A 56904-nucleotide genomic window follows, 5' to 3' on the forward strand; every position below is an offset into this window, starting at 1 on the left:
GCCCCAAACCGCATGCCGGCGGACCCGTCACCCCGGCCGCGGCCGTGGTGACCGTTCTCATCGGGGGGATGCCGGCCGCAGTCGCCAATTCCATTCCCGGTGGCATCGTCTGCGTTTCCCCTGCACCGAACGGCATCGCCAGCGGCAGCCTGACCGTGATGATCGGCGGCTTTCCCGCCGCTCGTGTGGGCGACCTGAGCCTGCACGGGACACCCATTGCTCCGGGTCCGGGGTGCCCCACCGTCATCATCGGCGGATGAGCACGGCCGCTGACGGACCCAGCCCGGCGGAGAACCGGACTAGGAAGAACATGGCGAAGCAGTCGGAGACGGGGTCACCCCTTGAGTCTCTGCCGGCCCCGCTCCGAGTGTCGGCGTCGTCTGAGGCACGGCGCATTCCTTCGGCTCGAGTCCTGCGGCCGTTACACAGGAAGCCGGACTCCCGCCAGATTCCACTGGTGCACACGTCACACACCCCGAGGGACTCCCGTCAGGTTCCAAGGTTGGGCACGTCACACATGGTGCCTGCGTTCCGTTGGGCTCGGCCGCCGGACACGTCACACAAGATCCAGGGGGTCCGTCGGGTAAGGCCGCCGGACAGGTCACGCACGGCGCAGGAGACCCGTCGGGCCCCGGCGGCGGACACGTCACACAGGTTGCCGGTGTTCCATTCGGCGCTGCCGACGAACACGTCACGCATGGCGGCGGCGGCGTGCCTGGTACCGCCGTTGGGGACGTGCAGGCTGGTGTCGGGGACTGCGTAGTCTCAGTGGGGGTCGGAGTGGGCGTCTGAGTGGACTCTGTCGGTGTCGGAGTGGACGACTCACTGGACCCAGTCGGCGGCGGACTAGGCGACTCACTGGACCCAGTCGGCGGCGGACTAGGCGACTCACTGGACCCAGTCGGCGGCGGACTGGGCGCAGTGGCGGAACCGGAGGACTGAGCGGTCTGCTGAGCAAAGGGATCAAGCGGCCCTGTGGGCGGGCCACAGCCCGCAACGCCAAATTGGAGCAGGATGAGCAACCCGATGCAAGCAGCGCATCCACGACGAGTACCCATATTGTGTCCCGCTCCGCTCGTAGACGGTTCGCCTGCTGAAATCCCTGCGCGAAAGGGGTCTGGCCCACTACGCATCCAGCTTGCGGTTCGCACCCGACTGAAGCACGCCTCGGCGGGGCACACTTTCGGGCAGACTTGACGGCCGTAATGTTTGAGACCGCGGACGGCTTGAGCCGCTGCCTGGTCGGGCCGCACAGTAGGTGACTGGTCCGCCGTCGGGCGTAAGCTCGTGCCATGGCGAGATACTTCGATGTGCACCCCGAGAACCCCCAAGCGCGTTCCATCCTCCAGGCGGTAGAGATCGTGCGCTCAGGCGGCCTGATCGTTTACCCCACAGATTCCTGCTATGCCCTCGGCGCGCAGCTGGGAAGCAAGGAGGCGCTGGACCGAATCAGGAGCATCCGCCAACTCGATAACAAACACCACTTCACGCTCGTCTGCAAGGACTTCGCGCAGTTGGGCCAGTTCGTCCAGATCGACAACGATGTCTTCCGCAGGATCAAGGCCGTCACCCCCGGCAGCTACACCTTCATCCTGCCCGCCACCCGGGAGGTCCCCAAGCGGCTGCTGCACCCGAAGAAGAAGACAGTCGGCGTGCGCATCCCGGACAACCACGTGGTCCAGGCACTTCTCGCCGAGCTCGGCGAACCCCTGCTGTCCAGCACGCTGCTGCTACCGGACGAGGAAGAGCCTCTTACGCAGGGGTGGGAGATCAAGGAGCGCCTGGACCACGTAGTGGATGCCGTGATCGATTCCGGCGACTGCGGTGCTGAGCCAACCACGGTGATCGATTTCTCCAGCGGCGTCGCGGAAGTCGTCCGGCGCGGCATGGGCGATCCTTCCCGCTTCGAGTAGCGGAAGACGCCCGGCGGCGACGGCACAGCGTACATTGCGGGCCGGGTCCGCTGCGGGCTGGGTGCGGTGCCGGCTAATCGTGGCGAGCTAGGCGGATTCCGCCGCGCTCGTCTGCCGGTTCCGCAGCCACCGACGGACGAGGTCGATGGCGGCGACGAGCCCGGCCAGGGGCGAGAGCACCGCTGCGGCATAGACGAACATCATCCAGGTCAGGGTGGTCACCGGGGCCTGGCGGGTGCTCAGGAGCGACAGTCCGCCGAAGAGGCCCAGGATCCAGAACAGGATGACCCCGGACAGCACTGCAGCTGCGGGGAAGTACTCGTTCGTGACGACTTTCTTCAAGGTTTCCATGGGCCCTCCTCACACCCGGCGGTGGGACTGCCCGCCAGGGTCATTCCAAGTATGGGGCCCGGCACGACGGAATTTCCCGAGAATCCCGGCCACGTGACCAAGCTAACTCCTCGTCCCGGCGGTGGCAGCCTTTTGTGCCCTTCAAATTGGCGCTGCCGGCCCGCCGGGGACGGGGATGCGGGGCGTCAGACCGCGGCCCGGACGCGCTGGAGGAAGGAATCAAGCACCCGTCCGGCATTCTCATGCATGCGCCGCGACTCCGCCGCCGGAAGCTGCCGGCTCTTGGGCGCGTTCAACCGCTCACCCAGGTAGAGCAGCGCCGCCAATACCTCGGAGAGTTCGGAATTACTTTCCGCACGCTGGCGCAGGAGCCGCAGATGAGCCTCCTGCAGGGCCGGGCCCGGGGTGCAGCCAAGATCGCGGTCAAAGAGCCTGCGGCAACGGTCATACGCCGCCAGGCCTTCCGCCGGCAGGCCGGCCTGTTCATAGGCTGTCACCAGAACCGTCCAGGCCCGCTCGTTCAAGGGTTCCGCCCGAATGGCAGCCTGAACCAGGTTGACGGCCTCGTCCGGTTTGTCCAGCAGGGCCGCCGTTTCGGCCGCGAGGATCTGCAGCGCCACTTTCTCGGCTGCATGGCGTGCGCGAGCCTCTTCCGCCCAGTCAGAGGCGAGCTCGAACCCGAGCAGTGGCTCGGCGGAAATCTCCAGGGCCTCGAGCATCAAAGGGTACGCCTCATCCGGAGCCAGCTCACCGGCGTCGCGGACCAGTCCACGGAACCGGAACAAATCCAGATCCACGAGGGTGGGGTCCAGGACGTAACCGCTGTTGGCCGTGCGGAGCGGACCGGTCTTGGTCTGGCCTGGCTGTATGGCACGCCGGATACCGCTGATATAGCTCTCGAGCGTCGCCACGGAGCCATCACTCGCGCCGGCGCCCCAGAGAAGATCGATCAGGCGGGTCTTGGACACGGGCGTGCCAAGGTTCAGCAGAAGAATTTCCAGTATGTGCCGGGGTTTGCATCCCCCCATGTCGGCGGCCGTCAACGCCACGCCGTCCCGGCGCACTTCGAATGATCCGAATAGGCGGACCGAAATGGAGGGTGTAATTTCCGTTGGGCTATCCACGATGTTCTCCGATTTCCCCAGGTAAAACGAACTCAATCGTCTGCGAAGAGCCGGATCAACATCGAAACCAGGCCGTACTGAGACACTGTTCCCTCCGGCTTTCCAATGACACCGTGACACGCCCGGCCGGGCGCAACAAGGCATGCCGCTACCCGATCTTTCGCCCAAAGAAAGACGGGTACAGGCGTCAGTACCGTTGAGTAAGGACGTGGAGCGGCGGGCAGGTATTTGCGGCGCCAAACAAGTAATTCCGCGGGCGGCCGCAATTTGGACCCAAGTAGTTAAGCAGGGCAGGAATTCGGCCTCGGCGGGACTATTTCAGCGGGTAAAATCGCCCTCTCTGGGCGGGATTTTCCCTACTGGTTGTCGGTCATCTCCGCGGGCACCGCCACCAGCCTGAGGTCCGAGCCGTCACGGAGCACGGCAAGTTCCAAGGGCTCCCCGATCGCTTCGGCGAACAGCAGTTTCTGCAGGCTCTCGGCGTTGGACACGTACATCTGTCCGACCTTCAGGAGGATGTCGCCGGCCCGGAGCCCGGCGCGCTCGGCCGGCGACCCCGGCAGGACTTCGACCACAAGCAGGCCCTCCCTGCGGCCTGTCCGGACGACGGCGCTTGGCTGCAGCTGGATCGGCGTGTTAACCAGACCCAGGTACGCCCGGCGGACACGGCCGTCCTTGAGCAGCGAAGCAATGATCCGCCGGGACGTGGCGTTGATTGGAACCGCCAGGCCGAGCCCGACTCCGGCCACGGCGGTATTGATGCCGACGATCCGGCCGCGGGCGTCCGCCAGCGCCCCGCCTGAACTGCCGGGGTTGAGGGCCGCGTCGGTCTGGATGACGTCCTCGATCACGCGCCGGCTCCGCCCGGACCAGACGGGGATGGAACGGCCAAGCCCGCTTACCACGCCGGCGGTGACGGAGCCTGCGAGCCCGAGCGGATTGCCCACGGCGATAACCAGCTGGCCGACCCGAAGGGATTCGGCGTCGCCCATTTCCGCCGGCGCCGCCGTGGGCGCCCTGCCATGGACCACGGCAAGATCGGAGAGCGGGTCGGCGCCCACCACGTCAACAGCCGTGCTGGTGCCGTCGGCGAAGACGGCATGGCCGGACTGGGCGCCGCCCACCACGTGGGCATTCGTGAGCAGATACCCGTCCGAGGTGAACAGCACGGCCGAACCCGCACCGACCCTGAGCCTGCCGTTGCGCCCGTTGCCGGTCATTTCGAGCGCTGCGACGTGCTGTGTGACAGCCTCGGCCACGCGGATGACCGTTGCGGAATAGGAATCCAGGGGGTCTTCGGACACCTCGGATCCGGATACCCTGCTGATGGACGCGGCCACTGTGCACCTCCTGCAAACCGGTACTCATCCAAGTCAACCACCGCCGCCCCGGCAGTAGTCCTGGAGTGCCTACGCCGTCAGAGAAATACGCCGGATGAAGCGGCTGCGGAGCAACAGTTCAGCCCGGCGCGGATCCACGGCTAGGCTCGGACGTAGATCCGCCCGACAGCCCAGGAGAACCTACGTGACACCAGCGTCCGCTTCCCCCGCTCCGCTGCCCCCGCCGGGCCTTACCTGGGGCATCAAGCGCAGCTTCATGGATTACATCTCGGGACTGCCTGACGGTGCCGTCTCCGCGGCCGACGGCGCCACGGTGACCGCGTCCGGGGAGTTCTGTTTCGCCCCCGCCGGCTCCGAGTACGACCCCGCCAGCGGCACGGGCGTGCTGCGCTTCCGCGGCGATGTCCGCGTTGCCGGACACCACGGAATGATGTTCGTCCGGCTGCTGGATCCGTGGGTCGAGTTCACGACCGGGCACGGGGTCCTGTCCATCAGCACGGGCGACGGCGGCGGGACGGACCGCTTGGATGTCGGCACCCTGCGTACGGCCGCGCCCCGCAACATGGAAGGGTTCCTGGTCTGGGAACGCGTCGAGGTGGCCGTATCCCAGGCCGGTTCGGAACTGTTCGACGGCCAGTACGCCGACGGCCAGGCGATGGACCCACTCGTCATCCGGGTGCCTGCGTAAGCCGGACGACGCCCGGGGATACGTGGCTCCTGCACTGGGCACCGGTCCGTCCGTCTGCAAGGATGTCAACTGTCGCGGCGCCGTCGGGGGCCGAAGTTCGTCAAAGGAGACCTCCATGGTTGAACCCGCCCTGATCGATCAAGAGGCCCGCCGGCATGTGCTCCAGGCGTTGGCGCCGGGCACAGGAATCGGGTGGGACGGGCCGGACCGGGCGGTCTTCGAAGAGCGCTTCGACCGCCATTTCCCGGCCCTGTTCCGGTTGTTCCACGATCTCTACGGCGCACGGCACGATTGGTTGGATCAGCTCACGGAACTCGTAATGCAGTCCGCCCGGTCGTGGGCCGAGAGGCCGGCGGAGCTCAAGAGCCTCGACGCCGAACGGGAACACAACACCGGCTGGTTCCAGGCCAACACCATGCTCGGCGGCGTCTGCTATGTCGACCGGTACGCCGAGGACCTGGCGGGTGTCCGCGCCCGGATCCCCTATTTCAAGGAACTGGGCCTCACCTATCTGCACTTGATGCCGTTGTTCCTGGCCCCCGAACCGCACTCCGACGGCGGCTACGCCGTCTCCAGTTACCGCGACGTCAATCCTAAGCTCGGCACCATGGCCCAGCTGCGTGAGCTTGCCGCCGAGCTGCGGGCGAACGGCATCAGCCTCGTCGTCGATTTCATCTTCAACCACACCTCCGACGAACACGAGTGGGCCCGGAAGGCGGCCGCGGGCGACCCGTCGTACAGCGACTACTACTGGATCTTCCCGGACCGGTCGATGCCGGACGCGTTCGAGCAAACTGTGCGCGAAATCTTTCCGGACGACCACCCTGGTTCTTTTGTCGATTTGCCGGACGGACGGTGGGTCTGGACCACCTTCCACACGTTCCAATGGGACCTCAACTACTCCAACCCGGACGTCTTCCGGGCCATGGCCGGCGAAATGTTGTTCCTGGCCAACCAGGGCGTGGACATTCTCCGGATGGACGCCGTGGCCTTCATTTGGAAGCAGCTCGGCACGCCCTGTGAGAATCTGCCCGAAGCCCACACGCTGCTGCAGGCGTTCAATGCCGTGTGCCGGCTGGCCGCGCCGTCGCTGCTGTTCAAATCCGAGGCGATCGTCCACCCCGATGAGGTGGCCCGGTACATCGACCCCGCCGAGTGCCAGCTCTCCTACAATCCCCTGCAGATGGCCCTGATCTGGGAGGCGTTGGCCACCCGCGACGTTTCGCTCCTCAACCAGGCCTTGGAGCGTCGTCACAATATCCCGGACGGCACGTCCTGGGTCAACTACGTCCGCAGCCACGACGACATCGGTTGGACGTTTGCGGATGAGGACGCCGCCGAGCTGGGCATCAATGCCTTCGAGCACCGGCGGTTCCTCAATTCCTTCTACGTGAACCGTTTCCCGGGAAGCTTCGCCCGCGGCGTGCCCTTTCAGGACAACCCCCGCACCGGCGATTGCCGGATTTCTGGCACCACGGCGTCGCTGTGCGGGTTGGAGAGTGGAACAGCTGCGGCGGTGAACCGGATCCTGCTGGCCCATTCGGTGGCTTTCAGCACCGGGGGCATTCCGCTGCTGTATCTCGGTGACGAAGTGGGACAGTCCAACGACTACCAGTACGCCGTCGAGGAAGGCCACGGAACGGACAGCCGCTGGGTGCACCGGCCGCACTACCCGGCCGACGACTACGCGCAGCGTGCGGACCAGGAAACCCCCGCCGGGGCGGTCTACGCCGGGCTGCGCCGGATGATTTCCGTACGGTCCGTGACGCCGGAACTGGCCGGCACCCTGCTGGTCGGGTTCGCCACGAACAACCCGGGTGTCCTGGGGTACCAGCGTCCGGGAGATGGAGCGCTGGTCCTCGCGCTGGCCAACTTCACCGACAGCCCGCAGCAGGTAGCGGCTGTGACGTTTTCCGGCTTCGCGGCCGGCGCCGTGGACATCCTGACCGGCGCCCGGCTGCGCCTCGACGCGGGGCTTGTCCTGCAGGCCCAGCAGTTCCTCTGGCTCCGGGTAACGCCCCGGCCGTGAGGTCCTGGTCCGCGGCTCATCGGCCTGACGGGCCGGGACCTAGCCGTGGTGGTCAAAAGTTGCGGCGTAGCGAAGGAATGTCGTGTCCGGCCGCACACTGGTTGAGGAGAGCGTGCGGCCGGAATCTATGGACGAACGGCCCCGTGATGGCCGGCGGCCGACCTTCTTCGGCCTATTTCCACTGTCCCGCATCCGGCTGAGAATGGACTGAGAGCATCCTATTCCGGGGGGACCGTGCGCGCCCGCGGACCGCTCCGGCCGCCGCCGGGGGTGTGGGCCCGGGCGGGAGACCACGGCAATGCCGCCGTGATGGTTGTCCGGATCCGCGTATTGACGCATTCTTGGAGCATGGCAGTGGGCAAACGAGCCTCATCCAGCCGTTCCGGCAGGGGCGAGATCCGTTGGGGCGTGCGGAAGCAGTCGACGGCGGTCGCCGTCGGGGTCGTTGCCGTGGCACTGCTGCTCGGCGGTGTGGTCCTCCTTATCCTGCTGCAGGCATCCCTGGCGCGATCGAGCGACGCCGCAGCCCAGCAGAAGGCGCTGGACGTGGTCGCCGAAATGGAGGATATGGACGTCGCGGATGCCCGCGCCTACATCGTTGATACAGCGCATGCCGGCCAGTTCGTCCAGGTGTTGGATACCGCCGGGTACGTATTGGCCAGCTCGGATCCCGAGGTCGCCAACGCCCCGCTCTCAGCCCAGCGGCCCGGCCCGGGCCAGACCATGACGCAAGACGTCTCGAGCCTGCCGAGCATCGGGGACACCGACGATTACCACATCGTCACCGTGGGAGCACGGACCGGCACGCTGAGCTATACGGTGGTGGTGGCCCAGGCCTCACAGATACAGGCCGACACCCTTTCCACGGTCGCGTGGTTCATGCTGGGAGCCACGCCGCTGCTTCTGGTCACCGTGGCAGCGTCCGTGTGGCTCCTGGTGGGGCGTTCCCTCCGCCAGGTGGAGCGGATCCGTGGCCAGGTGGCCCGGATCAACGCCGAGCGGCTGGATGGGCGCGTTGATGTGCCGCCCACCAACGACGAAATCCAGGCCTTGGCGCTGACCATGAACACGATGCTGGACCGGCTGCAGGCCTCGGACAGTGAACAGCGCAGGTTCGTCTCGGACGCCAGCCACGAGCTGCGCAGCCCGCTGGCCACGCTGAGGGCCGGAATCGAGATCGCCGCTGCGGACCCGACCGGGGCGATGTGGCTGCAGATGAAGGATGTCCTCGCCGAGGAGACGTCCCGCATGAGCTTCCTCGTGGAGGACCTGCTGACGCTGGCCAAAGCCAATGATGGCGGCCCGAAGGTGGAGCAGAAGGACGTCGATCTTGACGACGTACTGGACCAGGAGATCCGCCGGCTGCGGTCCACCAGCCGGAACCAGATCACAGTGGAGCTCGTTCCGGCACGGATCCGCGGCGACGCCCACCGGCTGGCGCAGGTCCTCCGGAACGTCCTGGACAACGCCGACCGCCATGCCCTGTCCCGGGTTGCCGTGAACCTGCACACCGCCGGGGACCGGGTCGTCATCACGGTCGACAACGACGGCGACCCCATTCCGGAGGCGGACCGGGAGCGGATCTTCGAACGATTTGTCCGGCTCGACGGCAGCCGCTCCCGGGAGGGCGGTGGCAGCGGACTTGGCCTGGCCATCGCAGCGGGAATTGTGGCAGCCCATCATGGGAGCATCCGGCCGACGGACGGACCAGCAGGTTACTGCAGGTTTGAGATGGCCTTTCCCCTTCCGGAACCTACGCAGACTGCGGAGCCGGTGGACGTCATTCCTCGCGAATCCCGGCGGCACGGGGTCCAGGGATCGGGTCGGCGCTGAGCAGGTAGCCCATGCCGCGCACGGTGGTCAGGGTGTGGATTCCGAACGGGACATCGATCTTGCGCCGAAGGTAGCCGATGTAGACCTCCACAACGTTGTTCGCGCCCTCGAAAGCCGGATCCCAGACGTTTTGCAGGATCTCCGCCTTTGAGACGATCTGGTCGTGCCGTCGCATCAGGTAGTGCAGGAGCCCGTACTCCCTGGCCGTGAGGCTGATGAGGGTATCGCCGCGGCGCACACTGTGGCTGACGGGGTCCAGCGACAAGGTGCCAAGAGTCATGATGACGGGCCGGGCTGGTGCTCCGCGCCGGATCAGCGCCCTGATCCGGGCCACCAGGACCAAGAAGCTGAACGGCTTGGTGAGGTAGTCATCAGCGCCCAGGTCGAAGGCATCGGTCTGGTCGTATTCGCCGTCTTTGGCCGTGAGCATCAGAACCGGGGTCCAGACTTTGCGTTGCCGCAATTCCTTCAAGACGTCATAGCCGTTCATCCGCGGCAGCATGAGGTCCAGAAGGATGGCATCGTACGCGTTCTCCAGCGCCGCAGAGAGTCCCCGCACGCCGTCGTGGGCGACGTCGACCACGAACCCCTCATTCTTCAGTCCGCGGCGCACTGTTTCCGCCAGGGCATGCTCATCCTCGACCATCAGAATCCGCAATCCGGCCCCCTCCCTTTGAGCCAGTATGGCCCTTGATGGGCCGGGCTGGAAGGAATCCGGTGCGTCTAGTGAGAGGGTGGTGCTAATTGCCGTCCGGTTAGGCCTGCGGGGCCGGCCCGAACAGCCAGCCCGAGACATCGCTGCGCAGGATCACATGGGGTCCTCCGGTGGAACTGACACTCCCGTTGGGGACGTAGTAGCCGCGCCCGGCCCCGGGACCGCCGGCGGCGCGGTCGATCGCGTCGGTGAGGCGCCGGGTCAGGTGCCCACTGGGGCCCAGGGACCGCAGTTCATTGAGTTCGTCCTGCGTGAGCCGTCCCAGCACTGCAGCGATATCGGCCATGGTGAATCCCTCCCGACGAATGGTGCGGATGGTGCCCAAGGTGGATGGTCCCTAAAGAATCAGGCTAGGGCACGCAAATTAACAGCACGTGACGCCCCGGTGACCAGTGGCGAACGAAGCGTGCAGGGCAGCGCCGCGGGCGGGCGCCTCCGGGTGTCGCGAGAGTCACTGCCACGACTCCCCCGGTCCCCAGCATTTACACGGCGTCATGCTGTACCGTTCAATCCGGAGATCCGGAGATCCGGATCTCCGGAGAGACACTGAATCACACCCCCAGCAACTGAAATGAGTACCACCAGGTGGCAACCGATTATGACGAAGTACGCTCCGACGTCGCGGAATCCCGCAACGCTTCCCTGGAGGCGCTCCGTTCGGCGAATGCGCCTGACGCCCGCAGCGTTGTCCGCGAACTCGACGAGGCCGATACCTCCGAAGGCGTGGAGCTTCCGGGAGCAGATCTTTCCGGCGAGGAACTGACCGTCACGGTCATTCCGCAAAAAGAGGATGAGTTCACCTGCTATTCCTGTTTCCTGGTGCGGCACCGGTCCCAACTGGCCAAGGAGAAGGCCGGCCACGCGTACTGCGCCGACTGCCTCAGCTAGCCCCCGGCAGGAGGCCCAGCCAGGCAGGAGAATTCGAACCTGGCAGGTGAAGTTCCGGCACGCTGCGCTACAGTGTCGGCCGTCCGCCGACTACACTGCTGTCACATGCTTCACAATAGTGTCAGGAGGTAGCCGGACATGACCCGCCGGGGCCAGGTCGGCTACGCTCCTTGATTGACGATGCGGCGAGTGCCGGCACGTGGCCGGAGGCTGAGTATGCGTAAGTCCAACAGCAGGTTGGCGGACCCTGCTGCTGCGTCGTCGTCGGCCCCCGCAAATTCCCCGGGACGTTCCCACGCTGGGGCGGCTGAGCCGGCAGATGGACCGACGGGCCCGCGGACGCGGATCGGGATGCCCGCCCGCCCGCGGAGCCTGCAGCGTGAATGGTCCAGGGCCTTCACGCTGGTACTCGTGGCCCTGGTCGCCGGGGCCGCGGTAACCCTCGTCGGCGTCCGTGTTGTCACGGACCATATGCAGCACGCCGCCGCGCAGCACCGCGACGAGTCGGAGGCCGTCGCCGAACTGCGGGCCGGCCTTGATGCCCACGAACAAGCCGGGCTCCAACTGTTGTCCGCAGGGGCAGTGGATCCATCCGCCTTTTTGCAGCAGCAAAAGGACGTCTCCGCCCAGTTCGATGCCGCCGCCGGGATCCTGCCGGTGGCGTACGGCATGCGGGACGCAGTCCGCGAGGCCCGGACCGCGTGGCAGGAGGGACTGTCCGCGCACGGTCTCTGGGGAAGCCAGGTGGCCAGTCTCCACGGCAACCGCGTGGCGGAGGCGCCGGCGTTTGCCGCATCGGGCGCGAGGGCCCGCGCGTTGCTGGCTAACGTCCGTCGCGCCTCGCTTGACGCGCTCGACGACGGCGTCGCTCACGGTGCCGAGCTCCAGCAGATGGTGTCGACCGGCCGCATAGCCCTTTTTGCGCTGGCCGTGGGCGGCGTGTTCCTATTCCGCCGACGGATGACCAGGTACCTGATGCGCCCGGTGGAGGGGCTGTACCGTGGGGTCGTGAAGCTGCAATCCGGCGACTACAGCCACCGGATCAGCGTTGTCCGCGACGACGAACTCGGCCAGTTGGCCGAGGCCTTCAATTCCATGGCCGCCACGGTGCATGACAGTCACCTGGAACTGACCTTCCGCGCCACGCACGACCCCCTCACGGGGCTGGCCAACCGGGCGGTTCTCGCCGAACGCCTCGCCGCCGTGTTTGGCCCCGGGGCTCCTCACCCGGAAGGCAAGGAAGGCTTTGGCGCCGGGCGCAGCGACCACCGCGAAGGCCTGTTGATCATCGACGTCGACGACTTCAAGGACGTCAATGATTCCCTGGGCCATGAGGGCGGCGACGCGTTGCTTATTCAGCTAGCCCAACGCCTCCGGGGCTGCGTGCGCGCCCATGACCTCGTCGCCCGGCTGGGCGGGGACGAATTCGCGATCGTCGTGATGGATGACTGCGGCACGGCGACGGACGACGTCGCCGGGCGTATCCAGGACGCGCTGCGCGACACCTTCAGCATCGATGAGGTCCGGCTCAAGGTATCCGTCAGCATGGGCGCCGCCCAGCGCGGCGCCGGGACTGCAGATCCAGCCGAGCTGATGCGGCAGGCCGACTTCGCCATGTACATGGCCAAACACGGCGGCAAGGGCCGCTACCAGCTCTTCGATGCCCGGGGCTACGACGAAATGACCTTCCGTGCCGCCCTCCGGGCGGACCTTGCCACAGCCGTGCAGGCCGGGCAGTTGCGCCTCGACTACCAGCCCGTGGTTAACCTGGGCACCGGTGAGATCGCCGGAGTGGAGGCCCTGGTCCGCTGGGAACACCCGACCCTGGGCCGGCTGGGACCGGCCGACTTCATCCCCCTGGCCGAGGAAACCGGCGAGATCGGTTCCATCGGCTGCTGGGTGCTGGACACCGCAAGCCGTCACGTCGCCGGCTGGCGCCGCTCCCCTGGCACGGCCGGGGACCTCTGGGTCTCGGTCAATCTCTCCACGCTTCAGTTGTCCAGCGACCGGAACCTGGCAGCCCTTGAGCGCATCCTGGCCCACCCCGCTTCGCAGGCCGACAAAGTGATCCTCGAGGTCACCGAATCCGCCCTGGCCACGAGCGCCGATGGCGGAGTCGCCGCCCTTAACCGGCTGAAGAGCTTCGGCGTACGAATCGCAATCGACGACTTCGGGACCGGGTTCTCTTCGCTCAGCACGCTCGCGGTGCTACCTGCGGACATTCTCAAGATCGACCGCGCCTTCCTGTCCGGGTTGCCTGGGGACGCCCCGGCCACAGCGATGCTTGAGGGGATCCTGGAAGTGGCCCGGAAACTGGACCTGGCCGTCATCGCCGAAGGCATCGAGGACAGCGGGCAGCTGGATCTCCTGCGCTCCCTCGGTTGCGACATGGGGCAGGGCTTCCTCCTTGCCAGTCCCAGCCCGTCCCCTGTTCTCGAGGCGCTGCTGGCCTCGGGGGCTCTTCTGCAGCCACCGGCCGGCCTGGACGCGCCGGCGAACGGCGTATGAGCCTGAGTTAGCGTTGCCCTTCAAGGGCAGGGAAGTCCAGCGAGGGCTCGTCCGCGGTGGCGAGTGTCAGGACGGCCTCCTCGACGGTTTCGTGGTCCTCAAGTTCGCGTTCAACGCGGCGCAAGGCCACGGCCACGTCGTGTTCGCGGAGGTCCCCCAGTATGTCCACTGCCGCCACGACGTAAAGCTTGCGCGGGCCGACGTACTCGAGATGCAGATAGGTGATGCGCTCGATTTCGGGGTGCTCCAGGAGTCGGCGGGCCATGCTGCCCTCGATATCGCTGGTCACTGCCTGACCCACCAGGAAGCGCCGGTTCCGCTCGATCAGTACGACGGCGACGCCGGCCAGCAGGATACCCACGAGAATGGACCCCACGGCGTCCGGCACTGAAGATCCCGTGACCTGGTGCAGGAAAATCCCGGCGAAGGCGATGAGGAGGCCGATCAGCGCAGCCCCGTCCTCGGCAAAGACCGCGCGCAGCGTGGGATCGGAGCTCTTAAGGACCTGTTCGAGGGTGTTCCGGTCCAGCTCGCGCGCCGCCTTCCGGGTCTGCCGGAACGCCTGGATGAAGGACACGCCCTCAAGGACGAACGCGACCGTCAGCACCACGTAGGCGATCGCATAGTCTCCTGCCGGCTCCGGGGTGAGCAACTGCTGGATGCCGTGCATCACCGACACCACCGCCCCGGCCGTAAACAGGCCAAAGGCGGCGACCATGGACCACACGTAGGCCTCGCGCCCGTACCCCATTGGGTGGGCCTTGTCCCGTTTCCTCGCGGCCTTCCGTTCGGCGATCAGCAGGAAGACCTGGTTGCCGGTGTCGGCCCAGGAGTGGGCAGCCTCTGCAGCCATGGACGCCGAGCCGGAGATGAGCGCGGCCACGGTTTTGGCCACCGCGACCAGAACGTTCGCTGCAAAGGCGATGAGCACTGTCAGCGATGCGGTCCAGGACTTCTTGCTGTCAAGCTTCACGCAATCTTCCCTCCCGTGGCTGTGGAATGCATGCCAGTGACTACGCTATCTCCCGCGCCCGGCGTTCACGGTGATCTGGTCCCATTCCTGCCTAGTAGGAGCACAATGAAACTAGTACGTTCATCCGCTCTTTTTCCACAAGCTGCTCGGAGTGGTGCGCTATGAATGCTCGCCGGACGCTGTCACCGCCGACTTCACCGCGCCGACGAAGCCCGGAACCTACCCGTACACCTGCACGTTCCATCCGGGCATGCACGGGGTGTTGATCGTCAATGAGCGCCCAAAGCCCCGAACAGTCAGTGCGAGTCTATGGATCCGGCATGACGTTGCGCGTCCTCACGGCCGCCGCCTTGTTCATTGACGCCGCCGTCCACATCCATCTGGCCCCGGGCTACCAGGCGGGGAACCCCGCGGGTATCGGCCAAGGCAATCTTTTCCTGCTGGAATCGGCCGCGGCTGTGCTGTCCGGGTTGTACGTATTGCTGCGCGGCAGCAGGGCCGCCTACGCCGTCGCGTTCGTCGTTGCGTTCAGTGCCTTTGCCGCAGTGGTGGCGTACCGCTACGTGAATATCCCCGCGTTCGGGCCATTTCCGGCCATGTACGAGCCCATCTGGTTTTTCGAGAAGTCCCTCAGCGCCGTCGCCGAAGGCGCCGGAGCCGTTCTGGCCGCCGTCGGCTTCGCCCGGGCCGGGCGGCGCACCACGTCCCCGCAGTAAGCAAGCCGGTACAGCAGACTTGCTAGCATGTGGGCGGGGTGGTTCAGGCTGAAGCCGATGACACAGGGCACGCGACAAAAGGGTACGACGTCTACAGGCACGGCCTCCACTGGCCCGCCTTCAGTCCCGCTGACAGTCTCGTCGACAGGCACTGAGTCCGATGCCGCAGGGCAGTCTGGCCTGGCATCAGCGGCCGCCCGCCGTGCCGTTGCGGATGCCGGGACCGCTGTCGCCGCCTATCTTGTGGCCTGGGCCTCGCTCGGCTCGACAGTCCTCACTGGCCCGGCTCCCTGGTTCCTGGCTCTGGCGGCGGGCGCAGCGGTGATCGTAAGGGCAGCTGGCTCCGTTCTGCGGCGGACACCCCGGTTTTCCACCCCCGCGGACCGCGTTACCCTGGCCAGGGCCGCCATCGTGGCGTGCTGCGCCGCAGAGACTGTGGTTGGCTTCATGGCCGGAGCCGCGGCAAGCTCTCTGGTGGTTCTCCTGGGCACGGCAGCGTTCCTGCTCGATGCCGTGGATGGCCGGGTAGCACGGTGGACGGGGTCAGCGACGGCCGAGGGTTCACGGCTGGACTCGGACACGGACGCCGCGCTTGTTCTAGTGCTGTCCTGCGCGGCGGCGGGAACGTTCGGCCTGTGGCCCCTGGGCATCGGGCTGATGTACTACGCGTTCCTCGCAGCAGCCTGGTTCCGGCCGTCCCTGAAGAATCCGCTGCCGTCCAGCACCGTACGCAGGATCATCGGAGCCACCCAGCCCGCGGCCCTGTTGTTCGCCCTGTTGCCGGGCGTCCCTCCGGCCCTGGGAGCCATGGTCCTGGGCGCCGCGCTTGGGCTGCTGGCCTTTTCATTCGGGCGGGACGTCGTCGAGCTGGAACGGCTCCGCCGGGCGGCCCTCAACGCGGCGGCCAGCTCCCCCGCCTCATGCGCCGACACCCCGGCGGGCACTTAACGCGGTGCGGGTCTCGGCGCCAGGTTCACCGCCGCAGGGCCCTGTATGACTGCGCCGTCCGCGGCAAACCGCGAGCCGTGACAGGGGCAGTCCCAGGTCGAGTCGTCCGCGTTGAACGCGACAGTGCAGCCCAGATGCGTGCAAATGGCCGAGGCGGCGAGGAGCTCCCCGGCAGGGCCGGCGTAGACGGCGGTCATTTCGCCGTCGATCTCCACTACGGCACCTTCGCCCGGACGCAGCCCGGCGACGGTCGGTTGGTCCGGCTGCGATTGGTCCGGGTGGCCGCTCTTCCCGACGGCCTGGCCGGTCGCCGGAATGCGGTTGGTGTCGAAGACCGCCGCCCAGGGGTTGTGCCGCCCCGTGAGCGTGTCGGCCAGGACCAGCGCGGCGGCGGTGCCGTTGGTCAGGCCCCACTTGCGCAGCCCGGTGATCACATGAACGTGCCCCGCCGTCGGGGTCAAAGTCCCGGCATAGGGCAACCCGTCGACGGGCATGGTGTCCTGCGTGGACCAGCGGAAGCTGGTCTCCCTGGTTCCGAGGCGCTCACGGGAGAATACCGCGAGGCGGCGGTACCGGACGGCAGCATCGGCGGTCTCGGCGGCCCGGTGGCCCTCGCCGCCGGTGAGAACGTAACGGGAACCGTCGACGTCGATCGCCAGGATTGAGCGCATCGGCTCGTCGACACTGATGAAGGTCCCGTCCAGGGGCGCCGCAGGTGCCAGGCAGGCAACGATGTACGAGCGGTGCAGGTAGCAGCGCTCGGCAAAGAGACCTCCGTCGCCGACGGGGACGTTGGTGGCAATGATCACCTCGCGTGCCCGGACCGTGCCGCGCCCGGTCTCGACGACGGCGGGCACACCATCGCGCACCGAGGTGACGCGCGAGTCCTCGAGCACGTGGCTTCCGCCCCCGTCCACTGCGCGGGCGAGGCCCTGCAGGTACTTGACCGCGTGAAGCTGCGCCTGGCCGTCGAACCGGACTGCGCCCCGGACAGCGAACGGCAGCGGCGTGTCAGAGGTAAAGACTGAAGGAAGGCCGAGCCGTGCGGCCAGGGCGGCCTCGTCGCGGACGCGGGTGAGTGCGTCGTCGGATTCTGCGTAGGTGTAGTTGGACACCCTGCGGAAGTTGCAGTCGATGCCCTCCTCTGCCACGACGCGCGCAATGTGCTCGATGGCGGCCTGGTTTGCCTGCCCGTACCTGCCTGCGACGTCGGGTCCATGCAGGTCAGCAAGTTCGGTGTAGACCAGCCGGTGCAGGGAGGTGACCTTCCCGGTGGTGTGCCCCGTGACGCCGGTGCCAATGCGCGCGGCCTCGAGGACCGCGACGGTGTGGCCGGCACGTTTGAGGGCCAGCGCCGCAGTCAGCCCGGCGATCCCTCCCCCAACTACGGCCACGTCGACCTCGAGATCCGAGTCCAGGCAGGGATAGCCAGTGCCGCCGGCCGTGGCGACCCAGAGCGAAACCTGTCGTCCTTCGAGCCGTTCACCCACGGCGGTGCCTCCCCTGAACTTCCGGAATCAGAGGCCCTCGACTGCTTCCAGCCGGCCGGAACGAACCGCGTCGGCGAACGCCTGGTAGTCCTTTTCGTTCTGGTCCGCGTACCGCTCGGAGAAGTCGGTGATCGACACGTCGAATTTGTCGCTCTTGCCGAGGTAGGCGGCGATTGCGATCGGGTCCCCGGACCGGGCGTGGGCACGGGCGAGGGTCCACCCGCATGCGTTGGCATAGAAATTCATGCCGAGCGGTTTCATGCCTTCCACAATGGCTGAGCCCTTCATGTCACGCAGTTGGCGCCAATACAGGTACCGGTTGTCCTGCACGCCCTTGGTCCACCCCAGGAAGATGTCACTCGCGGCCTGCATCATCCGCTGGCCCTGCACCACTCGCTCGCCCGGCTGCTTGAACCTGCTCTTCGGCAAGTGGTCCTCGAGCACCGACCTTGTGGCCTCCTTGACCTGGAGGAACAGCGGATCCTGCTCATCCCGGCCCTGGAGCAAGGCGATGAACGCCCGCGTGCCGACACTGCCGACGCCCACCACCTTGCGGGCGACATCGATGACTTCGAAGCGCTCCAGCAAGATACGTCGGTCGTCTGGCAGGGTCGCCCGGTAGGAACGGAGCTGCTCACGAACCGCCTTCTGAATCCCATCCGCAGACATGCCGAATGATTCACCCAGCTCCCGTGCGGGAATGACGATCGGCGGCTGGCTGACGATCCGGTACTCCCCGTCCACCCGCTCGGCGAGCTTGGAGAGTGCCTGCAGGCTGTCGCGGGTGTGGGCCTTGGCGACGTTCTGTTTCGCCACCTTTTCCATCCCGTGGGCTGCCTTCTTGAGGGCCTTGCCCTTTTGAGTTGCGACGGCCAGCTCGAGGGTTTCCATTAGCTGTTCCTCGGACAGGCGGGCGTACCAGATGTCCAGGGTGCCCATCTGCGCGAACTCTGCCATCGCCTCCCGGTACGCCCGTACGGCAGCGAGGGTGACATCATGCGTCTCTTCCTTGGTGTACTCGTTGTTGCGGGCCGCGATAGTGAAGCTCGCCGCCATCCGTTTGACGTCGTACTCGAAGGGGCCGGGCAGTGTCTCGTCGAAATCGTTGAGGTCGAACAGCAGGGTTCGCTCAGGAGATGCGAAGACACCGAAGTTGGACAGATGGGCGTCCCCGCACAGTTGGGACACCAGGCCGGCCCTGGGAGTGTCTTTCAGATCGGTTGCCATGATCTTGGCTGCGCCCCGGTAGAACGTAAACGGTGAGACCAGCATCCGGCCGTGACGCACCGGCACGAGGTCCTGTTCCCGGGTGAGGTTCTGTTCCTCGAGCAGCGCGACCGGATCGGGCCGGTCGGAAGCAGGCTTCCACCCGGTGTGGCTGGAGACGGGCGTCTTTTCCCGGCGGCCCTTGCCCTTCGCAGCACGTTCCTCGACGCTCGGATGCTTGACTTTTTTGGTCTCGGCCATGATCGGCGACCTCCCTATTAGGTCCGGAACCGCCACCGGCACTGCTTGCCTGGGTCAGTCCCCGCCGAGCGCGCCAATGCGCCTCGGCTCAAGCTACTGCGATTCTGGCCCCGAACCGGCCCATCGTCAACGCACCGCCGAACGAGCCTGCAGCGCAGGCACAAAAACACGATCTGTTCTTGTGCCAGGCGGCTTACCATCGATTCATGCTGTTCGGGTGATGCCACCCCGGGTCGTGGCGGGTTACGTTCATGACGAGTCGGGCCGATCCGCTCACGTCGCGTCAGTCGGCGCACACCCCCGCTAACAGTTGGAGAAATGATCATGGCCGAACAAGATACCCCCGTCCTCGACGCCCTCGCCGACATCACTGCCGTCTCGCTCGAACGCTCCACGCTCGAGCCTCGCGAGTTGATGCTGGCCCGGATCGCGGTACTCGTCGCCGTCGAAGCCCCTGCCGCCTCATACCTCCTCAACGCCGGCACGGCGGTGGACGTCGGCATCACGGCGGAGGATGTCCAAGGAATCCTCATCGCCGTTGCGCCCATTGTCGGCACCCCCCGTGTTGTGGCGGCGGCCGGCAACATCGCCGCTGCGCTCGGCTTCGCGATAGCAGTAGCCGAGGCTGAGCTCGAAGCCGAGCTAGAGGCAGCCGAGGCCGACGCCCAGCCCAAGGACTGACCCGCCAGGTGGTGATAGCCGCCGTAATGTCTGACTCTGGCTGCCTCCCGGCGTAGACTCCTCGCAAATAAGCGGACTGGCGTGCCGGCCCCCGCACTGCGCGCTCGCCGGCGTCGCTGGTCCCTGCGACGCATCGGTCACGATGCCCGGATCCAGGGGTGCCACTGTGAATAAGAACCGTCTGGAGGCCTTCAGCGACGGCGTGCTGGCCATCATCATTACCATCATGGTGCTGGAGCTTCATGTCCCGGCGGAACCCACATGGTCGGCGTTGCTCCACGAGCTTCCAACGGTGCTGAGTTATCTGCTGAGCTTTGTGTATGTGGGGATCTACTGGAACAACCACCACCACATGCTGCATTTGGCCGGGCGGATCAACGGTGGAGTTCTCTGGGCAAATCTGCACCTGCTGTTCTGGCTCTCCCTCATCCCGTTTACCACCCGATGGATGAACGACGCCGGCCTGGCACAGGTCCCCGTCCTGGTCTACGGACTGAATCTGCTGTTCGCGGCCATTGCCTACTACATCCTAAAAACGGCGCTGATCAGCCAGCAGGGACGCGGTGGTGCCCTGGATCAGGCCATGGGACAGGACTGGAAAGGCAAGGGATCGCCTCTCTTGTACATCGTGGGGATGGGGCTGACCTTTGTGAATCCGCTCCTGGGGATCGCCGCTTACACGGTGGTCGCCGCGATCTGGCTGATCCCTGACCGGCGTGTGGAGCGGTTTGTCGCGCACACGTGAGTCTCAAGGCGCACGTGAGTCTCGAGGCGGCTACTGCCGGACGCGTTGGGCCAGCGAGGCGCTCAGGAACCGCAGATGCGCCGGGGTGGGCCGTACCACGTTCGCCGCGTAGCCGGAGTGCTTGCCAAGGTACTTCTTGATGTAGGGACACACAGGAACGATTGTGAGGCCCGCGGCGACAGTTTCATCGAGTGCCTGTGCGGCCAGCATCCCGGCCAGCCCGCGGCCGCCATATTCCTCGTTGATCTCCGTGTGGTAGAAGATCCGCTGGTCTGCCGCGATGTCATCCACGTAAGCGGCCTGTCCGATCAGTGCGTCGGCGTCGAACACTTCGAAGCGGCTGCGTTCCGAGTTGTGTCGGATCGTGATCGTGGTCAATATGGTCTCCTTGAGCGGGGCGGATTGGCCCGGCAGGCGGGCTTGTGGATGCAGGACCTGCCGGTGTGGACAGTTCAGCCGCGTGGCCGGATGCGGGCATTCGGCAGGGCCGGAGCCGGGAGGGCCGCAGCCTGCCCGGGCGGAAACGGGCCGAACCGCAGGTCCGTGCCTGCCCCCGCGGCCGAGGCCGGGCCAGAACCGTCCGGGGCACCGATTTCCGCCTGCCATTGGTCCCGGAACGCGACGATCTCGTCGTGGCTGCGTCCGACGAAGTTCCACCACATCACGATCTTTTCGCCCAGCGGCTCGCCGCCGATCAGGAGGACACGGGCACCGTCACTGCCCGCGGCCAGGGTCAGGGACGCATGACCGGCCGGAAGGTACGCCAGGTGGTCCTTGGCGACGGCGTGTCCGTCCAGGACAAGGTTGCCCGAGTCCACCAGGAGGCCATGTTCAAAGGACACGTCGGATTCGAGGGTCAGTTCCGCCCCTGCCTCGAGCAGGATCTCCGCGCCCAGCAGGGGCGTGTGGGTTGCGACTGGCGAGGCGGACCCGGCGAGCGTGCCCAGGAAGACGCGCATGGTCCAGCCGATTCCGGTGACCGGTTCGGGGCGATAGTGCTCGAACGTGGGTGCCATGTGGCGTGCGGCGTCCGGGAGCGCCACCCACAGCTGCGCGCCGTGCAGGACCGCTGTGTCGGGGGTGGAAAATTCCGAGTGGCTGATGCCACGGCCAGCGGTCATGAGGTTCACTTCGCCCGGGCGCACCGTTGCGTGGAAGCCTGCCGAGTCCCGGTGTTCAATCTCCCCCGTGAACAGCCAGCTGACGGTCTGCAGCCCGGTGTGCGGGTGGCGCGGGACCTGCATGCCGCCGGAATCGCTGACCGGGTCCGGGCCATAGTGGTCCAGGAAGCACCAGGCGCCGATCAGACTGCGCTGGCGCTGCGGCAGGGTGCGCCGCACGTCCATCGCGCGTGGGCCGCCCAACGGGACCTGCCGCGGAACCAGTATCTCGACGCCGACGCATGTCATGTCTGTTTCACAGAGGATTTCCTGCGGCGCAACTTCGGTATTGCTCATGATGACAGCCTAGCTTCGCACGGTCCGCAGGTCAGCCGCCATGACATGCCCGGCGCCTGGCCGCTCGGCTTCAGATCCACGCGGAGCGGCGCAACGGGGGTTCATCACCGCCCGGGCGCTGGACCAGGATCTGGTTCACGCCGGTGAGGCCGGCCTCGAAGCCAAGGGCGCTCGCGGCCATGTAGAGCCGCCAGATCCGGGCCCGTCCCGCGCCCGCGGAGCGGACGGCCTCGTCCCAGTGCTCCTCCAGGTTCCGCACCCAGGCCCGGAGCGTCAGGGCATAGTGGCGCCGCAACGCCTCAACGTCCAGGACTTCCAGGCTTGCTGATTCGAGCGCCTCGACCATGTCCGAAAGGCTGAGCATCTCGCCGTCGGGGAAGACATAGCGGGGAATGAACGAGTCCGGGTCCGGTGATGTAGGTCCGGCGTTCCAGGAGATCGCGTGGTTGAGCAGCCGGCCGCCCGGGCGGAGCAGCCGGTGCAGCCGGGACGAATAGTGCTCGATCTGTTCGCGCCCTACGTGCTCTGACATGCCGATGGAGCTGATCGCGTCGAACGGCCCGTCGTCCACATCGCGGTAGTCCTGCACCCGGATGTCCACCCGCTCCGTCAGCCCGGCGTCCGCGGCCCTTTTGCGGGCCAGTGCCGCCTGCTCGACTGAGAGCGTGACGCCGACGACGTCGGCCCCGAAGTGTTGGGCGGCGTGCAGCGCGAAGCTGCCCCAGCCGCACCCCACATCCAGCACGCGCATACCCGGCTTGAGGCCCAGCTTGCGGCAGACCAGGTCGAGCTTGGCGGCCTGGGCGGCTTCAAGCCCGGCTTCGTCCGATTCCCAGACGGCGCAGGAGTAAACCATGGACAGGCCCAGGACGAGCGCGTAGAAGTCGTTCCCGACGTCGTAGTGGTGTGAGATGGCCGCGGCGTCGCGCCCCTTGGAGTGACGCCTGCCGTACCGGCCCACGCGGGCTTCCTCCGGCGGTGGTGCCGGGTTGGGCCCGAGCGCGCCGAGACGGACGGCAGCCTTGAGCAGCGCGAACCCTTCGCGGGGAGACGGCGGCCGGAACGGTCCGGGCTCGGCGAATTTTCCGGCCGAGCTGAGGGCGGCGAAGGCGGCGAAGATGTCGCCGGGTGCGTCGATTTCACCGGCCACATAGGCACGGCTCAGTCCGAGCTGCCCGGGGGACCACAGCATCCGGCGAAGTGCCCTCCGGGATCGGAATACGACAAGGGGAGCATTTTCCGGGCCCGCTTCCGAGCCGTCCCACGCCCTCAGCCTCAGGGGAATCCCGTCGGTGCCAAGGATGATCGCCAGTGCGTCGGCCAGCCGTGAAGCCGCATTCGTGGATGTCCCCATGTCCAGTGCCTCGATTCTCGTGACTCGTCTCCAATGCCGTGGGCTGCGCCCGGCAGTTCCAAACATAAGGGCGGAACATGGCCCTCAACCAGAGCTTAGGTCCCCATTCCTTGCCCACCGCGCTTTTCCCATCGTGGCGGGGCGGCCCTGCCGGCTCTGGCGCTTGGGGATGCGGTTGCCTATGGTGGGTCCTATGTCTGAGTCTTTCTCGTCCCTCGTGGACACGTTCAAGAATGTGGGTGTTTCCCGGGCGTACGGCCCCGCCATGAACATCGCAGGGGAAGAGGTCATCCCCGTCGCGGTGGTTACTTTCGGCTTCGGCGGAGGCAGCAGCACCGAAGACGCCCAGACCGGCGGGGGAAGTGGCGGCGGGGGCGGCGGCTTCGTCTTACCCCTGGGTGTCTATGCCAAGAGCCCGGCCGGCCAGATGACTTTCCGGCCCAACACCGTGGTGGTGCTTGCGGCGCTGGCCCCGTTGGTGTGCGCCGTCGGCATTTCGATCCGCGGCATTCTTCGCGCCGTCCGCTCCCGCCGGTAGCACCGTGGCCTAAAGGCCAAGGATTCCCCAAGCCGGGCAGTGCATCGTTTGGTTTGGGCAGCCTGGGTCTCGGGCAGCTCTGTGGACGGGCCTCGGATGGACATGATCGGCCATGAACTTATTCAGAACTGCATGCGCAGCTTCCTTGGGCGGGGCACTCCTCATGACAGGATGCGCTGCACCTGTCGCCACGCCGGGACCGACGACCACAGTGACGGCGACTCCCCCGCCATCGGTGGTGGTCTTCGATCCGCAGACCAGCGGCAAGGTTCTGGCCGAGCGGATCAAGGCCCGCGCCAAACCCAAGGAGCCCGGCATCACGATCTCTGATGTGGAGTGCAAGAACTTCCCGAACATCAAGGTGAACACGCATACGGACTGCCAGATGGTGGTCAACGGGGTCAAACGGGGGTATCGGGCCACGTTCACCCAGCGTGACGGTCACTACGAAATCAAGGCCCAGGAACTCACCTGGTAGCAGGCGGGGCGTACGACATGACGGGTTCCCGGTCGTCGTCTGCTTCCACCCAGGCCGCGAAGTCCTTCAGTGACATGAAGCAGTAGTAATCGCAGTAGCGCAGGTTCTTCTTCTCCGACTTGCTCATGCCGGTTATTCGATGCGGGCGCCGTCATGGATGGGATGACTACGGTCTAGGGGGCCTGGGCCAGCCGCTCGCCTTGGCTCTTGCCGGCGTCGGCGATGGCGATGGCCAGTTCGGAGAACACTTCCTCCGGTGTACCGGACGCAGCCAGTTCGGTGAAGTGCGCGTATTCGGGCATCGATCGGTAGGCGGCCCTCAACGAGTGGAGCTCACCGAGCGTTTCCATGTCCGTGCCGCGCGCCAACACTCTTTGATGCGCCTGTTCAGGGTCGATCACGAGGTGGACCACCACGTCAGGCTTTGGAAACTTCGTCAGAAGGAAGGGAAGCAGCCGGCCACGGGGAAGGCCCCGCGCCTGGCGTAGCGCAAGCTGGCAGTGCAAGTGGCGGTCCATGATGACCAGGCCCGGATGCCTGTGCGCCCTGGCGTGGGAAACCACCACATTCGCCGTGCGGATCGCTGTCTCTACGGCATCGGCCAGCCGCGGGTGAAGTTGTATGCCGAACTGTGCGCTCAGCAGTGACATCCTGCGCCGGCCTGCGTAGTTTCTAAGCAGCAGCGCCTTCTTGCCCGCCCGCCGTTCGGCGGCAACCGTTGCCTGTGCGGCGGTGGTTTTCCCCGATCCGTCAATTCCCGTCAAGACAATCAGCAATCCGGCTCCTTCTGGTGGTGGCGGTGTTCGTGCCCGGGTGAGCCACCCGGTGCCTTTCCCGATGACAGGGCGGCGTCGAGGGTAAAGGCGGACGGTCGTGTGAAAAGTCCAAGGCCCGGGACTTAGCGGGCTCCTGGGTGCGCCGCAGCCTCCGCTTACTACTACCAACGGTAGAGGTCGCTAAATCGTCCCCGACGGGCAATACGGGTCCGGATCGTCGGCCCTTTCTCGGGTTGATCCCAGCTGATCATCGGCGAGTAGCTGCAGAATTTGTGGCAGGTCAGCTTTGGTCGCGTGCCGGAGGCTGAAGGTTTCAGAGCCGACGGCGGCAGCCATTAAAGCGGGGACAGCGGAGGAACGGGAGGTCATGACCCCAGCATTCCATGAAGGCCCAGGGGCTTGCGACTAATGCTCTCTGTGGTGCCAGCCCCGCCGCAGGGATTCAGACAGTTCCTCCCAGGCACACCGATGGAGCGGCCAACTGTTGGGTCTAGTGCTGCCTGTCGCAGGGCTCCGATCACCCTGGCGGGTTACTGACCTCCCCGACGGCTGCGGCGCCGGGCGTGAATGAGCGTGTGCGGATGCACACCCAACCGCTTCTATCGCGAGGCGAGCCGGTCCGCGTTGTTGCTCATGCGTTCGAGGACGCTGACAGCCATGGCATACTCATCCGCTCCGATGCCTGCCGTGAGCTCACGGCGGGCAGCTTCCGCCAGCCCGGTTGCCTCCGAATGCAGAGCGGAGCCGGCCTCGGTCAGGGCGAGGCGACCATCCAGCAGGAGCACCAGCCCCCGCCGAACCAACGCGGCCAGGTCCCGCTCCTGCCCTCCGCCGCCGTCCGCTGCGTTGAAAGGCCGCAGGATATCCCGCATTTCCGCCGGCGTGACGGGGGCGGAGCCCAACGTGTTGAGGACCTGCCACTGCCTTCTGGACAGATGGACACCGGCCAGCGTGGAATCGAGTTGTGCCTGCAGCGACGCATCCAGGCGCCGGACCCAGTAGCCAATGGGCATGTTCACCTTGCCATCGTCGCAGGAGCCTCATGCCCGGGCAAGGTCGCGGGCGGAGCCCGACTCCGGATTTCAGGGGATCATCCCGGCTAGGGTCGCCTCGTGGTTGAAGTGGTCAGCCGCTGTTGCGCGCCCGGCTGGGCTGGACCCGCGGCGGTTCCCCGGGCATCTTGGGAAAGTCCGGCGGGAACGGCAGCTCCCCAAACCCGGCCTCGACATCCCTGTCCCACCATTCCAGGAGGAGATCGACGGTGCCCGCGCTGCCCGAATGCATGCCCTCCCACGGATCGCCGGAGGCTTTGAGCCGCTCCGGCACGGTGACGATCGTGAAGGCACCGGGATCGACGGCTTCGAGCTCCTCCCAGCGGATCGGGCAGGACACCGTGGCATTGGCGAGTGCGCGCGGGCTGTAGGCCCCCGCTATCGTACGGTCGCGGTTCGCTTGGTTGAAATCGGCGAAGATGCGGGCGCCGCGTTCTTCCTTCCACCAAGCGGTGGTTACCTCCTCGGGCAGGCGCCGCTCGAGTTCGCGCGCCGCCGCGATGACCGCGTGCCGCACATCCAGGAACTCCCGGGTCGGCTCGATCGGGGCAAAGACATGGAGCCCCCGGTTGCCTGAAGTCTTGATGAAGGCGTCCAGCCCGGCCTCCGCGAGAACGCGCCGCAACTCCAGCGCCACCGGAACGGCCTCTGCGAACCCCGTACCAGGCTGCGGGTCGAGGTCGATCCGCAACTCGTCCGGATTATCCGGGTTGCCGGCCCGGGAGGGCCAAGGGTGGAAGACCACGGTATTCATCTGCACCGCCCACACCGCTGCGGCGATTTCGTCGATCACCAGCTGGGGGTGCGAGCGTCCGCTGGGATAGACGACGTCGACCGAACGGATGAAATCCGGGGCGCCTTTAGGCGGGTTCTTGGAGAAGAACTGATCGCCGTCCACCGAGTCCTTGAACCGCTGGAGGGTCACCGGCCGGTCCCCGTTCGCCGCCAGGAAGGCATCGCCGACGTCCACCATGTACCGCGCCAGGTCCAGCTTGGTCAGTCCCAGCTTGGGCCAGACGACCCTCGCCGGACTCGACACCCGCAACTCCCGGTCGCCGTGCGGACCGCTGACAGTGAGGTGGACTTCTTCCTTGGCCATGGGGACAACCTACCCCGGCGGCGGGGACAGTTGAAGGGCGCAGCCGCCACAGCGAGCGGAGAGCGCGAACCGGCGGGCGGCGTCGTGGTCACGGAAGTGGAGGCCCGTCATGGAGACCGGTGTGGCAGGGGCCGTGAAGCGGAACTGCCCTGGAAGCGGCATGATGGACGCATGACAACGCCCGAGTTCCCGATCACCTTTGAGGTCGGCGACGCCACAGTGTCGGGCGTCTTTGCCGAGCCCGACGGCTCCTACGCGTCCTTGGTTGTTGCCCACGGCGCCGGGGCGGGAATGGACCATCCGTTTCTCGTGGGCTTCACCCGCGCCCTGAACGCTCTGGGTGTCGCCACCCTGCGTTTCAACTTCCCCTACCGGGAGGCGGGACGGAAATTCCCTGACAGGCCGCCAGCGGCAATCGCGGCTTGGCGGGCGGCCATGGAGGCCGCTGTGTCCCGGTCCGCCGGCCGGCCGCTGTGGGCCGCCGGGAAGTCGTTCGGTGGGCGCATGGCCTCAATGGCGGTGGCGGAAGGCATGCCGGCTGCCGGGTTGGTCTACCTGGGCTATCCGCTGCACCCGCCGGGCAAACCGGAAAAACTCCGCGACGAGCACCTCTACGGGCTGACTCTGCCGATGCTTTTCCTGCAGGGCACGCGCGATACGTTCGCCACCCCGGAACTGCTGGAGGCCGTGGTCGCCAGAATCGGACCTCACGCGACCTTGGAGTGGCGCGAAGGCGGAGACCACTCCTTTGCCGTTGCCGGCGCGAAGCGTAGTGCCGACGAGGCGGGGGCGTCCCTGGCGGCCACGGTAGCTGAGTTCTTGAAGACACACGGCGAATATCCCGCGAGCGTGCTCCCCTAACCGACGTTGCCGAACCGCCCCGCCCCGTGGCGCACATGCGCTTCGATGGCGTCGGCCGCAGCGACGGCCCCTCCCGCGCTGCGGACAATATCGCTCATTGCGGTCACGTTCCGCCGGACCCGGGCGTCGGTGTGGAGCGCGGCGGCCGCGGCCCGGAGCGCGTCGGGCCCGACGTCCTCCGCCGCAAGGTGCCGGCCGAGACCCAGTTCTTCAAGCCTGCGGGCGGTGGCCACCTGCTCCGGTTGCTGTGGCACGGCCACTAGCGGGACGGCGAAATAAAGTGCCTCCATGGTCGAATTCATGCCGGCGTGGGTAATGAAGACAGCGGTTTGACGCAGTATCAGCAGTTGAGGGAAGAAGGGCCGGACCTGGACGTTTGGTGCAATCGTCCCCAGATCGGCGAGGACCGTCTGGTCCCCGACGGCCATGGCGACGTCCCACTCGCTGCCACCGAAGGCCTCAAGGCACATCCGGAAGAAGTCCGGCCGGCGGTTCAGTGGAGTGGTCCCCAGCGATATGAAGAGCAACGGACCCGTTCCCTCACGGACCCATGCACCGTCGCTGTCCCGGCCGCCCACGCTGGGCCCCACAAACCGGAACCGGTCATCGAAGGTGGCCCCCATGGGCTGGAACTCGCGGGGAAGGAACACGATGTTGAACGGCGCCGGCGGGCCGTCGAACAGCCGGGGCGTCCGCACACCTTGCTCGGCCGCGAACTCCGCCAGCAACTTGCCCATGGCCAGCGCAACCTTGGCCATCTCGTCGGCGCCTTCCGGTGGCGGGGCGGGCATCAGCGATCTCAGCGAGAAATGTTCGTTGCTGGCATAGGTGGGCATGAGGGCAATGGCCGGGGCCCCGATTTTTTCTGCGGCCATGCTGCCGCTGAGCGTCATCGCGTCAAAGCAGACGGCGTCCGGCGGGTCCTGCCGCAGGCGATCCACCAGCGCCGGAAAGCTGGATCTGAGGTCCTCGAAAACCCGGTTCATGATCGGCAGCATCAGCTGCGCCTGCGCCCGTTGCCCGGTCCCCAGCGCCGGCATCGACGCCATCCAGTTCCCGCCGGAGGCGTGAAAGGCCGCGCCCGCGTTGCGGATCCGCGGCCCGAAGTCGGCCGACGTGAAGTACGTGACCCTGTTCCCCCGGCCTACAAGCTCCGCCACCAGCGGCAGGGTCGGGTTCACGTGTCCGTGGGCGGGAATGGAGACGAACGCAAGATGCATGGCCATCACTCTTCATCGCTGGGCTAAATTCCCGTTTGGCCGGTCCGTTTGACCGGCCTGTTTGCCGGCGTCCCGCGGGCCTGGCGGTCCGCCGGCGTCGTGCAACTTCATCATGCCCCTGTTGCCCGGGCGGCGCGAGTGGTCAGCCGGCAGCGCCGGGCTGCTGGTCCCGGCGGTCAGTTCCGGGGCTTGGTCCGGGCTGTCGCGGGCGCGGTCCACGGGTCTTCGGGCCAGGGATGCCGGGGATAGCGGCCGCGCATTTCCGCCCGGACCTGGGCGTAGGGCCCGGACCAGAACGATGCGAGGTCGTCCGTCACGGCCAGCGGCCGGCGGGCCGGCGAGAGCAGGTGGAACAGCACCGGCACGCGCCCATCTGCCAGCCGCGGCGTCTCGGCCCAGCCGAAGCACTCCTGCAACTTGACGGCCACTACCGGCCGGCCGGTGGTGTCGCCCGCGTCCGGGTAATCGATCCGGATCCGGGATCCGCTGGGGACCGCCAACGACTCCGGTACCAGTTCCCCCAGCCGGGCCGCCTCGGGCCACGGCAGCAGCCGGCTCAGCGGGCCGGCGAGGTCGATCCCGCCCGTGGATGTCCCGCCGGCCAGCGCCGCTAGCTCCGGGGCCAGCCATTCGTCCAGCCGGGCCAGCAGCGCCGGCTCGGAAACGTCGGGCCAGGACCCACCCAGCTCCCGGTGCAGGAGGGCAAGACGGCGGCGCAAGCCATCCGCCGCCGCCGACCAACCGATGGTCGCCAGCCCCTCGCTCGCCAGGGCGCGGGCCACAGCTGCGCGGCCTTCGTCCGCGGGAGGCCGTACCGGGGTGGACGAAAGCACGATCGCGCCCAGGCGGCGCTCCCGCCGGGCCGAGACGCGGCCCTGGCTAAACCGCGCCTGCAGGGTTTCGCTGAGGAGGTTGCGGGCGGCGGCCTCCGCGGTGCCCGCCGTCAGCGGCGCCGCGGAGCGGATGACGGCGCCGGTCCCCGCGGCGTCGCGCCCTTGCGCGCGCGATACTTCGGCCACGCCCAGCCACTCGTGCCCCGACAGGGGGCTGCCGGCCGGCAATCCGGCGCGCGTTCCGGACGTGAGCAGGTATTGTGCCGGCCCCTCCCCCGGTACACGGCGCGCCACGCGGTCCGGAAAGGCCAGCGCGACGACGAACCCGACCGCTTCCGCAGCGCCCACCGCCCCAGCCGGCGCGACGCCGGCTGACTTCTGGGGCCCGACGCCAGGGGACTCCTGGCGCGCGATCGACTCCATCCGCCGGACGTCTTCCGCCCACCGCCGGGATCCGGGATCCCTGCCCGTCCGCAGCGCGGCGACCAGGCGGGTCAGGTCTGCGCCCGGGGCACGCTGGTCCCCCGAGACCAGGGCGACAGCCTCGGCCGCCGTGCGGTGGCCCACCGTCGCGGCGCCGTCCAGCAGGGCGCGGGCAAGCCGGGGGTCCGTCGGGACTCGGGCCAGGATCTTGCCCAGTTCGGTTGCGTGACCGTCCGGAGCGATGGCGCCGAGTTCCCGCAGCACTTCAACGGCCTCGTCCATGGCGGCTTGGGGCGGCGCGTCCGGCAGGGCCAGTCCCCGGCCGCCGGGGGCTCCCCAGCACGCCAGAACCAGGGCGGCGCCGGTCAGGTCAGCTGCCGCAATCTCCGGCGTAGGGTGGGCCGGCGCGGCGCCAAAGGCCCTCTGGTCATAGCAGCGGATCACTGTGCCCGGGCCCTGGCGTGCGGCACGGCCGGCGCGTTGTTCCGCGGACGCCCGGGAGCAGGACACAGTCACCAGGCCCGACATCCCACGGCCGACGTCGCGACGCGGCTCGCGGGACAGCCCGGAGTCGATGACCAGCCGGACGCCGGGGACGGTGAGGGAGGACTCGGCGAGTGCGGTGGAAACGATGATCCGGGCAGCCCCGCCGGGTTCACGCCCGGAGACGGCGCGGTCCTGCTCCGACGGGCCGGCCTGGCCGTGGAGTTCCAGGACCTCAGCGCGGCTCCGGCCGCGCAGCCGCGCGGCAATGTAGGAGACCTCCCACGCGCCAGGAACGAACACCAGCGCGTCAATGTCCCGTCCGCCGGCCAGCGCGGCGGCGTGCCCCGCCGCGGCCGTGTCGGCCACGTGGTCCAGGAAGGCCCGGGCCACGCCGCGTTCGTCCAGCCGCGGCACCGGCGCGGGGGCCCATTCCACGTCCAGCGGGAACAGCGCGGACGGACAGTCGACAACCGGTGCCGGGCCGCCGCCGTCGTTTCCGGCCGCCGCTTCACCGATCAGGGCGTCTCCGATCAGGGCGGCGAAGCGGGGCGCGTCGAGAGTCGCCGACATGGCGACGAGCGTGAGGTCACCGCGCAACTGGCGGACTTCGATGAGCATGCCGAGGAGGAGGTCGGTCTCCAGCCCGCGTTCGTGGACCTCGTCGAGGATCACGGCGTCGGTGCCCTCGAGCCCCGGTTCCGCGAGGAGGCGGCGGAGCAGGATGCCGGGGGTAACGAACTCGATTACGGTTCCGGGACCCGTCTGGCGTTCCCCGCGGACCGTGTAGCCCACCCGGTCACCGAGCCGGGTGCCGTCCAGGGTGGCCAGGCGCCGGGCGGCCGCACGGGCAGCGACGCGGCGCGGCTGGGTGACCACGATCCGCGGACGGCGCCCGCGCCCATCTCTCCCGCGGGTCGCGGTGTTGCTGTTCGCGATGTTAGCCAGCAGCGGCGGCACAAGCGTCGTCTTGCCCGTGCCAGGAGGAGCCTGCACCACCGCGGACGCCCCGGCGCCTCCGCCTTGCAGGGCCGCCGCGAGAGCCCCCAGCGATTCCGCAAAAGTCAGGCCAGCCCCGATGACGCCGAGGTCGAAGAGGCCATTGGAGCAGGCTGGGTCGAGGGGTGCGGTCGCGGAGGTCACGCCTCCATTGTCTCCGCAATTCACCCCCGGGCGCGCCGGCTGATCCGCACGCCGCGTCCCTGGGCAAACATGCGGGAGTCCGGTCCGCCGGCCTGCCCGACGTCCCCGGAGCTACACGCTCGCGGTCAGGATCGTGCTTCCGCTGGCGATGGCTCGGATTTCGACACGGCGGATGTCGGCAAGCCGGACGACGGTGGTCGCCGTCGGCGTGGCCACCGTCCCGGGTGTTGCCGCCCAGGTGGCCACCTGTGTGGTGACGCCGTGCGAGTCGACAACCACCAAGCCGTACTCCTCCGGGGAGCGCGGACCGCCGGGTCCCTCCGGCCCAGGCGCGTCAGCCGGCGCAGCCGTGTATGTACACTCCCAGTCGATCCGTGTTCCCCACGGCTGCAGGGTAAGGGAGCCCCTCGCAACCAGCGAACTGTCGACCACAGGGGTGAAGTTCAGCGCCGTCGGAGATACGGCCTGCGCCTGCACGGCCTGCGGGGCAGGGGCCGTGACCGCAACGGTGACAGCGCCCGACACGGCGGCCGCGCCGACCACCAGTCCTGCGACGGCCAGGCGCACGCGCCGGCGTCCGCGCTGGACCGTTTTCGCCAACCCGGGAAGCACTCCCGGCGTCGGCCTGGCGCGGTCGCTCTGCCCGAGGGCGGTTGCCTCCTCGGGTGAAAGTGCGGCCAGCAGTGACGGTATTCCGGCCAGTTCTGCCACGGCGGCCCTGCACGCGGCGCAACCGGACAGGTGTTCCTCGAACTCGTGGCGCTCGGAGGACACCAAAGTTCCCAGCACATACGCGGCATCCCAGCTCCGGTACTCATCCCTTGCGTCTTGGATCATGGCGTCAAGCCTCCTTCCTGCAGAGCCAGTCGCAGCGCCCGCAGCGCGTAATGCAACCGCGACTTTACGGTTCCTTCCGCCAGCTGAAGGCTTTGCGCGATTTCGGCCGTTGTCTCCCGGCGGTAATACGCGTGGATGACGACGGCCCTGTGCTCAGCGGACAGTCCGGCCAGTGCATCCGACACGAGCCACCCGTCCAGGATCCTGTCGACCCGGTCCGCTTCGGGAATCTCCGGGAGCTGTTCGGTCCGAGTCTCGTGCCGTCGCCGGGCGCTGCGCCGGTCATCGATGACAAGATTGCGGGCAACCGTGTAGAGCCAGGCCCGCACCGCCGTCTCCGGGCGCTGCAGAACCGCCGGGTGTTGCCAGGCGCGGATCAGCGTTTCCTGCACGACGTCGTCGGCCAGGGTACTGTCACCGGTCATTCCCATGACGAATCGCCACAGCGCCGGGCCGTAGGCCTCCTGCAAGGAACGCAGCAGCTCGGCCTCCTGATCGGACATTTCCGCCTCCTTGCATGTACTACGACGCCGGCCCGCTTTCCGTTCACCGGCCCCGCCGGCATCGTCCCCCTCTCGGCCTCGTCCCGTCCGCGGCCGGAAGTTGGGGCCGTATTGAACCCGCGGGCAGCCGGGACCGTTCTAGGGACAGCCCGGCTGAACGCGGCCGGCCTTCCCCGAGGAGCGAAACCATGAAGATTTCTCGCCCGGCGTATGCTGCGGCTGCGCTGGGCACGACGCTGTTGCTCGGAGCCTGCTTCGCCGGGCACACAGCAATGCCGGCACCTGCCCCTGGCACGGTCACACCGGCGCCCGCGACGCGGAGCCCCTCGCTGTCGCCCAACGTCCACGCAAGCCCCAGCCCGGCTCGACCACCCGGCCTTGCACCGCCAGCCCCCGCTCAGGCTCCGGTAGTCCCGGCACCGCCCGCCACGCCTCCCGTGGTGACGCCCCCGATGATTCTGCCACCGCGGCCAGCCCCGATGGTCCGGCCGCCCGTCCCCGCACCGCGACGCGTCGTTCCGCCGCGGCCCATGGTTCCGCGGCCCATGGTTCCGCCCGCCCCCGCACTTGGCGGGAACGACCATGATGCCGACAACAACGGAGGACCGGACGACGGTGACGGCAACAAATAGGTCCATCGGGGCGCTTCGAGCACGATGTCGAAGGTCACTGCTGATCGTTGGGGTGCTGGGGACGACGGCGGTGCTGGCCGCCAGCGGCTGCGGTTCCCGCCCCGGGAACCAGACACCGGGTGCCGCCCCGTCCGGCGCAACACAGTTCTCCTGGTTCCACGCCGGCCCTGCCCCGGCGGGGTGGCAATCGATGGAACTGCCGGACGCAACAGCGGTGTTGTCCATCCCGCCCGATGCAACTCCCACCCCGGGCGACCCCGGCACCGTATCTGCTACCGTCACGGCGCCGAACGGTGATCTCAAGATTTATCTCAACGCAACGCCGCAACAAGGCGAGGAGTCGCAGTCCAATTGGCCGGAGTTTCGGCTCGCCCACCTCACGGGCGAACACGCCGCGTCTGCGAACCGGCTGGCGGACCGTGCCGGAATGCCGTTCCGCGGTGGCCTCGGCTCATGTGTGGAGGACACATATGTAACCCGCATCGGCGGGCACAAATACCGGGAGATCGCCTGCCTCGTTGCAGGAACGCGGGGCGGCAGTGTCCTGGTAGCCGCAGCTCCCGCCGACTCCTGGGACCGTTACAGCCCGGTACTGCAGCAAGCGGTGGAAGCATATGCCTCCGGGTAGTGCAGGCCACCCAATCGACGACGGCCGCCAGCCGGTTCGGTCCGGCAGGTTGGGTTTAGGCCGATTGGCTTCGGCAGGTTGGATAGGACCGGTTGGATTGGACCGGTTGGATTAGATACAGCGAAGGCGGGAGACTGGATCAACTCGATCACGAAAGTGGGAACCACATGATCAATCTCAAGCAGGACGCCGAGGGTTTCATCCGTATGAACAGGCACTTCCCGGAAAAGTCACTTATCAGCATCACTTTCACGGATGGCTCAGAGCAGGTCTACTCCGGGCGCAGGCTCAACGGCATCTACGACGAGGCCCTGGCCGAGTACCGGGCCCAGAACCGCCTGGACGCCAAAGGGTTCTCGCGGGCCCCCAAGAAAACGGTCCACCCCGCGAACAAGATCGAGTTCGTTCCGGTGCACGCTGGAATGGACCCCTAACGGCGCCCCGGCATCAACATCCGCCTGGGACGGTCAGCCTCGGTCGGCCGGGCCGGGCTGCCGCGTCACCTGCCGGATCAGCCGACGCCGATCGCGCCCGGCCCGTGCGCCGGGCGGCGGAGGGCCCTGGCGCGGATGCGGAGATCATTGTCGTGCACCCGCCGGTCGACGCCAGGCACAGGTGTGGGGGCGGGCTTTGTCCGCGGTGCCGGTGGAGTTGCGGGCAACTCTTCTGGGCACAGGTCACTGATCAGGCCCATGCCGGCGTACTCGCGCATGGCGGTGATGCCGGCAACCGCAGCGGGCTTGTTTGCAAAGCCCTTTGAGACGGCCAGTATTGCCCCGTCCGGGGCCCTGAGCCGGAACCTAATGCAGGCATCGGCATCTACGAAGAGTTCAAATGTGCCGGCCATGACGATCCTCCCGATTCGCGGGCTCCCCGTCCGGACATCATTGCCACGGAGAGACGGGGAAGGCTTCGCTGCTGCCCACTGGTTTGGTTTGTCCTTGCGGCTGAACAGATGACGTCAGCCCGTCCTATTAGTCTCGCTGGGGCCTTGAAACGCCCACAAGGCCGGGCACGTAAATCCTAGGTAAATAGCAGCCAACGGTCCCGCGCGAGGCCGCTGCGGGCAGCAACAATGCCGCCTCCGCGGTGACCCTACAGGGGCGGCCAATGGTCGCGGCAGTAGGCAGCGCGGCTGGCGCCCGGGGACGGCGGCGGGAGGACCCGGTCCCAACAGGGGGCGACGGCGACGGCGTCGACCCGCTCGGAAGGCTCCGCCGCCGCTGCGCGGCCCGCATCGCCAGGAAGCCAGGTCATGACTGAATCGTTGGACAACGTACCCCCCATTGTTCTTGGCTGAAGGCGCACCGGCTCGCATCACGGACCGCCATGCGCCTCACGCCAGAGTAGCCGGGAGCACTGACGCGAAAACAGGGACTTTGGACCGTATCGGGCGAACCCCGCGGGCGCCTAGGCCTGCCGCCCGCATGCCGCCCCGGAGCAGCCGTCTTGCGGCCAGAGGCGCGGAGCGAAGCGGCAGAAGTGTTTCATCCATTGGAAATAGAGGTCGTGGCGGCGGAGAATCCGAGGCAGTCTTGGGGACAGCCCGCAGTCCCCTGACAGGAAAGAAGGATGCGATGTCCCTCAGCGTTGAGGAAATGAACAAGCAGCTCCCGGTGGCCAATGCGCTGCCGGGCGACGCCGTCCCGTACTACATGGCGTCGGGCGAGGGCGCCCGTTATGAGATCAACGGCCAGCTGGTCACGGTCATCGCCCGCGCGGCGGACACCGGTGGGATGTTCAGCGCCGCCTACATCTCCGGCGGCATGGGGGCCGAATCGCCGTTTGTGAGCCACGCGGTGGAACACAAAACGCTGTATGTCTTCGACGGCATTCTGCACGTCTGGCTGCCTGGCGAAAGCCGGATCCTGGCTCCCGGGGATTCCGTGGTGATCCCGCCAGGAACCCCGCACGCGTACCGGATGGCGAGCCACTACACCCGGTTCCTGAACTGGATGACCCCCGGAGGCGCCGAAGCGTACTACGAACGCGTCGGCACGCCCATCGATTCGCACGTCCCGCCGGTCAGGGCGGGCCGGAAGCTCACCTTGCGGGAGTGCGCCGAGGTGGGCGCGGAGTTCGGCATGACGTTCCCCGACGTCGAACGCGTGGCGCCGACCTTCCGGCAGGACGCCGGACTGCCGGCGGCCCAGAGCCCGTACTTCCTCAGTGCCGGCGAGGGCGAGCGGCTGGTCAGTTACCAGACCATGTTCACCTACCTGTCCCGGCCGGCGAACACGGGATCGAACTACTTTGCCGTCCACACCAAGGGCGCCAAGTCGCCCTACATTCCGCTGCATTTCCATGAACAGCACACGGAAAACTTCCTGTGCACCGAGGGCCGGATGTGGATCTACGCCAACGGCCGCGAGGTGCTGCTCACCAAGGGCGACTTCCTCCACGCACCGGCCGGAACCATCCACTCGTTCGCCTTCGACTCCCACAACACCCAGATGGTCGGTTTCCTGACGCCGTCGGTCTTCAACGGCTTCTTCGAGTACTTCAACAAGCCCACCGAGGACTACATGTACACCGAGGGCGGCACGCCCTACATGGACATGGAGGGTTTCGGCCGGGCCCAGGCCGAGATGGACCTGACGGTGGTGGGTCCCCCGCCGCAGCGCCGCGCCGCGCTGGACATCTAGTCCGGCCAAGGAACTCAGCCCAGCAAACAGCCAGGGTCCGGAACTCCTCGGAGTTCCGGACCCTGGCTGTTTAGTCGGTGGCTGCATATTCGGTGACTGCGGATTCAGCTTCCAGCCCGGCCCGTTCCCCGAAACCGGCCGGCCTCCTGATGCTGGCGGACGAGTTCGCGGCCATAGTCGTTGCCGTTGGGCGTCCGCATCACCGTGTGCATGTGAAACGGCGCGGGGGTGTCGTTGCTGAGGAAGACGCCGGTATGGTGATCCAGCTCCATGACCAGCACGGGGCTTTGCAGGCGGAAGTAGAAGGAGTCCGATGCCTCCCACCCGCCGATCCAGCAGAACCAGGTCTCGTCCCAGTGGGCCGCGATCTCCCGCCGGCGGGCGGACCGCGGCCCGTCGGGGAGGAACGCGATGAAGTCTGCCACGAGCTCGTCCAGGACCACCCGGGCAGCGGCGGGCATCGCACTGACCGGGATGCCCTCGTAGGGAATCACGCGGTTGTCCTGGAAGCAGCCGGCCAGGTGCCGTTCGTCCCCGGGGTGCAGCCGGCCTTCGGGCATCCCCGGATCCTGCATGTTCGCGAAGAGTGTGGCCTGCTCCCGCAGCGGCCCGGGCATTGACTCCATGAGGCGCCGCGCCAGGGCGATCCGCTCCTTGAAAACCGCCACGCCCTGGTGCGGGCCAGCGTCAATCACGTCCGGTTCAGCGCCCAGGAACACCGGGGCAACCACCAGCTGGGTCCCGGCCACCACGACGTTGAGCGCCACGTGGTGCCCGAAGAGCTGCCAGCCCCAGGGGGCCGTCTCCGACGGTTCCCCGTAGAGGGCGAAGTTGTAGCTGTACTCGTTCATGAGCTCGGGCAGCTCCACGAGGTCACCAAGGAACCCGTTGATCCGCATCAGGTTCCGGACCAGCCCGTATCCGGCCGGGCTCAGGCTCGCTTCCAGGACGGCCAGGATCCGATCCCGGATGGCGGGGGCCAGCTCGTCCAGGCGGAGGCCCGTGTCGTGCTGCATGAATTCCGGGTTGGCCCAGCTCTGCCATTCGTGCGCGTCCACGCCGTAGCGGAGCCGCCGGGCCTCTGCCGGGGTGAGGCCGGCCAGCAGGTCCCGGGCGGCGGCTGTCATGGCGGCCGCGGGTGCTTCCTCCCCCGCCGGTGCCGGCGCGAGGGGATACAGCCCGGCCCGGCGGACGCCGTCGCTGGTCACGCCTGTGAAGGGCTCGGGATACTGGGCGGCCCAGCCTTTGATCATGGGACCTGCGAAGGGGTCGGTCTTCGCCGCCTCGGCATAGCCCCGGGCATCCAGGCCACGGATCTGCGCCACCCGCGGGTGGTCGGGCGGGTAGAGATAGTCACGGAAGGATGGCTCGGACACGTGAACTCCTGTCGGGGTCTTCGGATGGTGTTGCCAGCGGCCAGCCGGCGGCCACGCCAATGGCCGCGGCGGCCTTCACCGGGTCGGTCCCCCGCCAGGCGACGTGCTGGTCCGGGCGGACCAGCACCGCGGCGGCCTGCCAGTGCGTGGCCATGGCGGTTCCGTGATGGTCGGGGCCGACGCCGACGACGGCCAGCGGGATGCCGCGCATCGCGGCGGCGGCCTGGGCCGCCGCGTACGCCTGCCCGGCAGTGCTGCCGCCCATGCTGTCGCGGTCCACCAGGAGGGTGAAACCGGTGCCCAGCAGGTCATACAGCGACGTTGTCTCGTTGAGCCAGGTGTGGGGCAGCAGCGATCCCGGGCTGGCGGAGGGGACGTAGCTCACGGGGTCCTCGGCGGGTACGGGCCGGCCGTCCGGAACCACCAGCGGCGAGGAGCCATACCCGTAGCCCAGCACCAGCCCGAGCGAGTCGAACTCACTTTGTTTGACCGCCAGCGCGTCTTTGGCAACCTGCCGGGCCGCCTCGCCGTCCGCATCCCCCCGGCCTAGGGCCGGATCCGCGAAGTGGTAGGCGAGCGACTGCCCGTTGGCGGCGGCATCCCGGATGGTCCGGGCCGCCACGGGCCGCCGCTCCAACTCGTAGCTGCCCGGCAGGGCGGGGCCGCCCCAGCCCTCCAGGGCGGCGGCGATCTTCCAGGCCAGGTTGGCGGCGTCGCCGATGCACGTGTTGAAGCCGTGGCCGCCCCAGGGCGGGTTCAGATGCGCCGCGTCACCGACAAGGAACACGCCATCGTGCCCGTACGCCGGGGCGAGCAGCATGCGGGCGGTCCAGGGGTCGGTGGCGATGACTTCGACGTCGACGTCGGCCCCCACCAGTGAGCGAACCAGATGTCCGGCGTCGGGTGATCCGCTGCCGTCCACGCCCTGGATGATGGCCCACCAGGTGTTCCCAAGATCCAGCCGCCCCACCATGCCCGAAACATCCGGTCCCAGGACCCAGTACTGGACGGCCGGATCCAGGGCGATCGCGGCGGCGAGGCTGTCGGAACGGAACAGGACACTGATGTTGGAGAGCTCGGCGGAGCCGCCGGCCAGGCGGATGTTCAGGCGGCGGCGCACGGTGGAGGAGCCGCCGTCGGCCGCGGCGACGAAGCTGCAGTCGACCGCTTTGCGCCGCCCCGTTGCGTCGGACACTGCCACGCGCGAGCCGAAGCGCCGCGGGCCGAAATTCGAGGCTCCGCTGCCCTGGTTGATGTCGAGGTCTTCAACGCTCAGGCCGGTCAGCAGCGTAATGAGCGGGGAATCGGCGACGGCTTCCCGGAGGACGGCCTCCATGACGGGCTGCGGGACCTGCTGGCCGCATTCGGGCTGGGGGCCGTACCGGCCCGGGACCAGCTGGAAGGCTTGGCGGAACCGGGTGACTTCGTGGCCGGTCAGGGCGGAACAGAAGATGACGTCCTGGGCGTACGCGACCGGCAGCGGGGCGGCGTTGCGGAGTTTGTCGGCCAGCCCGAGGCGGCGCAGGTGGGTCATGGTCCGCGCGTTCGTGGTCTTGGCGCGCGGCCGGTCCGGGTCAATGGTGGTCCGCGGCTCGATGACGAGGCTGCGGATCCCGCGGTGTGCCAGGTCCAGGGCGAGGAACAGTCCGCTGGGTCCTCCGCCGGCGATCAGCGCGGGCACCCGGTCCGGCAAGGCATCGAGGGCCGCGTTGCTGACGGCGGTCATCAGGCCCTGGCCCGCAGTGCTGGCCCGCCCACGGGCGTGGTGAGCGTTCCCAGGGTGTCGATTTCCACCTCGACCGTGTCGCCGGGCTGCAGGAGCCACGGCGGGGTGCGTACGTAACCCACCCCTTCCGGAGTTCCCGTGGCGATGATGTCACCAGGATGCAGGGTCAGTGTCTGGCTGATGAGCGCGATGATGGCGGGCACGGAGAACATCATGTCCCGGGTGTTGCCGTTCTGGACCTCGGTGCCGTTGACCCGGGTCCGGACCTGCAATCCCTCGCGAAGGTCCCCGGCCTCGTCACGGCTGACCAGCGGCCCGAGGGGTCCGCTGAAGTCGCCGTTCTTGCCCAGTGTCCACTGCGAAGTGAGTTTCTGGGCCCGGCGGGCGGTGAGGTCATTGAACGTGGAGTAGCCGAAGACCGAGTCGGCGGCCGCAGCCTCGTCGGCGGATTCCAGGCGCTGGCCGATGTAGGCGGCCACCTCACCTTCCCAGTCCAGGCCGTCTTCGCCCGCGGGTACAGGGACCGGCACGTTTCCCACCGAAAGGGAGGCCGTCCAGCGCCCGAACAGTGTGGGGTAGGGAGGCAGTTCCTGGTCCTTGTAGCTGCCTTCCGCGGCGTGGGCCTTGTAGTTCAGGCCAACGCAGATCACCCGGGCCGAGGCCGGGACCAGCGGCACTTCGGTGACGTCGGCGCGCTCCAGCGCGCCGGCGGAGTCATTCGTCAGCGCGTCGGCTGGCAGGGAAAGCGCTTTCTCCTGCCAACCGGCGGCATCGGCCCAGAAGTCAGGAACAGGGGCCAGCGGAACCACCCGTTGGCCGAGGAGGGCAGCCGCCCATGAGCCGCCGTCGTGATTAATGCCGATGTACTGCATGTGTTGGGGCCTTTCTGGTGCCGCCCGGAAGGCGGGGGTTGGTAGGTGGGCACGGCAAAGTGAGGCCCCGCAACTGGTGAACCTGTGCAGATGTGCCTTTGCAGGCGGGCCGATCATTGGAGTGCTGTTGTGCAGTGGCCGGTCAGGTGGCCTGAGTGTCCGGGGGCCGGGATTGCCGGAGAAAGAACGAGACCGTTGCCCCCATCGCCTTCTCGGCCGCGGCCTGGCTGTGGTCCGGGAGGATCCACATGTGGTCTGCGTCCTCAATCAGGAGAAGTTCGACGGCGGCGCCGGCACCTTCCAGCGCGGCAGCCAGCGATGCTGACTGGGTGGGCGGAACGAAGCGGTCAGCGGTTCCGTGGGCCAGGAAGAACGGCGGCGCCGAACGGCTGGCGTAGCTGATGGGGCTGGCCGCTGCCGCCTTCGCCGGCTCGTCTGTCAGCACGGCGCCGACGAGGAGTTCCTCGCGGGATCCGGGGTCGTCGGCCCGGGCGACGGCGGCGGGGAGGCTCTGTTCGGCCATCCTGCCCAGGTCCGTGGGCGGGTACCAGGCTGCCACCGCGGCGACGGCAGCGTCAGCATCGGCGCCGCCGGCATTGGCGGTCAGACCCACCAGGCTGGCGAGATGGCCGCCCGCGGAGTCGCCCCACGCGTAGATCCGGTCCGGGTCCACGTTGTAGTCGGCGGCATGGTTCCGCAGCCAGCGGACGGCGGCCTTCGCGTCGTGCAGCTGGGCCGGGAAGTGCGCCTCGTGGCTAAGCCGGTAGTCGGCCGATGCCACCACGAATCCGGCGTCAGTGAGCTTTTCGAAGGCGCTGATGCCGAATCCGTCCAGGACCGGGCCCAGGGAGGAGCGCTCCCCCACGCGCCAGCCGCCGCCGTGGAAATGGACCACCGCGGGGCGGGGAGCCGCCCCGCCCTCAGGACCGGGAAGGTAGAGGTCCAGTAGCAGCGGGCGGGATCCTTCGTCGCCCGCGCGGGCGAATTCGATGCCGCTCAGCACCCGAGCTTCCGTCATCGTCGACTCCCTCCGTTTTCCTGCGCCGGTTCACTTGTGCGCCGGTTCCATGATGCCCGGCGTCTCCCCATAAGACTGTCGGATCACCGGGCCGCCGCAAACCACGGATTTCAATCATTGAAAGGGCTTTGCCGAGGCCAGTTCCGCCGCAAGGAATGCCAGCCCCTGCTGCACGATCGCCAGCGCCGCCGAGTGGTTGAGGTACCCGTGCGTCGCCCCCGTTTCCAGCCTGAATGCCACCTGAGCGCCGGCCGCGCGGAGCGATTCCCCGAACAGCTCAGCCGAAGAACGCAGGTCATCGTATTCGCAGGCTATGACCGCCACCGGGGGCAGCCCCGAAGGATCGCCATGGCCGGGCAGGGCATACGAGGACGCCATCCCGGCGGGGCCGCCGATGTAGTTCTCCACCAGTGCCCGGCAGTCGTCCCCGGTGAAGCGCAGTATCCGCGGCAGCCCGGAAAGCACCCTGCCGTCGGGCACAGCGGCCGGCTCCAGAGGGGGAAGCTCGGCGTGCAGGAACGGGTACGCCAGAAGCAGCTTGGCGGGCAAGGCCAGGCCGGCGTCCTTGAGATACATGGCGGCGCCGACGGCGAGGTTCCCGCCGGCGCTGGCGCCGCCAAGGCACAGGCCTTCCGGCGCCACCCCCAGCTCCTCGGCGTGGGCGGCGGCCCAGCTCCACGCCGCAAGCGCGTCTTCGTGCGGGACCGGGAAGTGGACGCCGTCGCGGGCCAGACGGTAGTCGACGGAGAACACCACGCCGCCGGTCCGGTGGGCCAGTTCACGCCCAACCTGGTCGGCCTCCCGCATGTCCAGGGTCCCGCCGGCGAACCCGCCGCCATGCAGCCACACCAGGCCCGGCAGCCCGGCACCGGACGTGAGCCCTGCCCCGGCGCCTCGGCCTCCGTCCAACACCTGCCTGCCGGGGCCGTAGATCCGGATGGGCACGGGCCCGTTGGGCCCCGGCGCCTCCACCGAGCGGACGGAAATGTCAGGGGCCGTGTAGGGCAGACCCGCACCGCTGAACGCCTCCAGCCGCCGCATCCCGGCAGGGTCGGCGAGGAGCTCGGTGAAGGAGGTGGCTTCAGCCACGTGGTGCATGAGACCGGCCAGCTCCACATCCAGGCTCATGGCTGAAACACCGGCTCGCGGGCGCCTGCGGCAGCTGAAGGAACCGCGCAGCTGAACGAATGCGTCCCGGACCCGATCTCGATGCCGCTGTTCCCGCCGTCGGGCAGGTACACCGCGGCGGTGCAGCCGGCCGGGACCGTCACGGACAGCGAGAATTCCTGGCCCGCCAGCTCCCAGCGCACCGCAGCCTCCCCATAAGGGCTCTCGTGCCGGGCAGCGGCCCACGCCAGCCCCCCACCGGGCCTCGGCCGGATGGCGAGTTTCCGGTAACCGGGTTCGGCCGGCGCCAGGCCGGCCACATTACGGTGCATCCAGTCAGCCACGGCACCGAGGGCGTAATGGTTGAAGGACGTCATTTCTCCCTCATTGATGCTCCCGTCCGGGAGCATGGAGTCCCAGCGTTCCCAGATGGTGGTGGCGCCCATTGTCACGGGGTACAGCCAGGACGGGCACTCGGTCTGGAGGAGCAGGCGGTAGGCCGCCATCGCCTGGCCTCCATCGCTGAGCGCGTCGCAGACCAGCGGGGTTCCCACGAACCCGGTGGCGATGCGGTAGCCGTCGGCTTCCACGGTTTCCGCCAACCGGGCGGCCGCGGCGGCGTGTTCCGCCGGTTCGAGGAGTCCGAAGCGCAGGGCCACCGCGTAGGCCGTCTGCGTGGATGGCCGGAGCCGGCCGGCGTCGTCAAGGTAGCGCTCCCGGAACACCGCCCGGGACCGGGCGGACAGCTCGCGAAGCCGCTCCGAGTCCGTGTCGTGCCCCAGCAGTCCGGCAGCCTCGCCTGCCACCGACGCCGAGTACGCCAGGTAGGCCTGCGCCACGAGCTGCCAGGGGGTGCGCGCATCGCCGGGTGAGTCCGGTGGTGCGGCCGGGTCCAGCCAGTCGCCGAACTGGAAGCCGTGCTCAAAGCGCAGCTCCGGGCCGGCGGCATGGGCCGCGGCTTCCAGCCAGGCCATCATCCCCGGCAGCTGCCGGCGGAGGAACCCGAGGTCCCCCGTGCGCTGGTACAGCACCCAGGGAACAAGCACGGCGGCGTCACCCCAGGCGGCCATCACCGGGCGGTCCGGGAACGGCGGCTTTTCGGCCACCACTTCCGGGACCACCAGGGGCGGCGGCCCGTCTGTCCCCTGCTCCGCGGCGAGGTCCTTGAGCCAGGACGTGGTGAAGCCGGGGATCCGGTACAGGAAGGACGCGGTGGCGGCGAAGATCTGGAAGTCGCCGGTCCAGCCGAGGCGCTCGTTGCGCTGCGGGCAGTCCGTGGGCACGTCGACAAAGTTCCCGCGCATCCCCCACACCACGTTGGAGTGGAGCTGGTTCAGCATCGGATCGGAGCATTCAAACGTGCCGGTGCGCTGCAGGTCAGAATGGATCACGACGGCGGTGAACGCTTCGGGGTCCAGCTCGCCGGGCCAGCCGCTCACCTCCACATAGCGGAACCCGTGGATGGTGAACTCGGGCGCCCAGGTCTCGCCGCCCGAATCTCCGCGCAGGATGTAGCGGTCGGTCTGCTTGGCTACGCGCAGCGGCCTGACGCCGAGTTCGCCATGCTCCAGGACCTCGGCGTGCCGCAGCACCACTTCGGTTCCGGCCGCACCGGTCACCTTGAAACGCACCCGGCCCACCAGGTTCTGGCCGAAGTCCAGAATGGTCTTTCCGGACGGCGTTCCCAGTAGTGCCTTGACCGGCAGCTCGTCGGTGGCCCGGACGGGCGGGCCGTCGGGCGCGACCAGGACTGCGGGATCGAATCCGCCAACCACGACGGCGGGCTGCAGCGTGACGGTGCCCGCTCCGGTCTCAGGTCCGGTCCCGGCCCAGCCACGGTTCCCGAGCCGCGCATCGAAGGTTTCGCCGTCGTACAGGTCTGCCGACAGCACCGGCCCGTGCCCGGCCAGCCACGACGCATCCGAGCCAATCACGCTGACTGCCCCGCCGGCGTCGGTCATTTCCAGCTGGGCGATCACGGCGGTGCGGTTCCCGTACGTGTTGCGCTTCTCCTGGAAGCCCAGGTTTCCGCGCCACCAGCCGTCCGCGAACTCAAGGCCGATCACGTTAGTGCCTGGCCGGAGATACTCAGTGACGTCGTAGCTCTGGTAGCGCAGGCGGTGGTGGTAGCTGGTCCAGCCCGGGGTCAGGATGTCCCGGCCCACGCGGTGCCCATTGATGTGCGCCACGTAGACGCCGTGGGCGCTGGCGTAGAGCCGGGCGGAAGCCACCGGCCCGGCCATTTCGAACGTCCGGCTCAGGCGCGCTGCCGGCTCGTTGGCGTCGCTGGCCTCGTCCCAGGCCGGCCGGATCATGGCTGCCTGCCAATCTGACGCGTTCAGCAATCCCGCCTCTACGTAGGCAACGGGGCTCCATTCGGAGGGCGCGTCGCCGCCGTTGCCCCAGACACGGACGCGGACGGCGACGCGCTGGCGGCTCTCCAGCGGCGGTGCGGGCCAGGGCTGCAGGAGCTGCTCGCTGGTCTCGGTGCGGCCGTAGCTTGTCCAGCTGGCCTCATCGGGGCCGAGCTGGAGTTCGTAGGCGGTCTGAACCCAGTCAGGTATGCCGGCGGCGACCTGCCAGGAAAGCCGGGGCCGGTCCTCGCCGATGCCGAAGGGCTCCTCGTGGTGTTCGAAGCGGGGGGTGGAGGGAACGGTGGCCATCGGGAGGGCGGCGTCCTGGAACGGGAAGCGAAGGGTGTTTGGAGTCAACGTCGGCTCGTTTCGTCACGAAGGGGAAGACTTGGGCTCCCCCCAGCGTCCCGGGAACGGCAATGCGCCCGCTAGCGACGTTTCATTGACTGGAAACCGGATGGGAGAGCGGGCTTGTGCCGCTGCCGAATCTGACCGGGCATGACGAATTTGCCTGTTCAATGCAGAAACAGTCAGGGCAGAATCCTCAGTCCACGCAGAGGCAGAAGGGGTGGCTGGCCGGGTCGAGGAAAACCCGGAAGGTGGTGCCCGGCTGCGTGTCGGCCTTGGTGGCCCCCAGCCCGACGGCGACCTTCTCGCCTTCGTCCAGGTCCTGCACCATAAGGTCCAGGTGCATTTGCTGCGGCATCACCTGGCCCGGCCATTCCGGCGCCCGGTAGCCGTCCACCTGCTGGAACGAAATGCAGTCGCTGCCGTCGTCCGGGCGGATCTCGGCCCAGGCACCGTCAACCTTCACGTTCCAGCCGAGCAGGGCACCGTAAAAGGCTGCGAGGGCCCGGGCGTCGGGGCAGTCAATGACGAGACCTGGGAAGCGTGCGATAGCCATACCGGAATGCTACCGCCGGAAATTGGGCCCGCCCCTAAAGCCCCCGGACGAAATAATCCACCGCCGTGCCGAGGATGCCGTCCAGTTGGCCTTCGGCACCGAAGAAGCAGTGGTCACCGCCCCGGATGGGGATGAGTTCGTGGCGGACGTTCGCATCAGCGAGCGCCGCGGCCAGCAATTCGCTCTGGGACAGCGGCACCAGGCCGTCGCTGTCGCCGTGAACCAGCAGGAACGGCGGCGCGTCGGCACTGACATAGCCCAGCGGGCTCGCGGCGGCCAGCACGGCGGCGTCAGCGGTGCCGCCCACCAGCATGGGACCCGGCTCGAGGGTCATGCCGTCCGGCACCGCCGCGCTCAACGGCCCGTTCATCATGGCCGGGGGAATGTTCATGGCCGGCATGTCCGGCAGCGAGGACACGCCGTAGAAGTCGACGACGGCGCTCACGGCGCTGGAGTGGCCCTGGACTCCGAGGCCGCCTTCCAGGTCGTCGCGGCGGCCGGTCAGTCCCAGCAGGGCGGCAAGATGCCCGCCGGCCGACTCGCCCCAGGCGCCGATCCGTCCGGCGTCGATACCCAGCATGTCTGCGTGTTCGCGGAGGTACCGGACGGCGGCCTTGAGGTCGTGCAGCTGAGCCGGGAACGGTGCTTCCAAGGCATGGCGGTAGTCCACGGTGGCGCACGCGATCCCGGCCTCGTTGAGGAGCCGGAAGACGGAATCCCTGGCGAAGGTGGGCGGCAGTTCGCGGCGGTCACCGAGCTGGAACGCACCGCCGTGGATCCACACGACCAGCGGAACCGCGCCGCCGGTGTTCCGCGGCAGCCAGATGTCCATGGCGAGGCGGCGGAATCCGACGGTGATCGCGTAGCTGACTTCGCGGTGCACTGCGGAGTCCTCTGATACAACTTCGGCGTGGCCCGGGGGCAGGAACGCCGGGAAGGCCGGGGCCGGCAACCCGGCGGGTCCCACCTGCTCTCTTTCGCCGGGGACGGTTTCCATGGCTGTGGCGGGGTCCGGGGTCACGATGCGCTCCTTGCAAGTTGGCTCTGGTGGTCGTTGCCGCCGGCAGGGGCGGTGAGGGTATGGGTTCCGGGCCCGACGGCGGTGTTCGGCTGGCCGGCGAGGCGGACTTCCGCTGTGGTGCCGGACGGGACGGTCGCAACGAGGGTGATCCCGCCGTCGCCAATTGCCCAGCTGACGGCGATGAGGCCCTGTGGGCCCCGGTGCGACGTGGCCGCAGATGTGATCCCGGCGCCGGGACGCGGCTCGATAATGATCCGTTCGTAGGCCGCACTCCCGGGTGCCTGACGCAGGCCCGCCATGTAGCGGTGCAGGAACGAGACAACGGCGCCCTTGCTGTAGTGGTTCAGCGACTGGCGCGCTGTTCCGTCCGCGCCTATTCCGTCCCATGCTTCCCACATGGTGGTGGCACCGCGGTCCACCATCACCAGCCACGAGGGCTCGGAGTCCTGCATGAGCAGCTCATAGGCGAGGTCCAGCTGTCCGTTATCGGCGAGTACGGGCAACAGGTAGGGGGTGGCCAGGAAGCCGGTGCCAAGGTGCGTTCCGGCGCCGCGGACGAGGGTGACCAGCTGTGTGACCACCGCGGACCGGCCGCTGTCCGGAACCAGGTCAAAGGCCAGCGCGCGCACGCAATTGGCCTGGCTGGAGCCGCTGGCGGCTCCGGCTCCCACCGTTCCGTCTGCCACTGTTCCGTCTGCCACTGTTCCGTCTGCCCGTAGGTATTCCTGCTGCCACGCGCGGCGGACGTTATCGGAGAGCTCCCCGAGTTCCCGGGCTTTGTCCTCCTTGCCCAGGACGGCGGCGATCCTGGCCATGATGGCGGAGGAGTGCCGGTAGTAGGCGGTGGCCACGATGCCGTTGTCGGCGGAGCGGGAGGCGAAGAGGTCCGGCGCAGGGCCATCTGGTTCCATCCATTCCCCGAAATGGAAGCCGGTGTCCCAGAGGTACTGCTCATGCGGGGCCGGCGTGGCGTGCGCCGCCGCCCTGGCCGGGTGCCGGTTGCCCTCCGCGGTGCTGCGGATGAAGCCGAGCCAGCGTTCCATTGCCTCCCAGTTCTGTTCCAGGATGCCGGTGTCACCGGTGGCGAGATGGATCTCCCAGGGCACCATGACCACCGCGTCTCCCCACCCTGAGGACCCGTTTGTGAAGGCCATGAAGTCGGCGCTGGTTACCTCCGGGCCCGGCGAGGGAGAGATGTTGGCGACCACCCCGTTGTCCCATTGATCGGTCCGGACGTCCCTGAGCCACTTCGCCGTAAAACCTGCCACGTCGAAGAGGTAGGCGGCGGTGGGCACAAACAGCTGCCAGTCTCCGGTCCAGCCGGCCTTTTCCCGTTGCGGGCAGTCGGTGGGAACTTCACAGGCGTTGCCGCGGAAGCTCCACTCCACAATGTCGTGGAGCTTGTTGAGCCTGCCGTCGCTGCAGTTGAAAGTGCCCAGGCGCTCCAGGTCGGTCTGGACCATGCATCCTACGATGTCCGCCGGTTCCAGGTCTGCGTCCAGGCCCTGCACGGCAATGTACTGGAAGCCATGGGTGGTGTGGCGCGGTTCGAACACCTCGCCCGGGGCTCCCGAGGCCACCACGGAATCCACCTGTCCGGCGCCGAGGAACTGCCCCGGACTGCGGAAATCATGCGGACGGAGGTGCTCCTGGGTGACGTCGCCGTCAGAGCCCAGGGCTTCGCCGTACACCAGCGTGACAGTCTCGCCGGGGGTGCCAAGCCGGCTCAGGCGGATCCAGCCGTTGATGTTCTGGCCCAGGTCCACGATTTGGTTGCCGTTGGCTAGCCGCCTGATGGCCACCGGGCTGAGCTCTTCCACGATGCGTGTGGGCGGTGCCACCGGGCCGGTGAGGGTGGCACCGCCACCATTGCGAAGAACCGCGCGCCCTGCCCCCTGATGGCGGCGGCGAAGATCCACCCGCTGGCCGGCCATAAGGTCAGCGCTGACGATCTCCGTCGCGGAAACGTGCCAGGAGTCGTCGGTGCCGATGACCGTCCGTTCTCCGCCGGACTCCAGCTCCAGCTGGGCCAGGAAGGCCGTCTGCGTTCCGTACATGTCGGCGTCGCGTGTGTACCCGAAGGTGCCGCGGTACCAGCCGTCGGTGAGGACGGCCCGTACGGTATTGGCGCCGGGCCGGAGCAGGGCTGCGATATTGCAGGTCTGCACCTGGAGCGTGCTGTGGTAACTCGTCGAGCCCGGTGTGAGCTGCTGGTCCCCCACCCGCACGCCGTTGATGAAGAGCTCATAGATGCCGTGGGCCGTGGCATAGGCGCGCGCCGTTTCGGGGGCTTTGTCCAGCGTGAAGGTCTTGGACAGCGCATGTCCGGGGCGCTCCCCTGGATCCTGAACCGCCGGTTCGTCGGGGCCGATCCACTGCGCGGTCCAGTCTCCGGGATGCAGCAGGCCCAGTTCCACGGCCATCGGCTCGGACCAGGCGGACAGGACTTCGGTGCCGTCAGAGGCCACGTTCCAGGTCCGGACCTTCCAGTCGAAACGGTCCCGGGAGCCAAGGTCCGGCCCTGCGTAGGGCACAAAGCCATGGGTGCCGCCGTCCACGCGCCCGGTGTCCCAGCCGTTGCTGGTGGTGAGCTGGTAGGCGGTCTGCCGGAGCGTGCCGTTCGGCGGGGTCCAGCTGAATCTAGGCAGCGTATTGGTGATCCCGAAGGCTTCGCTGAGGTGATCGGTCCGAAGGCGCGTCGGGTGGTTCATGCGGGGGAAGCTCCCTGACGTTGTGCTGATCTGGCTTAGGCGGATCTCAAGTGGGGCTGGACGCGGGCATCAGGCGTAGTGGCAGGCGACGTCGGACGCGCCCACCCGGCGGAGGGCCGGACGCTCGGCGGTGCAAAGCTCCGTGGCGAGCGGGCACCGCTGGCTGAAGGGACAGCCCCCCGGCGACGCCGCCACCGCAGTGGCCGTGCGGACGCCAAGGGATTCGCGCAGTATCCTCCGCTCGGCCTGTTCCGCGGGCCTCGGCACGGGCGAGGCCGCCACGAGAGCCTGGGTGAACGGGTGCTTGGGCGACTCCGTGACCGCTTCCGAGGGCCCGCTTTCCATCACTTGGCCCCGGTAGAGCACCACAACGCGCTGCGCCAGGAACTGGACCACCGAGATGTCGTGGGCGATGAACAGGTAGCTCAGGCCGAGCTCGTCGCGGAGGTCGGCCAGGAGGTTGAGCACCTGGGCCTGGGTGGAGAGATCCAGGGCGCTGACGGCCTCATCGCAGACCATGAGCCTCGGTTCGCAGATCAGGGCACGGGCAACTGCGATCCGCTGCCGCTGGCCGCCGGAGAACTGGCTGGGATAGCGGTCCACGGCCTCGCGGGGCAGCCCCACGCGTTCGAGCATGGCTTCTGCTTTCCCGCGCGCCACTGCGGCGGTGACTCCGCGGATCCGCAGCGGCTCGGCCAGCGAAGCACCGATGCTCTGGCGTGGGTTCAGCGAGGAGTTGGGGTCCTGGAAGACCGCCCGCAGTTCACCGCCGAGGGCGCGGCGCTCTGCAGCATCGGCGTGGGTGATGTCCTTGCCCTGATAGCTGATCGTGCCGCCGGCGCTCGCCTGGAGGCCAAGGATTGCCTTGCCGATGGTGGATTTTCCGGAGCCGGATTCCCCCACCAGGCCTACGGTCTCGCCGGGACGGATGGAGAAGCTGACGCCGTCCACCGCTGCCGGGGACGCTGCAGCGTTCCGGCCGCGGCCGTACCGGACCAGCAGGTCTTTGACCTCCAGTATGGGCTGCTCCGGCGCAACTGGCGCCGTGTCCTGCCGTTCTGCCGTCTCGATGCTCATGCCAGGTCCTTTTCGACGATTTTCAGTACTCGGTGAGTGGGCACTTCGGTGGCAACCCATGCCAGGCCCTCCACCGCCAGTTCGTCCGCCTTGACGCAGCGGACCAGTCCGTCCTCGGAGCCGGAGGACAGCAGCGGCACCGGGGCGGCGCACGCGGAGCCGGCGAACTGGCAGCGCGCCATGAAGCGGCAGCCGGTGGGCCAGTCCTTTGGCTGCGGAACCTGGCCGCTGATGGTGGCGAGCCGTTCAGGCATGTCCGCCGCGGTGTTGGCGTGCGGGTCGGCGGCCAGTAGCGCCAGGGTGTAAGGGTGGCGGGGGTTGTCGAGAATATTGGCGGTCCGTCCGCTTTCCACCACCTGGCCGGCGTACATCACGGCGACGTTGTCGCAGATGTCCGCCACGACGCCCAGGTCGTGCGTCACCATCACCACGGACATCCCGGTGTCCTTCACCAGGGAGCGCAGCAGCGAAAGGATTTCGGCCTGCACGGTGACGTCCAGCGCTGTGGTGGGTTCATCGGCCACCAGCAGCCGGGGCCGGCCGGACAGTGCGAGGGCGATGGCAACGCGCTGGGCCATGCCGCCGCTGATCTGGTGCGGGTAGGTCTTGAGAATGCGGTTGGCGTCCACGATGCCCACTTTTTCGAGCAGGCCGAGGGCTTGGGCCCGTGCCTCGGCTCTGCCGACCTTCCGCAGCCGGCGGATGGCCGCGGTGAGCTGGTAGCCCACGGTGAACATGGGGTCTAGGGCCCGCATGGGTTCCTGTGAGATCAGGGCGATGTCCCGGCCGCGGATATTTTCCAGGTCGTGCTCCGTGGCGGCGGCGAGGTTCTTGCCGTTCCACAGGATCTGTCCGCCGGTGGCGGCCACCCCGGCCGGCAGCAGTCCCAGCAGGGACAGCGCCGTCATGGTCTTGCCGCAGCCGGACTCCCCCACCAGGCCCAGCACGGTTCCCTGCCCGACATCGAACGAGACGTCCGTGACCAGCGGAGTTCCGCCGTCGACCCCTACAGAGAGTCCGCGGACGCTCAGTTGGCCTTTCGCCGGGATGGCTCCCGTGTCGGCTGCCGCACCAGCGGCGCCCGCAGCGGCACCCGCCTCGGCTACCGTACGCGCACGCCGGCGGCGCGCCGCTGCCGACGGCAGGTGCGAGACGTAAGCGTTCGGCGCCTTTCCCAGGGCGTTGCCAATGGCGTTCGCGGCAAGGACGGTCAGGGCAAGCACTGCACCGGTGGGAACCATCAGCCACGGGGCGTCGTAGACGTGCTGGGAGGCGCCCTGGATCATGCCGCCCCAGCTGGGTTGTGGGATGGGCGGGCCGAAGCCGATGAACGCCAGGCCGGCCTGAATGAGCATGCCGACGGCGAAGATGAGGGCGGACTGGACCACGACGGAGTTGGTCAGTCCGGGCAGGACGTGGCGGAGGCTGATCCCCAGGGCGCTGACGCCGTCCACCTTGGCGGCGTCCACGTACAGCTGTGACTGGAGCGACTTGGCCTGGCCCAGCATGACGCGGTAGATGCCGGCGGAGATGAGGACGCCCAGGATGGCCATGATCAGCGGGATGTTGGTTCCCACGGCCCCGATGACCGCCAGGATGATGACGGTGCCGGGCAGGGACATCATGACCTCGGTGGCACGGCTGATCGCTCCTTCCGTCCGGTCTCCGCCGGCTGCCACCATCGCCAGGGCGGTTCCAAGCCCGACGCCGACAATCACCGTGATCAGTGAGGTTCCCAGGGTGCCGGCGGCGGCAGCGAAGATCCGGCTGAGGAGGTCCCGGCCGAGTTCGTCGGTGCCGAGCCAGTGCGCGGCGGTGGGACCGGACAGGACAGCGGTGAAGTCCTGGTCCTCCGTTTTGTAGGGTAGCCACCATTGGGCTGTCAGCGAGGCAACCACTATGGCGGCCAGCCATACGACGCCGGCCGCACCTCCGGGAGAGGCGAAGAGCCGGTTCGCGGAAAGTTTGCCAAAGGCGGCCCGCGGACCAAACTTGGGCCGGCCGACTTTGGGCGCTCCGGACGTGGGCTGGACGGCCGGGGCTGCGGCGCTGTCGGCAGGGGCTGGGGCGACGTTCGGGATCATGAGGCACGCAACTTCGGGTCGAGGAACTTGGTGGCGAGTTCCAGCACCAGGTTCACTGTCACCACCACGACGGTGGCGATGACCACCACGCCTTGGACGGCGGGGGCGTCGTGGGTGCTGACGGAGGTCTGGACGGCCTGGCCCAGGCCCGGCATGGCGAACAGCTGCTCCGCGATGACGGAACCGCCGAACAGTCCGATGAACTGCAGTGCGATGCCGGCAACGATGGGGAGGCTGGCGTAGCGCAGGGCGTGGATGTAGAGGATCTTCCAGGTGGGGGTGGCTGTGGCGCGGAGCGTGCGGATGTGTTCCTGCTGCAGCGCCTCGAGCATGGAGGCCCGGGTCTGGCGGGCAATGAACGCCGCGCCGCCTACGGCCAGCGTGATCACGGGCAAGGCCAGGGACAGGCCCCAGTCCTGCGGCGAGACCTCGAAGGGGACGTAACCAGTGGCGGGAAAGACCGAGGACTGGACGGCGAACAGGTACACGAAGATGATGCCGATCCAGAAGGCAGGCAGCGCCACGGCCAGGCCGCAGATCCCGCCGACGATGCGGTCTGTGATGCCGCCCCGGACCGCCGCCGTCACGCCCAGGCCAATGCCGAGGACAGCGCTCAGCACTGTGGCGCCGGCGGCCAGCGACGCGGTCACGGGCAGCCTGTTGGCCAGATCCGCCGAGACGGATCGGCCGTCGATGAGGGACGTGCCCAGATTGCCTTGGACTGCGTCTGCGAACCAGCGGAAGAACTGGGCGAGGAGCGGGTCGTTCCAGCCGAGCCGCCGATTGACCTCGTCAATGGCCTCCTGGGAGGCGCCGGCACCCAGGGACACAGCGCCGGGGCTGCCGGGCATCGCGTGCACCAGCATGAATGCCAGTACCGCGACCACCAGCACGGTGGCCAGCGCCATCAGCAGACGCTTGGTGATGAATAGTGCCATGGTGACCTCCATCGGTCAGGACCTGCCGGACGGCTGCCCCCCTTGCAAAGGCGGGGTGGCCATCCGGCAGGGTTCAGTGATCAGCTAGCGGGTGCGTAGGACGAGAGCAGCGGGTACGCGTTCGAACCCGCGAACTTCACCTGCTGGACCTTCTTGGTGTTGTAGCCCTGGTTGGTGAGTGACTCGTAGAGCGGGATCATCCAGCCGGATTCCACCAAGCGGGTGTTGAGCTTGGTGAGGGCGGTCTTCTTGGCGGCGTCGTCCTTCGCGGCTGCGGCCTCGCCCGTGGCGGCCGTCAACTGCTCATCGGAAGCCTTCTGCACATTGGTGAACCCGTTCAGGACCACGCCGTACATCAGGCCCACCGGGTTGTCCCAGCCGAGCGCGGCGTAGCCGAGGGGTGTGGTTGCGACGGCCGCGAAGGCTTCATCGGTGGAGGAAGCCATCTTGATGTTCATTTTGATTCCGACGGCGGCCAGATCCTTCTGGACGGCCTGCAGGTCCGTCTGGGTTTCGGCGCTGCCAACAATGGTGAACTCGAAGCCGTTACCGTAGCCGGCCTCGGCCAGCAGGCTCTTGGACTTCTCCGGGTCGTAGGCAAATGTGGATTCCAGTTCCGCCGTGAACCCGGCGGAGTCTTTGGGTAGGGCGTTCCAGGCGGGAATGTCACCCTTGTGCAGTGCCTCTACCAGGGCCTTGCGGTTGATGGCGTACTGGAACGCCTGGCGGACCTTCTCGCTGGCAAAGGCGGGGGCGGTCTTCCCGGTCTTGTCGAAGGAAACCATGGTGTGCAGGGTTCCACCGATCTGGGACACGCCGAGGCCCTTGGACTTTGCGAAGTCCACCGTGGGTGAGGTGAGCATGGCGACGTCGGCCTGGCCGGAGACGAGAGCGTTGGCGCGCGCCTGGGGATCCTGGATGACGCTGAAGGTGATCTTGTTGTAGGCGTAGTCTGCGGCGTCGGCGTTCTTGGCGTTCTTCACCATGACGTACTTGTTGCCCTTAACCGTGGAGGGGTCGAGCGTGTAGGGGCCGGAGCCGTCCGGGGTTGCGGCGAGGCTGGCCGTGTCGGCAACACCGGTCTTGCCGACAACCATGCCCATGGTCGAGGCGAGGTTCTTTTCGAACCCTGGCTGCGGCTTGGCGAACTTGATGGCCACCTGCGTGGGACTGACAACACTCACCGACGTGATTTCCTGGGCTCCGCCCTGGGCGATTGCGGAGTAGGCGCTGAGTGCAGGGTCGCTGCGGCGGTCCAGGTTAGCCTTCACCAGTGCCGCATCCAGGGTAGCGCCGTCCGTGAAGGTGACGCCTTCCTTGAGGGTCAGCGTAAGGACCGTATTGTCCGCGCTGTAGCTGAACTCCTTGGCCAAGCCCGGTCCAACAGAACCGTCCGGCTGCAGGGTCATGAGGTTTTCGTAGAGGCCTTCAAAAAACTGCCGCTGCGCGTCGGCGACACGCAGCGGATCGAAGCCGAAGGAAGCGCTGTCGCTGTCGACGGCGATGGTCAGTGTGTCTTTGTTGGCGGCGGTTGCCGCCTGGGACCCGCCGCCACAGGCGGTGAGCGAGCTCATGAGAAGCGCCCCGGCCAGAACGGCCGCGCTCCGTCGTGCGGTGGAGTTCAGAAGTTTCATGTAGTGCGCCTTCGCATTCTTTCTCAGCAAACGGGGGTCAACATCCGGGGAGCCTGGCGGCCTGTATGCCGATCGTCCATGACCAGCTTCCGGGCCGTTGCGCCGGAGCCCCTCTCGTCAGATGGGTCTCGGTGACCGGCTCACTCAAGGATCACGGCGACGCCTCAAACGGAAACACGAGAATGTCATTGATTGAAAAAGTATTGTGGTGGGGGTCACTCCGGACGGGTCCCGGGTGGACGCGCAATGTCCGCGTCAACAGCGATGAGCCTTTCAACCAATGAAAACGGCCACCCCGCCCCTGACATTGACCACGGAGGATGGACAGTCAGCCCACGCACAGTCGCTTGGCGCTCAGATCGAAAGGAACCAGATGACCGACTCTTTTGCCTTCCCGCACGATTTCCTGTGGGGCGTCGCCACGGCAGCCCACCAGGTCGAGGGAAACAACGTCAACAGTGACTGCTGGTTCCTTGAGAGGCTCCCCGGAACGATCTTCGCCGAACCGTCCGGAGACGCCGTCGACCACTACCACCGATACCGCGAGGACATCGCCCTGATCGCCGGCCTGGGGTTCACCAGCTACCGCTTCTCGCTGGAGTGGGCACGCATCGAGCCCGAAGAGGGCTGTTTCTCAGTGGCGGAACTCAATCATTACCGCCGCGTGCTCGAGACCTGCCATGAACACGGGCTCACCCCGGTAGTCACTTT

Annotated in this window: 52 protein-coding genes (1 of these 52 only partly in view); 18 read left to right on the top strand and 34 right to left on the bottom strand. The window is 67.7% G+C overall.

Features of this window, described 5'->3' with window-relative positions:
* A partial coding sequence (locus AC1DR1_RS16935) for a PAAR domain-containing protein (RefSeq protein WP_476992939.1) occupies positions 1 to 260 on the top strand: 260 nt, incomplete at its 5' end.
* A gap of 1032 nt (positions 261 to 1292) precedes the next feature.
* On the top strand, positions 1293 to 1913 hold the full coding sequence (locus tag AC1DR1_RS16940) for an L-threonylcarbamoyladenylate synthase (protein WP_229992154.1): 621 nt from the start codon (positions 1293 to 1295) through the stop codon (positions 1911 to 1913).
* Between the two features lie 87 nt (positions 1914 to 2000).
* Here AC1DR1_RS16940 and AC1DR1_RS16945 read toward each other — a convergent pair whose 3' ends face one another.
* The 3 genes from AC1DR1_RS16945 to AC1DR1_RS16955 all read right to left on the bottom strand — a co-directional run bounded on the left by AC1DR1_RS16945 (position 2001) and on the right by AC1DR1_RS16955 (position 4728).
* Positions 2001 to 2264 carry a hypothetical protein gene (locus AC1DR1_RS16945; protein WP_229992155.1) on the bottom strand — a complete coding sequence of 88 codons (264 nt, stop codon included), beginning with the start codon at positions 2262 to 2264 and terminating at the stop codon, positions 2001 to 2003.
* A gap of 185 nt (positions 2265 to 2449) precedes the next feature.
* A complete protein-coding gene (locus tag AC1DR1_RS16950) occupies positions 2450 to 3388 on the bottom strand; it encodes an AfsR/SARP family transcriptional regulator (protein ID WP_229992156.1) in 939 nt (312 codons plus the stop codon).
* A gap of 356 nt (positions 3389 to 3744) precedes the next feature.
* Positions 3745 to 4728: a S1C family serine protease gene (locus AC1DR1_RS16955; protein WP_229992157.1), complete on the bottom strand. Its 984-nt coding sequence runs from the start codon at positions 4726 to 4728 to the stop codon at positions 3745 to 3747.
* A gap of 184 nt (positions 4729 to 4912) precedes the next feature.
* On the opposite strand from AC1DR1_RS16955, the gene AC1DR1_RS16960 reads away from it, so the two are divergent.
* From AC1DR1_RS16960 to AC1DR1_RS16970, 3 genes are all read left to right on the top strand, one after another.
* Complete coding sequence (locus tag AC1DR1_RS16960) at positions 4913 to 5416, top strand: HtaA domain-containing protein (protein WP_229992158.1); 504 nt, start codon at positions 4913 to 4915, stop codon at positions 5414 to 5416.
* A gap of 115 nt (positions 5417 to 5531) precedes the next feature.
* Positions 5532 to 7445, top strand: coding sequence for an alpha-amylase family protein (locus tag AC1DR1_RS16965; protein WP_229992159.1), 1914 nt, complete (start codon positions 5532 to 5534; stop codon positions 7443 to 7445).
* A gap of 354 nt (positions 7446 to 7799) precedes the next feature.
* Positions 7800 to 9278 carry a sensor histidine kinase gene (locus AC1DR1_RS16970; RefSeq protein WP_476992940.1) on the top strand — a complete coding sequence of 493 codons (1479 nt, stop codon included), beginning with the start codon at positions 7800 to 7802 and terminating at the stop codon, positions 9276 to 9278.
* On the opposite strand, the gene AC1DR1_RS16975 is transcribed toward AC1DR1_RS16970, so the two are convergent.
* Positions 9226 to 9936 carry a response regulator transcription factor gene (locus AC1DR1_RS16975; RefSeq protein ID WP_229992161.1) on the bottom strand — a complete coding sequence of 237 codons (711 nt, stop codon included), beginning with the start codon at positions 9934 to 9936 and terminating at the stop codon, positions 9226 to 9228. The genes AC1DR1_RS16970 and AC1DR1_RS16975 overlap by 53 nt on opposite strands.
* A gap of 97 nt (positions 9937 to 10033) precedes the next feature.
* Positions 10034 to 10279: a hypothetical protein gene (locus tag AC1DR1_RS16980; protein WP_229992162.1), complete on the bottom strand. Its 246-nt coding sequence runs from the start codon at positions 10277 to 10279 to the stop codon at positions 10034 to 10036.
* 299 nt (positions 10280 to 10578) lie between these two features.
* Here AC1DR1_RS16980 and AC1DR1_RS16985 point away from each other — a divergent pair, with 299 nt between their 5' ends.
* Together AC1DR1_RS16985 and AC1DR1_RS16990 are read left to right on the top strand one after the other, a co-directional pair.
* On the top strand, positions 10579 to 10881 hold the full coding sequence (locus AC1DR1_RS16985) for a DUF4193 domain-containing protein (protein WP_028276793.1): 303 nt from the start codon (positions 10579 to 10581) through the stop codon (positions 10879 to 10881).
* A gap of 351 nt (positions 10882 to 11232) precedes the next feature.
* Positions 11233 to 13389 carry a putative bifunctional diguanylate cyclase/phosphodiesterase gene (locus AC1DR1_RS16990; protein ID WP_229992163.1) on the top strand — a complete coding sequence of 719 codons (2157 nt, stop codon included), beginning with the start codon at positions 11233 to 11235 and terminating at the stop codon, positions 13387 to 13389.
* A gap of 7 nt (positions 13390 to 13396) precedes the next feature.
* On the opposite strand, the gene AC1DR1_RS16995 is transcribed toward AC1DR1_RS16990, so the two are convergent.
* Entirely contained in the window at positions 13397 to 14362 is a 966-nt protein-coding gene (locus tag AC1DR1_RS16995) for a cation diffusion facilitator family transporter (protein WP_476992941.1), read from the bottom strand.
* Between the two features lie 320 nt (positions 14363 to 14682).
* On the opposite strand from AC1DR1_RS16995, the gene AC1DR1_RS17000 reads away from it, so the two are divergent.
* The gene (locus AC1DR1_RS17000) at positions 14683 to 15078 is read left to right on the top strand and encodes a hypothetical protein (protein ID WP_229992165.1); all 396 of its coding nucleotides are present in this window, start codon (positions 14683 to 14685) and stop codon (positions 15076 to 15078) included.
* A gap of 57 nt (positions 15079 to 15135) precedes the next feature.
* Complete coding sequence (locus AC1DR1_RS17005; RefSeq protein ID WP_229992166.1) at positions 15136 to 16026, top strand: CDP-alcohol phosphatidyltransferase family protein; 891 nt, start codon at positions 15136 to 15138, stop codon at positions 16024 to 16026.
* On the opposite strand, the gene AC1DR1_RS17010 is transcribed toward AC1DR1_RS17005, so the two are convergent.
* On the bottom strand, positions 16023 to 17516 hold the full coding sequence (locus AC1DR1_RS17010) for an FAD-dependent oxidoreductase (protein ID WP_229992167.1): 1494 nt from the start codon (positions 17514 to 17516) through the stop codon (positions 16023 to 16025). The genes AC1DR1_RS17005 and AC1DR1_RS17010 overlap by 4 nt on opposite strands.
* 27 nt (positions 17517 to 17543) lie before the next feature.
* Positions 17544 to 18983 carry a DUF2252 domain-containing protein gene (locus AC1DR1_RS17015; protein ID WP_229992168.1) on the bottom strand — a complete coding sequence of 480 codons (1440 nt, stop codon included), beginning with the start codon at positions 18981 to 18983 and terminating at the stop codon, positions 17544 to 17546.
* Between the two features lie 324 nt (positions 18984 to 19307).
* On the opposite strand from AC1DR1_RS17015, the gene AC1DR1_RS17020 reads away from it, so the two are divergent.
* Together AC1DR1_RS17020 and AC1DR1_RS17025 are read left to right on the top strand one after the other, a co-directional pair.
* Entirely contained in the window at positions 19308 to 19664 is a 357-nt protein-coding gene (locus AC1DR1_RS17020; RefSeq protein WP_229992169.1) for a carboxymuconolactone decarboxylase family protein, read from the top strand.
* 166 nt (positions 19665 to 19830) lie between these two features.
* Positions 19831 to 20409 carry a TMEM175 family protein gene (locus tag AC1DR1_RS17025; protein WP_229992170.1) on the top strand — a complete coding sequence of 193 codons (579 nt, stop codon included), beginning with the start codon at positions 19831 to 19833 and terminating at the stop codon, positions 20407 to 20409.
* Between the two features lie 30 nt (positions 20410 to 20439).
* On the opposite strand, the gene AC1DR1_RS17030 is transcribed toward AC1DR1_RS17025, so the two are convergent.
* From AC1DR1_RS17030 to AC1DR1_RS17040, 3 genes are all read right to left on the bottom strand, one after another.
* Positions 20440 to 20787: a GNAT family N-acetyltransferase gene (locus AC1DR1_RS17030; protein ID WP_229992171.1), complete on the bottom strand. Its 348-nt coding sequence runs from the start codon at positions 20785 to 20787 to the stop codon at positions 20440 to 20442.
* Positions 20788 to 20861: 74 nt separating this feature from the next.
* Complete coding sequence (locus AC1DR1_RS17035) at positions 20862 to 21866, bottom strand: pirin family protein (RefSeq protein ID WP_229992172.1); 1005 nt, start codon at positions 21864 to 21866, stop codon at positions 20862 to 20864.
* 70 nt (positions 21867 to 21936) lie between these two features.
* Positions 21937 to 23220: an SAM-dependent methyltransferase gene (locus AC1DR1_RS17040; protein ID WP_229992173.1), complete on the bottom strand. Its 1284-nt coding sequence runs from the start codon at positions 23218 to 23220 to the stop codon at positions 21937 to 21939.
* Positions 23221 to 23413: 193 nt separating this feature from the next.
* Between AC1DR1_RS17040 and AC1DR1_RS17045 the strand changes: the two genes are divergently transcribed.
* On the top strand, positions 23414 to 23758 hold the full coding sequence (locus AC1DR1_RS17045) for a hypothetical protein (protein WP_229992174.1): 345 nt from the start codon (positions 23414 to 23416) through the stop codon (positions 23756 to 23758).
* Positions 23759 to 23921: 163 nt separating this feature from the next.
* Positions 23922 to 24236, top strand: a complete 315-nt coding sequence (locus tag AC1DR1_RS17050; RefSeq protein ID WP_229992175.1) for a hypothetical protein — start codon at positions 23922 to 23924, stop codon at positions 24234 to 24236.
* Here the strand turns inward: AC1DR1_RS17050 and AC1DR1_RS17055 are convergent.
* From AC1DR1_RS17055 to ligD, 4 genes are all read right to left on the bottom strand, one after another.
* Entirely contained in the window at positions 24226 to 24363 is a 138-nt protein-coding gene (locus AC1DR1_RS17055; RefSeq protein WP_229992176.1) for a hypothetical protein, read from the bottom strand. The genes AC1DR1_RS17050 and AC1DR1_RS17055 overlap by 11 nt on opposite strands.
* Positions 24364 to 24409: 46 nt before the next feature.
* The gene (locus tag AC1DR1_RS17060; protein ID WP_229992177.1) at positions 24410 to 25012 is read right to left on the bottom strand and encodes a nucleoside/nucleotide kinase family protein; all 603 of its coding nucleotides are present in this window, start codon (positions 25010 to 25012) and stop codon (positions 24410 to 24412) included.
* 599 nt (positions 25013 to 25611) lie between these two features.
* Complete coding sequence (locus AC1DR1_RS17065; RefSeq protein WP_364743725.1) at positions 25612 to 26025, bottom strand: MarR family transcriptional regulator; 414 nt, start codon at positions 26023 to 26025, stop codon at positions 25612 to 25614.
* A 112-nt stretch (positions 26026 to 26137) separates the two neighbouring features.
* Positions 26138 to 27163 carry a non-homologous end-joining DNA ligase gene (gene ligD, locus AC1DR1_RS17070; RefSeq protein ID WP_476992942.1) on the bottom strand — a complete coding sequence of 342 codons (1026 nt, stop codon included), beginning with the start codon at positions 27161 to 27163 and terminating at the stop codon, positions 26138 to 26140.
* A 171-nt stretch (positions 27164 to 27334) separates the two neighbouring features.
* Here ligD and AC1DR1_RS17075 point away from each other — a divergent pair, with 171 nt between their 5' ends.
* Entirely contained in the window at positions 27335 to 28024 is a 690-nt protein-coding gene (locus tag AC1DR1_RS17075; RefSeq protein WP_364742976.1) for an alpha/beta hydrolase family protein, read from the top strand.
* Here the strand turns inward: AC1DR1_RS17075 and AC1DR1_RS17080 are convergent.
* From AC1DR1_RS17080 to AC1DR1_RS17095, 4 genes are all read right to left on the bottom strand, one after another.
* Complete coding sequence (locus AC1DR1_RS17080; RefSeq protein WP_476992943.1) at positions 28021 to 29250, bottom strand: macrolide family glycosyltransferase; 1230 nt, start codon at positions 29248 to 29250, stop codon at positions 28021 to 28023. The two genes, AC1DR1_RS17075 and AC1DR1_RS17080, sit on opposite strands and share 4 nt — an antisense overlap.
* Positions 29251 to 29420: 170 nt before the next feature.
* Positions 29421 to 32126 (bottom strand): ATP-dependent helicase HrpB, encoded by a 2706-nt coding sequence (hrpB, locus tag AC1DR1_RS17085; protein WP_476992944.1) that lies wholly within the window; start codon positions 32124 to 32126, stop codon positions 29421 to 29423.
* Between the two features lie 111 nt (positions 32127 to 32237).
* Positions 32238 to 32963: an anti-sigma factor family protein gene (locus AC1DR1_RS17090; protein WP_476992945.1), complete on the bottom strand. Its 726-nt coding sequence runs from the start codon at positions 32961 to 32963 to the stop codon at positions 32238 to 32240.
* Positions 32960 to 33466: a sigma-70 family RNA polymerase sigma factor gene (locus tag AC1DR1_RS17095; RefSeq protein ID WP_364742965.1), complete on the bottom strand. Its 507-nt coding sequence runs from the start codon at positions 33464 to 33466 to the stop codon at positions 32960 to 32962. The genes AC1DR1_RS17090 and AC1DR1_RS17095 overlap by 4 nt, the downstream gene beginning before the upstream one ends.
* Positions 33467 to 34048: 582 nt before the next feature.
* On the opposite strand from AC1DR1_RS17095, the gene AC1DR1_RS17100 reads away from it, so the two are divergent.
* Both AC1DR1_RS17100 and AC1DR1_RS17105 read left to right on the top strand, forming a co-directional pair.
* On the top strand, positions 34049 to 34726 hold the full coding sequence (locus tag AC1DR1_RS17100) for a hypothetical protein (RefSeq protein WP_476992946.1): 678 nt from the start codon (positions 34049 to 34051) through the stop codon (positions 34724 to 34726).
* Between the two features lie 167 nt (positions 34727 to 34893).
* Positions 34894 to 35160 carry a hypothetical protein gene (locus AC1DR1_RS17105; protein WP_476967328.1) on the top strand — a complete coding sequence of 89 codons (267 nt, stop codon included), beginning with the start codon at positions 34894 to 34896 and terminating at the stop codon, positions 35158 to 35160.
* 77 nt (positions 35161 to 35237) lie between these two features.
* Here AC1DR1_RS17105 and AC1DR1_RS17110 read toward each other — a convergent pair whose 3' ends face one another.
* The gene (locus AC1DR1_RS17110) at positions 35238 to 35573 is read right to left on the bottom strand and encodes a YegP family protein (protein ID WP_364742959.1); all 336 of its coding nucleotides are present in this window, start codon (positions 35571 to 35573) and stop codon (positions 35238 to 35240) included.
* Between the two features lie 248 nt (positions 35574 to 35821).
* Entirely contained in the window at positions 35822 to 35983 is a 162-nt protein-coding gene (locus AC1DR1_RS17115; RefSeq protein WP_229995795.1) for a hypothetical protein, read from the bottom strand.
* Between the two features lie 320 nt (positions 35984 to 36303).
* On the opposite strand from AC1DR1_RS17115, the gene AC1DR1_RS17120 reads away from it, so the two are divergent.
* Complete coding sequence (locus AC1DR1_RS17120; RefSeq protein ID WP_229995794.1) at positions 36304 to 37371, top strand: quercetin 2,3-dioxygenase; 1068 nt, start codon at positions 36304 to 36306, stop codon at positions 37369 to 37371.
* A gap of 104 nt (positions 37372 to 37475) precedes the next feature.
* Here AC1DR1_RS17120 and AC1DR1_RS17125 read toward each other — a convergent pair whose 3' ends face one another.
* The 13 genes from AC1DR1_RS17125 to AC1DR1_RS17185 form a co-directional block, all read right to left on the bottom strand.
* On the bottom strand, positions 37476 to 38747 hold the full coding sequence (locus tag AC1DR1_RS17125; RefSeq protein WP_476992947.1) for a DUF3500 domain-containing protein: 1272 nt from the start codon (positions 38745 to 38747) through the stop codon (positions 37476 to 37478).
* Positions 38725 to 40473 (bottom strand): FAD-dependent monooxygenase, encoded by a 1749-nt coding sequence (locus tag AC1DR1_RS17130; protein WP_476967330.1) that lies wholly within the window; start codon positions 40471 to 40473, stop codon positions 38725 to 38727. Before AC1DR1_RS17130 ends, AC1DR1_RS17125 begins: the two co-directional genes overlap by 23 nt.
* The gene (locus AC1DR1_RS17135; RefSeq protein WP_476967331.1) at positions 40473 to 41345 is read right to left on the bottom strand and encodes a fumarylacetoacetate hydrolase family protein; all 873 of its coding nucleotides are present in this window, start codon (positions 41343 to 41345) and stop codon (positions 40473 to 40475) included. Before AC1DR1_RS17135 ends, AC1DR1_RS17130 begins: the two co-directional genes overlap by 1 nt.
* A 142-nt stretch (positions 41346 to 41487) precedes the next feature.
* A complete protein-coding gene (locus AC1DR1_RS17140) occupies positions 41488 to 42363 on the bottom strand; it encodes an alpha/beta hydrolase fold domain-containing protein (RefSeq protein WP_476967332.1) in 876 nt (291 codons plus the stop codon).
* A gap of 114 nt (positions 42364 to 42477) precedes the next feature.
* Positions 42478 to 43491, bottom strand: a complete 1014-nt coding sequence (locus AC1DR1_RS17145; RefSeq protein ID WP_476992948.1) for an alpha/beta hydrolase fold domain-containing protein — start codon at positions 43489 to 43491, stop codon at positions 42478 to 42480.
* The gene (locus AC1DR1_RS17150) at positions 43488 to 46181 is read right to left on the bottom strand and encodes a family 78 glycoside hydrolase catalytic domain (protein WP_476992949.1); all 2694 of its coding nucleotides are present in this window, start codon (positions 46179 to 46181) and stop codon (positions 43488 to 43490) included. The genes AC1DR1_RS17145 and AC1DR1_RS17150 overlap by 4 nt, the downstream gene beginning before the upstream one ends.
* Positions 46182 to 46368: 187 nt before the next feature.
* Positions 46369 to 46728 (bottom strand): VOC family protein, encoded by a 360-nt coding sequence (locus tag AC1DR1_RS17155; RefSeq protein ID WP_364742937.1) that lies wholly within the window; start codon positions 46726 to 46728, stop codon positions 46369 to 46371.
* A gap of 34 nt (positions 46729 to 46762) precedes the next feature.
* A complete protein-coding gene (locus AC1DR1_RS17160) occupies positions 46763 to 47749 on the bottom strand; it encodes an alpha/beta hydrolase fold domain-containing protein (RefSeq protein ID WP_476992950.1) in 987 nt (328 codons plus the stop codon).
* Positions 47746 to 50460 (bottom strand): alpha-L-rhamnosidase, encoded by a 2715-nt coding sequence (locus tag AC1DR1_RS17165; RefSeq protein WP_364742934.1) that lies wholly within the window; start codon positions 50458 to 50460, stop codon positions 47746 to 47748. The genes AC1DR1_RS17160 and AC1DR1_RS17165 overlap by 4 nt, the downstream gene beginning before the upstream one ends.
* 69 nt (positions 50461 to 50529) lie before the next feature.
* Complete coding sequence (locus AC1DR1_RS17170) at positions 50530 to 51537, bottom strand: ABC transporter ATP-binding protein (protein WP_364742931.1); 1008 nt, start codon at positions 51535 to 51537, stop codon at positions 50530 to 50532.
* Entirely contained in the window at positions 51534 to 53621 is a 2088-nt protein-coding gene (locus tag AC1DR1_RS17175; RefSeq protein ID WP_476992951.1) for a dipeptide/oligopeptide/nickel ABC transporter permease/ATP-binding protein, read from the bottom strand. The genes AC1DR1_RS17170 and AC1DR1_RS17175 overlap by 4 nt, the downstream gene beginning before the upstream one ends.
* On the bottom strand, positions 53618 to 54571 hold the full coding sequence (locus AC1DR1_RS17180) for an ABC transporter permease (protein WP_476967337.1): 954 nt from the start codon (positions 54569 to 54571) through the stop codon (positions 53618 to 53620). The genes AC1DR1_RS17175 and AC1DR1_RS17180 overlap by 4 nt, the downstream gene beginning before the upstream one ends.
* 68 nt (positions 54572 to 54639) lie before the next feature.
* The gene (locus AC1DR1_RS17185) at positions 54640 to 56193 is read right to left on the bottom strand and encodes an ABC transporter substrate-binding protein (RefSeq protein WP_229995819.1); all 1554 of its coding nucleotides are present in this window, start codon (positions 56191 to 56193) and stop codon (positions 54640 to 54642) included.
* Positions 56194 to 56566: 373 nt separating this feature from the next.
* On the opposite strand from AC1DR1_RS17185, the gene AC1DR1_RS17190 reads away from it, so the two are divergent.
* A protein-coding gene (locus AC1DR1_RS17190) for a glycoside hydrolase family 1 protein (protein WP_364742922.1) crosses the window boundary here: on the top strand, positions 56567 to 56904 show its beginning. Its footprint extends 916 nt past the window's final position; 338 of the gene's 1254 nt are visible here — the first part of the coding sequence; the start codon lies at positions 56567 to 56569; its stop codon lies off the right edge, out of view.

Source organism: Arthrobacter sp. P4_F10, from assembly GCF_056401435.1.

Coding starts and splice junctions, on each gene's coding strand:
- AC1DR1_RS17020 (WP_229992169.1), top strand. CDS start 19,308: ATGGCCGAACAAGATACCCCCGTCCTCGACGCCCTCGCCGACATCACT.
- AC1DR1_RS17180 (WP_476967337.1), bottom strand. CDS start 54,571: ATGGAGGTCACCATGGCACTATTCATCACCAAGCGTCTGCTGATGGCG.
- AC1DR1_RS17095 (WP_364742965.1), bottom strand. CDS start 33,466: ATGTCCGATCAGGAGGCCGAGCTGCTGCGTTCCTTGCAGGAGGCCTAC.
- AC1DR1_RS17050 (WP_229992175.1), top strand. CDS start 23,922: ATGACAGGATGCGCTGCACCTGTCGCCACGCCGGGACCGACGACCACA.
- AC1DR1_RS16990 (WP_229992163.1), top strand. CDS start 11,233: ATGCCCGCCCGCCCGCGGAGCCTGCAGCGTGAATGGTCCAGGGCCTTC.
- ligD (WP_476992942.1), bottom strand. CDS start 27,163: ATGGCCAAGGAAGAAGTCCACCTCACTGTCAGCGGTCCGCACGGCGAC.
- AC1DR1_RS17185 (WP_229995819.1), bottom strand. CDS start 56,193: ATGAAACTTCTGAACTCCACCGCACGACGGAGCGCGGCCGTTCTGGCC.
- AC1DR1_RS16940 (WP_229992154.1), top strand. CDS start 1,293: ATGGCGAGATACTTCGATGTGCACCCCGAGAACCCCCAAGCGCGTTCC.
- AC1DR1_RS16945 (WP_229992155.1), bottom strand. CDS start 2,264: ATGGAAACCTTGAAGAAAGTCGTCACGAACGAGTACTTCCCCGCAGCT.
- AC1DR1_RS17105 (WP_476967328.1), top strand. CDS start 34,894: ATGATCAATCTCAAGCAGGACGCCGAGGGTTTCATCCGTATGAACAGG.
- AC1DR1_RS17075 (WP_364742976.1), top strand. CDS start 27,335: ATGACAACGCCCGAGTTCCCGATCACCTTTGAGGTCGGCGACGCCACA.
- AC1DR1_RS17115 (WP_229995795.1), bottom strand. CDS start 35,983: ATGACCTGGCTTCCTGGCGATGCGGGCCGCGCAGCGGCGGCGGAGCCT.
- AC1DR1_RS17175 (WP_476992951.1), bottom strand. CDS start 53,621: ATGATCCCGAACGTCGCCCCAGCCCCTGCCGACAGCGCCGCAGCCCCG.
- AC1DR1_RS17170 (WP_364742931.1), bottom strand. CDS start 51,537: ATGAGCATCGAGACGGCAGAACGGCAGGACACGGCGCCAGTTGCGCCG.
- AC1DR1_RS17135 (WP_476967331.1), bottom strand. CDS start 41,345: ATGCAGTACATCGGCATTAATCACGACGGCGGCTCATGGGCGGCTGCC.
- AC1DR1_RS17090 (WP_476992945.1), bottom strand. CDS start 32,963: ATGATCCAAGACGCAAGGGATGAGTACCGGAGCTGGGATGCCGCGTAT.
- AC1DR1_RS17110 (WP_364742959.1), bottom strand. CDS start 35,573: ATGGCCGGCACATTTGAACTCTTCGTAGATGCCGATGCCTGCATTAGG.
- AC1DR1_RS17045 (WP_229992174.1), top strand. CDS start 23,414: ATGTCTGAGTCTTTCTCGTCCCTCGTGGACACGTTCAAGAATGTGGGT.
- AC1DR1_RS17000 (WP_229992165.1), top strand. CDS start 14,683: ATGACGTTGCGCGTCCTCACGGCCGCCGCCTTGTTCATTGACGCCGCC.
- AC1DR1_RS17145 (WP_476992948.1), bottom strand. CDS start 43,491: ATGAGCCTGGATGTGGAGCTGGCCGGTCTCATGCACCACGTGGCTGAA.
- AC1DR1_RS17055 (WP_229992176.1), bottom strand. CDS start 24,363: ATGAGCAAGTCGGAGAAGAAGAACCTGCGCTACTGCGATTACTACTGC.
- AC1DR1_RS17155 (WP_364742937.1), bottom strand. CDS start 46,728: ATGGCTATCGCACGCTTCCCAGGTCTCGTCATTGACTGCCCCGACGCC.
- AC1DR1_RS17100 (WP_476992946.1), top strand. CDS start 34,049: ATGATGCCGACAACAACGGAGGACCGGACGACGGTGACGGCAACAAAT.
- AC1DR1_RS17165 (WP_364742934.1), bottom strand. CDS start 50,460: ATGAACCACCCGACGCGCCTTCGGACCGATCACCTCAGCGAAGCCTTC.
- AC1DR1_RS16965 (WP_229992159.1), top strand. CDS start 5,532: ATGGTTGAACCCGCCCTGATCGATCAAGAGGCCCGCCGGCATGTGCTC.
- AC1DR1_RS17005 (WP_229992166.1), top strand. CDS start 15,136: ATGACACAGGGCACGCGACAAAAGGGTACGACGTCTACAGGCACGGCC.
- AC1DR1_RS17080 (WP_476992943.1), bottom strand. CDS start 29,250: ATGGCCATGCATCTTGCGTTCGTCTCCATTCCCGCCCACGGACACGTG.
- AC1DR1_RS16980 (WP_229992162.1), bottom strand. CDS start 10,279: ATGGCCGATATCGCTGCAGTGCTGGGACGGCTCACGCAGGACGAACTC.
- AC1DR1_RS17065 (WP_364743725.1), bottom strand. CDS start 26,025: ATGCCCATTGGCTACTGGGTCCGGCGCCTGGATGCGTCGCTGCAGGCA.
- AC1DR1_RS17035 (WP_229992172.1), bottom strand. CDS start 21,866: ATGAGCAATACCGAAGTTGCGCCGCAGGAAATCCTCTGTGAAACAGAC.
- AC1DR1_RS17130 (WP_476967330.1), bottom strand. CDS start 40,473: ATGACCGCCGTCAGCAACGCGGCCCTCGATGCCTTGCCGGACCGGGTG.
- AC1DR1_RS17015 (WP_229992168.1), bottom strand. CDS start 18,983: ATGGCCGAGACCAAAAAAGTCAAGCATCCGAGCGTCGAGGAACGTGCT.
- AC1DR1_RS17120 (WP_229995794.1), top strand. CDS start 36,304: ATGTCCCTCAGCGTTGAGGAAATGAACAAGCAGCTCCCGGTGGCCAAT.
- AC1DR1_RS17140 (WP_476967332.1), bottom strand. CDS start 42,363: ATGACGGAAGCTCGGGTGCTGAGCGGCATCGAATTCGCCCGCGCGGGC.
- AC1DR1_RS17040 (WP_229992173.1), bottom strand. CDS start 23,220: ATGGGGACATCCACGAATGCGGCTTCACGGCTGGCCGACGCACTGGCG.